Source organism: Pseudonocardia sp. EV170527-09, from assembly GCF_008369905.1.
Lineage (GTDB): Bacteria > Actinomycetota > Actinomycetes > Mycobacteriales > Pseudonocardiaceae > Pseudonocardia.
In genome coordinates, this window is sequence record NZ_VRMC01000036.1 from 1 (window position 1) to 56,240 (window position 56,240).

Below are 56,240 nucleotides of genomic sequence, written 5' to 3' on the forward strand. Positions count from 1 at the left end.
TCTCGTTCTCAGCAGAGCCCATAGGGTCTGATGTCATCACTCACAGTGCCCATCCCGCCGGACGCTGAGGTCCGGCGTGTCGGGCCGGAACCACCGTTCGTGCACAGGCCCGCGCGCCTGGGAGGGGTGCACCGACTCGATGCCGGCGCGGAACACCTCCGCCACGTAGGCGGAGTAGACCAGCACGAGCGTGAGGGTGCCGAGCACGGCGGCGTCGGTGGGGATCCCCTGCAGGCGCAGGGCCGGGAGCCCGAACCCGATGAGGTAGAGGGCCACGAGCAGCGGGACGCCGCGGAACAGGTCGACGTAGCCGGTCGCGAGCAGCCGCACCGGGAGGAAGACCGGACCGCGCAGGGTCCGCAGCACCGCGATCAGCAGGCCGAGGACGAGCACCCCGAGCTCGGCGACGACCAGGACCCGCAGGTTCAGCCACAGCCCGGACAGCACGGCGGGCAGCGACTCCCAGGCGACCTGCGGGTCCAGGAAGGTCTCCCGGACCCGTGGCCAGCCGGGCGATCCGGCCACCGCGGCGACGAGCAGTCCCGCGAAGACCAGGGTCGACGCCAGCGCGATCAGCGTGGACCGGCGGGACCGGGAACGGCGGTACGCGGCGCGTTCCCGGGCCAGCGGGCTCGGGGGCGGCGGCCCGGCGGCCGCGGCGGGTGCGCTCATCGCAGCTCGGGAGCCGCCCCGTCAGCCTGGATCCACTGCTGCTCCAGCGCCGCGAGGGTGCCCCGCTCGCGGAGCCGGTCGACGGCGGCGGAGACGCACCCGGTCAGCGGGCTGTCCTTGTCCAGCACCGCGCCGAACTGCTCGGGGGTCCCCCCGGCAGGGAGCTGCCCGACGATCGTCGCCTCGGGCAGGTCGCTGCCGACGATCTGGAACGCGGTGGGCAGGTCCACGACGAGCCCGTCGATCTGGCCGTTGGACAGCGCGAGCTTGCCGTCGTCGTTGGTGTTGTAGACCGCGGCCGGGGTGGTCGGGGCGACGGAGGCGTTCAGCTGCTCCAGGCTCGTCGTACCGATCTGGGCACCAAGCCGGGCGTCCTTCAGCTGGGCCACGGTCGTGGATCGGGCCAGCGGCGAGGTCTTCAGTGCGACGACGGCCTGCCGCACGTCGTAGTACGGGCTGGAGAAGTCGACCGCCCGCCTGCGCTCCTCGGTGATGGAGAACTCGGTGAGGTTCAGGTCGTAGGTCTTGGGGCCCGGCTGGATGGCGGCGTTGAACGGGACGCGCACCCAGGTGACCCGGTCGCGCGGGTACCCGAGATCGTCGGCGACGGCGTAGGCCACGGCGGACTCGAACCCGCGGCCGGACGTCGGGTCGTCGTCGAGGTACCACGGCGGGTAGACCGGCTGGTCGGTGCCGATCGTCAGGGTGCCCTGCGCCAGGGTCGGCAGGGCACCGGGCTCGCAGTCCGCCGCGGCGCCACCACCGGTCGCGGCCGGGTCGGGCTGCGGCGCACACCCGGCGATCGTGGCCGCGAGCAGTGCTCCGAGCAGGAGCGTCGTCGTCCGGGCGCGCGTCATCCCCACATCCTTCACAGGGTGGCGGCCCCGGTCTTCGTGAACCGGGTCACGACACGGTGACGTCAGTGGTCGTCGCGCCCGGTGAGCGCGTGCTCCAGCTCGTCGGCGAGGTGGACGACCTGGCGGAACGGGAACTCGAACCCGTCGAGCGCGGCCGGGCCGAGCGGGATGGAGTGCCGGAACACCACGACGCCCTCCTCCGCGGCCAGCCCACCGACCACCGACGGCCCGGCCAGCTCCAGGGCACGGCCGAGGTCGACCTCGCCGAGCCGGGCGACCGGGGACTCGATCTGCACCCACTCCTGGTCCGGGTCGGCGACGGCGGCCGCCGCGTCGGTGACCTCGACGCCGGGCCGGCCCGCACCCTCCCGCACCCGCTTCACGACGACGAGCTGGTCCCTGTCCTCGGTCGTCGGCAGCCGGAAGCGCAGCTCGTCCGCACCCTGGCGCACGATCTCGTACCGGACCACGACGTAGGCCTTCAGGTCCTCCCAGGTCGCCACGCCCGTCTCCCCCTCGATCGTCCGACGGGGCCCACCGGGCCCCGTCGCCGACCCTAGCGTGATCCGGCCCCCACACGGCCGGGTCGAGCGGCCGGTCCGAGACGAACCTCCCCGGTGGGCCCCACCTCCCGATGGGGCCTCGTCCCTCGACGGATCCGCCTCACCCGGGCCTGCTCGGCGACCACCACGAGACGAACGGGGCCGTCGGGCCGACGGACCATCCGTGCTCGGATCACCGGCGCCGAGATGCAGCTGACCGGGCGATGGAGATCCACAGTTCCCGCTGAGCCGCATCTCGGCGCGGCGGGACGGGGTCTGGCGGGTCGGCGCCCTACCCCGCCAGCCCCGTGGTGATCAGCTGGTCCACCGGGGCGCGGTCGTCGGTCAGGACCGGCGTCCCCGCGGTGAACGCGGCGGTGCGGGCCGGGTCGAGGACCGCGCCCGCTTCGCCGGAGCGGGCGACGGCGGCGTCGAGCGCGGCCGGGTCGAGCGGCCGGTCCGAGGCGACGACCACGACGTTCCCGCCCCCGCCGGGGGCGAACTCGTCGGGGCGGGCGAGGAGCATCGTCGTCGCGAACCGGGACTCGACGGTCGCGGTGGCGGCCCTGACCAGGTCGAGCGGGTACCGGTCGATCACGTTGAGCACGTAGACCCCTCCCGGGCGCAGCACCCGCGCCACCTCGTCGAGGAACTCGGTGGTGGACAGGTGCCAGGGCACCGAGCGGGCACCGAAGGCGTCGCCCACGACGAGGTCGGCGGAGTCGTCGGGCAGCGCGGCGAGGTTCACCCGGGCGTCGCCGGTCCGGACGGTCGTGCCGGGGATCGTGCCCGCGTCGAGCGACCGGACCCCGAGGTCGATCACGCCGGGGTCCAGCTCCAGCACGGTCGAGGTGCTGCCGGGGCGGGTCGCGGCGAGCCAGCGCGGCATGGTCAGCGCGCCCCCGCCGACGTGCACCGCGTCGACCGGGCGCGGCTGCGGGAACGCGGTGTCGATCGCGGCGGCGAACCGCTTCGTGTAGGCGAACTCCAGGTGCGCGGGGTCGCCGAGGCGGACGTAGGAGTGACGCAGGTCGTCGAGCACCAGGTAGCGACCGGCCGGGTCCGCGGGGTCGGTCCGGACGGCGGCGCAGTAGTAGGTGGTGTCGGCGTCGCAGCGCCCCGGGAGCGCGACGAGCGCGACGGCCAGCAGGAGTGCCGCGGCGCCGCCCTTCGCGATGTCCGAGCGCCGCCGGCGGGGCGCGAGGACGAGCCCGAGCACGAGGCAGGCGGCGGCGGTGACCAGCAGGATCGCGCTCACCGGCAACAGCGCGACCAGCACGAACCCGGTGAGGAAGGTGCCGGCGAGCGATCCGAGGGTGCCCGCGGCGGACAGCCCGCCGACGACCTCGCCGGAGCGCTCCAGCCCGGTCAGCCGGGCCTTGGTGACGGCCGGGGTGACCGCGGCCAGCGCCGTCACCGAGACCAGCGTGGACGCGGCGACGAGCACGACGGCGGCGTACGGCCCGGCGCCGAGGAGCGGCCCGAGGAGCCGGACCACCGGCCGCACGGCGAGGGTGCCCAGCCCGCCGACGACCAGCATCAGCGCGGCGACGGCGACCGGGTCACGCTCGTCGGCCCACCGCCCGCCGAGCGAGGCCCCCGCCGCGATCCCGGCGAGGGCCACCCCGATCACGGCGGTGGTCGACTCGAGGGTCAGTCCGACGTAGGGCGCGACGAGCCGGGTCGCGAGGGTCTCGACGACGAGGATCGCCGCCCCGAGACGACGACGGCGGTCCGGGCCATGGCGAGGCGCACCCCGCCATGGTGCCGGTCGGGGTCAGCTCCGCTTCAGCCGGAGCACGAGCTTGCCCGTGTTCTCGCCGCGGAACAGCTTGAGGAACACCTCCGGGAAGTCGTCGACGGTGCCGTCGACGACGTCCTCGCGGCTGTGCAGGCGGCCCTCGGCGAGCCAGCCGGCGAACTCCTTGCCGGCCTCGCCCCAGCGGGGGAGGTAGTCCCCGACCAGGAAGCCCTCCATCCGGGCCCGGTTGACCAGCAGGTTCATGTAGTTCTTCGGGCCGGTCATGCCGCCCTCGGCGTTGTACTGGCTGATCGCGCCGCAGAGGACGACGCGGGCGTGCATCGCGAGCCTGCCGAGCACGGCGTCGAGGATCTCCCCGCCGACGTTGTCGAAGTAGACGTCCACGCCGTCGGGGGCGAGCTCCTTCAGCCGCTGCGACACGTTCTCCGAGCGGTAGTCGATCGCGGCGTCGAACCCGAGCTCGTCGGTGATCCACGCGCACTTCTCCGGACCGCCCGCGATGCCGACGACCCGGGCGCCCTTGACCTTCGCGAGCTGCCCGACCACCGACCCGACGGCACCGGCCGCACCGGAGACGACGACCGTCTCCCCCTCCGTGAGGGCACCGACGTCGAACAGCCCGAAGTAGGCGGTCATGCCGGTCATGCCGAGCAGCGCGAGGTAGCGCTCCGGCGGCACGTCCGCGGTCGGGGAGACCTTCTGCAGGCCCCGACCGTCGCTCTCGGTGTACTCCTGGACGCCGAGCACGCCGGTGACGGTGTCGCCGACGGCGAAGTCCGGGTTCTTCGAGGCGACGACCTGACCGAGGCCGAGCGCGCGCATCACCTCGCCGATCCCGACCGGGGGCGCGTACGAACGACCTTCGTTCATCCAGCCGCGCATCGCCGGGTCCAGCGAGATGTGGCTGACCCGGACGACGATGCGGCCCTCGCCGGGCTCGGGCACCGGCTCGGTGGTGTGCTCCCACACCTCCGGGCCGGGGGTGCCCTGCGGGCGCGCGGCGAGCCGTACCTGGTGGTTGACCTCGTTGCTCATGACACCGGTCTACCCCGGACAGGGGCGCGGCACCGCATCACGGTCGTCACGCGCGTGACGGGAATGTCGTTCGGTGACCGAACGGATCGTCGTCACAGGCCCAGGTGCCGCGCGATCAGCATCTTCTGCACCTCGGAGGTGCCCTCTCCGACCTCGAGGATCTTCGCGTCGCGGTAGAACCGCCCGACCGGGTACTCGTTCATGAAGCCGTAGCCGCCGAAGATCTGGGTGGCGTCGCGCGCGTTGTCCATCGCCGCGTTCGACGAGACGAGCTTGGCGATCGCCGCCTCCTTCTTGAACGGCGCGCCCGCGACGAGCAGCCGCGCGGCGTGCTGCCAGGCCAGCCGGGCGGTGTGCGCGCGAGCCTCCATCTCGGCGATCTTGAACTGGATCGCCTGGTAGGAGCCGATGGTGTTCCCGAACGCCTCGCGCTCACCGGCGTAGCGCACGGACTCGTCGACGCAGCCCTGGGCCAGCCCGGTCGCCAGCGCCGCGATCGCGACCCGGCCCTCGTCGAGGATGGACAGGAACTGGGCGTAGCCGCGACCGCGCTCGCCGAGCAGGTTCGCCTCGGGGACGCGGACGTCGTCGAAGAAGAGCTCGCGGGTGTCGGAGCAGTTCCAGCCGACCTTGGAGTACTTCTCGCTCACCGTGAACCCGGGGGTGCCGGCCGGGACGAGGATCGCCGAGATCTCCTTGCGGCCGTCGGCCTTCTCACCGGTGACGGCGGTGACGGTGACCACCGAGGTGATGTCGGTGCCGGAGTTGGTGATGAAGCACTTGGACCCGTTGATCACCCATTCGCCGCCGTCGAGCCGGGCGGTGGTGCGGGTGGCGCCGGCGTCGGAGCCGCCGCCGGGCTCGGTGAGCCCGAAGGCGCCCAGCGCGCGGCCCGCGGCGAGGTCGGGCAGCCAGCGCGACTTCTGCTCGTCGGTGCCGAACCGCAGGATCGGCATGGCACCGAGCCCGACGCCGGCCTCGACGGTGATCGCGACCGAGGAGTCGACCCGCGCCAGCTCCTCCAGGGCCAGGCACAGGGCGTGGTAGTCGCCGCCCTGCCCGCCGTACTCCTCCGGGACGGGCAGGCCGAACAGGCCCATCTCGCCCATCTTCGCGGTGATCGCGTACGGGAACTCCTCGCGGATGTAGAGGTCCCCGATGACCGGGGCCACCTCGGTGCGCGCGAACTCCTCGACCGCAGCGCGCAGCGCCTCGTACTCCTCGGCGGTGGTGGTGTCCTGGGCGACGGTCATGCCTGCTCCTCCGATACGGGCTCGACCACGAGCAGCACCGCGTCCTTCGCGACGGTGGCTCCGGCCCGGGCCCTCAGCTCGCGCACCGTCCCGTCGACCGGGGCGGTGAGCACGTGTTCCATCTTCATGGCCTCGACGACGACCAGCTTCTGACCTGCGACGACGGCGTCCCCGTCGGCGACCTCGACGACGGTGACCGTCCCCGGCATCGGTGAGACGACCGGGCCGCCCGCACCGCCGGCGATCGCGGCGGCCTCCGTCGGCGCCTGCTCCCGCAGGCTCCAGGCGTGCCCGTCGCGGCCGATCCAGACGACCCCGTCGGCACCCTCGGCGACGGCGAACCGGCGGGTGCGCCCGTCCTGGGTGTGCTCCACGACCCCCGGTGCGACGGCGGCGGTGCGGCACCGGACGGCGGCCGCGGCGGGTGCCGCCGACGCCGGGACGGCGGCACTCCCCGGAACCCCGTCCGCCGGCCCACCCGCGGCGGGCAGCGCCAGGTCGAACCCGGCCGCCCGGCCACGGGCGCGCACCTCGACGGCGCCGTCGGCGCCCCCGGTGACCAGGCGGCTCACCGTCCAGGCGGGCTCCCCGACCCGCCAGCCACCGGGGACATCGAAGGGGTCCACCACGGGCCCGGCCGGCTCCCGGCGCAGCAGCCCGAGACCGGCGAGGACACCGAGGACGTCGGCGGGCACGGTGTCGTCGACGAGTGCGGCGCCGCGCCGGGCGATCAGCCCGGTGTCGAGGCGCCCGGCGCGGACATCGTCGTCGGCGAGCAGCGCCCGCAGGAACCCGATGTTGGAGTCGAGCCCGAGCAGCACCGTGTCGCGCAGCGCGGCGTCGAGCCGGCGCAGCGCCTCGTCGCGGGTGGCGCCGTGGGCGATCACCTTGGCCAGCATCGGGTCGTAGTCCGACCCGACCACGGTGCCGGTCTCGATCCCGGCGTCGACCCGCACCCCGGGCGGCGGCGTCCAGGCCAGCACCGGTCCGCCGGACGGGAGGAAGGTGAGCCCGTCACCAGAGACGGCGGCGGCCTCGGCGTACACCCGGGCCTCCACCGCGTGCCCGGTGAGGACCACGTCGTCCTGGGTGATCGGCAGCGGCTCCCCCGCGGCGACGCGCAGCTGCAGCTCGACCAGGTCCAGGCCGGTGACCTCCTCGGTGACCGGGTGCTCGACCTGCAGACGGGTGTTCATCTCCAGGAAGAAGAACTCCTCGGGCCGGTCGGAGCTCACGATGAACTCGACGGTGCCCGCGCCGGTGTAGCCGACCGACCGCGCCGCCTCGCAGGCGGCGCGGCCCATCTCCGCGCGCTGCGTGGGGGTGAGCAGAGCCGACGGCGCCTCCTCGATGATCTTCTGGTGGCGGCGCTGCAGCGAGCACTCGCGCTCGCCGAGGTGCACGACGGTGCCGTGCGCGTCGGCCATCACCTGGATCTCGATGTGCCGCGGCGTGGTGACCAGCCGCTCGACGAGCAGGGTGTCGTCGCCGAAGGAACCGCGGGCCTCGCGCCGCGCACCGGCGATCGCGTCGGCCAGCTGCTCGGGGGTGTGGACCTCGCGCATGCCCTTGCCACCGCCGCCGGCCGAGGGTTTGAGCAGCACCGGGTACCCGATGTCGGCGACGACGGCGGCCAGGTCGTCGTCGGTGAGGCCGGAGCCGTCGGACCCGGGCACGACCGGGACCCCGGCCTTCGCGACGGTCTGCTTCGCGCGGATCTTGTCGCCCATCGCCTCGATCGCCGACGACGGCGGCCCGACGAAGGCGATCCCCGCCCGTTCGCAGGCGGCGGCGAACGCGGTGTTCTCGGACAGGAAGCCGTAGCCGGGGTGGATCGCCTGCGCACCGGTGGCCCGGGCGGCGGCGATCACGTTCTCCACCGACAGGTAGGACTCGCCCGCGGCGGCCGGGCCGATCCGGACGGCCTCGTCGGCGGCGCGGACGTGCGGGGCCGCGGCGTCGGCGTCGGAGTACACGGCGACCGACCGGACGCCCAGCGCGCGCAGGGTGCGGATGACGCGGACCGCGATCTCGCCGCGGTTCGCGACCAGGACGGTGTCGAACAGTGCCGATCCCATGGGGGCCCTCACATCCGGAAGACGCCGAAGGCCGGGTCGGCCAGGGGCGCGTTGGCGGCGACGGACAGGGACAGCCCGAGGACGGTGCGGGTGTCGGCGGGGTCGATGACGCCGTCGTCCCACAGCCGGGCGGTGGAGTAGTAGGGGTGTCCCTGCTCCTCGTACTGGGCGCGGATCGCGTCCGGGTCGGCGTTGCCGACGGTGCCGAGCACGGTGGCCGCCTGTTCGCCGCCCATGACCGAGATGCGGGCATTGGGCCACATGAACAGGAACCGGGGCGAGTACGCCCGCCCGCACATGGCGTAGTTGCCGGCGCCGAAGGACCCGCCGATGACGACGGTCAGCTTCGCCACCCGGGTGGAGGCGACGGCGGTGACCATCTTCGCGCCGTTGCGGGCGATGCCGCCCGCCTCGTACTCGCGGCCGACCATGAACCCGGAGATGTTCTGCAGGAACACCAGCGGGATGCCGCGCTGGTCGCACAGCTCGACGAAGTGCGCGCCCTTGAGCGCGGACTCGGAGAACAGGATCCCGTTGTTGGCGACGATCCCGACCGGGTGGCCGTGGATCCGGGCGAACCCGGTCACCAGGGTGGTGCCGTACTCGGACTTGAACTCCGCGAACCGGGAGCCGTCGACGACGCGGGCGATCACCTCGCGCACGTCGTAGGGGGTGCGGGTGTCGGTGGGCACCGCGGCGTAGAGCCCGGCGGGGTCGACGGCGGGCTCCTCGGTGGGGCGCACCTCCCACGGCCGCGGGGCGCGCGGGCCGAGCGTCGCGACGATCGCGCGGACCCGGGCGAGCGCGTCCGCGTCGTCGACGGCGAGGTGGTCGGTGACGCCGGAGACCTTCGCGTGCAGGTCCCCGCCGCCCAGCTCCTCGGCGGTGACGACCGCACCGGTCGCGGCCTTCACCAGCGGCGGGCCGCCCAGGAAGATCGTGCCCTGGTTGCGGACGATCACGGCCTCGTCGCTCATCGCGGGGACGTAGGCGCCACCCGCGGTGCAGGACCCGAGGACGGCGGCGATCTGCGGGATGCCCTGGCCGGACATCTGCGCCTGGTTGTAGAAGATGCGGCCGAAGTGCTCGCGGTCGGGGAACACCTCGTCCTGCTCGGGCAGGTACGCGCCCCCGGAGTCGACCAGGTACACACACGGCAGCCGGTTGTGCAGCGCCACCTCCTGCGCGCGCAGGTGCTTCTTGACCGTCATCGGGTAGTAGGTGCCGCCCTTGACGGTCGCGTCGTTGGCGACGACCACGACCTCCCGGCCGGCGACCCGCCCGACCCCGGTGATCATCCCGGCGCCGGGGGCCTGGTCGTCGTACATGCCGTGGGCGGCCAGCGGGGACAGCTCCAGGAACGGCGACGACGGGTCGACCAGCGCGTCCACCCGGTCGCGCGGCAGCAGCTTCCCGCGTTCGACGTGCCGGGCCCGCGAGCGCTCCGGCCCGCCGAGCCGGGTCCGCTCCAGCCGGTCGCGCAGGTCGGCGACCAGGGCGCGGTGCGCGGCGTCGTTCTCCACGGCGCGCGGGTCGGCCGGGTCCACCGCCGTGCCGAGCCGCGGGGCCTCCGGGGTCGGCGCGGGTGGGGCCTGCGGTGCCGTCATCGGACCTCCCGGGGAACGCTGTCTGTTAATGACCGTTAACAGGTTAGCGGTTGTTAACACGCGTCGTCCAGAGCGGGCGTCGGGGACCTCTACTCTGGGAGACGTGCGCCTGCTGCTGGTCGAGGACGAGAAGCCGCTCGCCGAACTGGTCCGCCGGGGCCTGACCGGGGAGGGGCACGAGGTGGAGGTCGCACACGACGGCCCCACCGGGCTGCAGCTCGCGCTGACCGGCCGGCACGACGTGGTCATCCTCGACATCATGCTGCCGGGCCTGTCGGGTTACCGGATCCTGCAGCACCTGCGCGACCGGGGCGTGTGGACGCCGGTGCTCATGCTGACCGCCAAGGACGGCGAGTACGACGAGGCCGACGCCTTCGACCTCGGCGCGGACGACTACCTGACCAAGCCGTTCTCGTTCGTCGTGCTGCAGGCCCGGCTGCGCGCGCTGCTGCGCCGGGCCGGGGAGGCCGCACCGACCGTCCTGCGGGTCGGGGACCTCACGCTGGACCCGGGGACCCACCGGGTGCACCGCGGCGAGACCGAGATCCCGCTGACCCCGCGCGAGTTCGGCGTGCTCGAGCACCTGATGCAGAACACCGGGCAGGTCGTGACCAAGACCGACATCCTGCGCTCGGTCTGGGACGCCCACTACGACGGCGAGGTCAACGTCGTCGAGGTCTACGTCGGCTACCTGCGCCGCAAGATCGACGCTCCGTTCGGGACGCACAGCATCGAGACGCTGCGCGGCGTCGGCTACCGGATGTCCGAGCCCGCGGCCGCGCCGCCCCGCTGAGCTGCGGGGAACCGCTCAGCGACGACGGTCGGACGGCCGCCGCGGCGACGGCGTGACGACCGGCTCGCGCCCGGCCAGCGCGGGCTGGCGCCCGGCGTCCCGGGTGTCACGTGCCTCGCGGGTCGTCTCCCGGCCGGCGACGGCGGTGCCGGCCCGGCCCCGCTGCTCCCGCGGCGCGACGACCGGCAACGGCCGGGTGGCGTTCTCGTCGAACGGGCTGCCGACGGTGTTCGGCCGGATCGGCAGCGGGCCGGTCGGCGGGTCGAGACGACTGTGGGCGGGCGGTGCGGACACGTCGTCCTCCGGGTCGGGCGGGGTCGTCCCCGGAGCGCTGTCCGAGGGCCGACCGTCCGTGCCCGAGCCGTGGGTGACGGCCGGGTCACCGGGCGTGCGCATCATGCCACCCGGACCGGCGGTCCCGCGTGGCGACGCGCCCTGCGCCGCCCCGGCCTGCACCCCGACGTGCTCGGGCGCCCCCTGGTCGTCGTCCTGCCCGCCGGGCCCCACCCAGGCGTCCGGCCCGAAGTCGGCGGGCTCCTCCTCCCGCGCCGCCGCCCGTGCCCACGGAGACCTGGTGGTCACCCGCGGGATCGGACCGGAGGGCCGGTCGTCGCACAGCTCCGCGGACGGCCCGGCGCCGGCGCCGGCCTGCTCGGCACCGACCGGCTCGGGGGTCTCCTCCTCGGACAGCGGCGCCGGCGCGGCGGGCACGGTGACCCGGAACCGGGCCCCGCCCAGCTCCGGCGACGAGGTCGCCTCCACCGTCCCGCCGTGCGCCGCGACCAGCTCGGCGACGATCGCGAGGCCGAGCCCGGAGCCGCCGTCGCCGCGGGCGCGGGCCTCGTCGAGCCGGACGAAGCGCTCGAAGACCCGGGCGCGGTCGGCCTCGGGGACGCCGTTGCCGTCGTCGTCGACCTCGATCACCGCGACGCCGTCCTCGGCGCGGACCGACACCGCGACCGTCGACGACGCGTGCCGCTTGGCGTTGTCGACCAGGTTGCGCAGCACCCGGACCAGCTGCCCGCGGTCGCCGACCACCCGGACGGGCTCGCTGGTCACCCGGACCGCGACGGCGGTCTCGGCCGACGGACGCTCCCGCTCGGCGTCGGCGATCTCGTCGAGGTCGACCTCCTCGCGGCGCGGCACGATGCCGCGCTCGTCGGCGCGGGCGAGGAACAGCAGGTTCTCGACCAGGCCGGTCAGCCGGGAGGCCTCCCCGCGCAGCACGTCGACGGTGGCCCGGTCCGCGGACGACTCCGGCATGCCGGAGCCGAGCAGCTCCAGCCCGGTCGACACGGTCGCGAGCGGGCTGCGCAGCTCGTGGCTGGCGTCGGCGACGAAGCGGCGCTGGGTGGCCTGGGAGGACTCGAGCCGCCCGAGCATCTGGTTCATGGTGCGGGCGAGGCGGCCGACCTCGTCGCGCGCGACGGGTTCGTCCACCCGCTGGGACAGATCCTTGTCCCCCATGCCCGCGACCCGGGCGCGCATGTCCTCCACCGGGCGCAGCGCGCGACCGGCGAACAGGTAGGTGAAGCCGCCGGCGACCAGCACCAGCAGCGGCACACCGCCCGCGACGAGCCAGGTGACCAGATCGACGGCCCGGTGCATCTGGTCGGTCGGCTGGGCGGAGTAGATCGTGATCGGCCGGTCGAAGGCCCGCACACCGAGCCCGACGACCATCATGTCCTCGGTCTCCAGCGGGCCGGACCGAGGGTCGATCCCGGGGCCCCCGGCGTCGTGGAAGGTGACCGGCACGTCCATCTGGGACCGCGTCTCGTGCGGGGCGAGGACCCAGTCCACGAGCTGCGGCCGGTCGTCCAGCGGCTCGGAGGCGGCGAACACCTCGATGTTGCGCCCCTGGCCGTTCGACCCGACACGGTCGTCCGGGGCACCGGTCCGGTCGCTCCAGGCGGTCACGACCTGCACGAAGTCGGTCCGGCGGGCGGTGGTGACCACCGCGTTCTCCTTGGCCGGGTCGCCGGGGCGGTAGTCCGCGAAGTTCGCCTGGATCCGCTCGGCGACCTGCTGGGCGCTCGCCAGCAGCGCCTCCTCGGTGTTGCGCTTGAGCTGGTTCTCCAGGATCAGCACCAGCGACACACCGGCGACGACGAGCACCATCGCGACCGCCGCCGCCGCCGCCAGGGCGGACGCCGCGCGCACGCCGAGACGCTCACGCATCCGGCGCAGGGTCCTCATCACGCCCACGAGGGTATCGCCGTCGACCTGTGCGGACCCTGAGACGGACCGCACCAGGCGTTAACATCCGTTAACCGACGACGCTACGATCACCCGATGGCCGCAGCAGGAGCCTCCCCCCCGGACGGCGCGGGCACGCGCACGGAGGCCCCGTCGCGGCGCGAGCAGATCCTCACCGAGGCGGCCCGGCTGTTCGCCCGGCACGGCTTCCACGGGGTGAGCATCGCCGACCTGGGTGCCGCGGTCGGCGTCAGCGGCCCCGCGCTCTACCGGCACTTCCCCGGCAAGGAGGCGCTGCTCGCGGAGCTGCTCATCGACATCTCCGAGCGGCTGCTCGACGGCGGACGGGCCCGCGTGCACCACGACGACCCGCGGGCCGCACTGGCCGACCTCGTCGACTTCCACGTCGCGTTCGCGACCCGCGAGCCGGAGCTGATCGTCGTGCAGGACCGGGACCTCGCGAACCTGCCCGAGGAGCCGCGCCGCACCGTGCGGCGGCTGCAGCGCACCTACGTCGAGCTGTGGGTGGACACCCTGCGCCGGGTGCACCCCGACGTCGCGCCCGCCGAGGCCCGCACCGTCGCACACGGGGTGTTCGGCCTGCTCAACTCCACGCCGTACGCGCCGCGGGCCGAGCAGCCGTCCGCGCGCGGGGCGGACGCCCGGGCCGCGGTGCTGCGTCGGATGGCGCTGGCCGCGCTGGACGCCGCCCCCACGTGAGGGGCGGGCCTCAGACGCCGACGCGCTCCCGCTCGACCGGCACGACGGCGGACCGGGCCCGCCGGTCCTCCCGGCGCGCGACGACGAGCAGCCGCAGCCCGTTCAGGCAGACCAGCACCGTGGACAGCTCGTGCCCGGCGACGCCGACGACCAGGGGCAACGTCCCGACCAGGTCCCACCCGACCAGGACGACGATCACCGTGGCGGCGAAGGCCAGGTTCGCCCGCGCGATCCGCCGTGCCCGCCGGGCCAGCACCACCAGCGGCGCGAGCGAGCCGAGCGGGTCCCGGGTGAGCACGCCGTCGGCGGCCTCCAGAGACAGCGCCCCCGCCCCCTCGGAGACGACGAGCCCGACGTCGGCCGAGGCGAGCAGCGGCGCGTCGTTGATGCCGTCACCCGCGGCGAGCACCCGGCGACCCCTGGCCTGCTCGGCGCGGACGACCTCGACCTTGCCGTCGGGCAGCAGCCCGGCCCGCACCCGGGTCAGGCCGAGCCGGCCGGCGAGCACCCGGGCCGGGCGCTCGGCGTCGCCGGTGAGGACCTGCGGCTCGCCGCCGACCTCACGGCGCAGCGCGGCCAGCGCGTCTGCGGCACCCGGGCGCGGCTCGTCGGACAGCCCGAGCACTCCGGCGGGCTCACCGTCCACCAGCACCACGACGGCGGTCCGCCCCGCCTCCTGCAATGCGGCGACCCCCGGGACCTCGACGTCGCCGGCGAGCTCCGGGCGCCCGACGGCGACGCTCCGCCCGTCGACGACCGCCCGCACCCCCTCGCCCGGGACCGCGGTGAACCCCTCGGCCCGTGGCAGACGCAGGCCGCGCTCCAGGGCGTGCGTGCGGACCGCGCGGCCCAGCACGTGCTCGCTGCCGGCCTCGGCGGCCCCGGCCAGGGCGAGCAGCTCGTCGGCGGGCCGGGACGCCAGCGGGGTCACCGACACCACCTGCGGGCAGCCGGAGGTCAGCGTGCCGGTCTTGTCCAGCACCACGGTGTCGACCTCGGCGAGCGCCTCCAGCACGGTGACGTCCTTGACCAGCGTCCCGCGCCGGCCGGACACCGCGACCGCGGCGAGCAGCGGCGGCATCGTCGCGAGCACGATCGCGCACGGCGAGGCCACGATCATGAAGACGATCGCGCGGAGCAGTGTCTCGGTGAACGGGGCACCGAGCAGCAGCGGCACGGTGAGCAGCAGCACCGTCCCCGCGACGACCAGCACCGAGTAGCGCTGCTCGACGCGCTCGATGAACAGCTGACGGCCCGCCTTGGTCTCCGCGGCCCGCTCGACCTGCGCCGCGACCCCCGCGACGACGGTGTCCGCCGCGTCCCGCGAGACCCGGACCCGCAGGACGCCGGTGCCGTTCACGGTGCCCGCGAGCACCGTGTCGCCGGGCCCGGTGCGGGCCGGGACCGGTTCCCCGGTCAGCGCGGAGGTGTCGACCTCCGACACCCCGTCGAGCACGGTGCCGTCGCCGGGGACCCGCTCTCCGGGACGGACGACGACGGCCTGTCCCGCGACGAGCCCGGCCGCCGGGACGGTGCGCTCGGCACCGTGGTCGTCGACGACGACGGCCGTCTCCGGGGCGAGGTCGAGCAGCGCGTCGATGCTGGCCCGGGTGCGGGCGGTCATGACCGACTCCAGCGCCCCGGACGTCGCGAAGATGACGACGAGCAGGCCACCGTCGAACCACTGTCCGATCACCGCCGCCGCGACCGCGGCGACGATCATCAGCAGGTCGACGTCGAGCCGCTTCTCCCCGAGCGCACGCAGGCCCTCGAGCGCGGGCTCCCAGCCGCCGAGGACGTAGCAGGCCAGGTACAGGCCGACGACCACCGCGGACGGCGCGCCGAGCAGGTCGGCCCCGAGCGCGGCCAGGAAGGCCAGCAGGGCGGCCCCGGCCCAGCGGACCTCGGGAAGGGTGAGAGCGGATCGCATGCGTGGAACCGTACCTGCGCATGCACGAAGATATGCAGTCAGCCATCCAGATGCTGAGACGGTGGACCATCCGCGCAGTCACGCAGGTATCCTCGGCGGCGTGCACGAGTCCATTCCCGGCTTCGCGATGCCGCCCGAGGACGAGGTCCGCCGGGTGGCGGACGCGATGCGCATGCTCTCCGACCCGACCCGGGTCAAGATCCTCTGGGCACTGATGCAGGGCGAGTCCTCGGTGGCCTGCCTGGCCGACCTCGTCGGCGCCGCCCCCACCGCGGTGAGCCAGCACCTGTCGAAGCTGCGACTCTCGGGCCTGGTGGAGAACCGACGCGAGGGGACCTACGTCTACTACACGGTGGAGGACGCGACGGTCCGCGCCGTGCTGGAGCGCGTGCTCGGGCAGGTCGACACCGTCGAGTGATGACTCCCCGCCGGGGAGGCGTACGCTTTCGATTGCACGCAATCGATCTCCCAGGGAGGGCCTCATGCCCCAGCTCAGCATCGGCACCGAGAGCGGCAGCCCGCTCGAGCTGCACTACACCGACCAGGGGTCCGGTGCGCCCGTCGTGCTGATCCACGGCTGGCCGCTCTCCGGCCGCTCCTGGGAGAAGCAGGTCCCTGCCCTGGTCGAGGCCGGCCATCGGGTCGTCACCTACGACCGTCGCGGCTTCGGGCAGTCCTCGCAGCCCTGGGACGGCTACGACTACGACACCTTCGCCGACGACCTGCACGCCCTGCTCGTGCACCTCGACCTGCGCGAGGCGACCCTCGTCGGGTTCTCCATGGGCGGCGGCGAGGTCGTCCGCTACATCGCGAAGCACGGCACCGACCGGGTCGCCCGCGCCGTGCTGGCCGCGGCCGTCCCGCCGTACCTGTACAAGTCCGACGACAACCCCGACGGCGGCCTCGACGACGCCACCATCGAGCAGTTCCAGGGCGGTGTCACCGGCGACCGGATCGCCTTCCTGGACGGGTTCACGACGAACTTCTTCGCCGCGGGCGACCGCACCGACCTGATCAGCGAGCCGAGCCGGGTCTACCACCGCACGATCGCCGAGTTCGCGTCGCCGAAGGGCACCCTGGACTGCATCGCCGCGTTCGGACGAACCGACTTCCGCGGCGACGTGCAGAAGGTCTCCGACGCCGGCATCCCGACCCTGGTCATCCACGGCGACGCCGACGCGATCGTCCCGTTCGAGGTGTCCGGCAAGCGCTCCCACGAGTCGATCGAGGGCTCGCAGCTCGTGCTGATCGAGGGTGGCCCGCACGGCCTCAACGCCACCCACCCCGAGGAGTTCAACGCCGCCCTGCTCGACTTCCTGAAGGCCTGACCACCCGTCCCCGGGTTCCGCCGTGGGCGGAACCCGGGGACGACGGGGACCGTCCGGTCCTACCGTGCCCCCATGAGCGAACCCCTCTGGCGGCACGCACTCGGCCGCGAGCTGCGACGACGGCGGCACGTCCGCGGCGAGACCCTGCACGCGACCGCCGGGCGCGCCGGGGTGTCCCCGCAGTACCTCTCGGAGGTGGAGCGGGGCCGCAAGGAACCCTCCAGCGAGATGATCGCCGCCGTCGCCGGGGCGCTCGGGACCGACCTGGCCGGGCTGACCCGCGGCGTCGCCGACGGCCTGGCGGTCGCGCCGCGACCCCGCGGGCCGCAGTGCGCCTACGCCCTCGCCGCCTGACCCTCACCGGCGTTCCCGGGTCCGCGGCGGCTGCGGCTCGAGCACCGTGTCGAGCAGGCCGTAGTCGCGCGCCGCGGTCGCGGTGAACACACGGTCGTGGTCGGTGTCGGCACGCAGCCGTTCCACGGTCTGCCCGGTGTGGCGGGCCAGGATCTCCTCGATGTCGGCGCGGATCCGGACCAGCTCGTCGGCCTGCAGGATGAGGTCCGGGATGGACCCGCGGCCCTGCGCCGCGGGCTGGTGCAGCACGACCCGGGCGTGCGGCAACGCGCCCCGGCGGCCCTGCGCCCCGGCGGCGAGCAGCACCGCGCCCACCGACACGGCCTGGCCGACGCACGTCGTCGCGACCGGGCAGCGGACGTGCCGCAGCGTGTCGTAGATGCCGAGCATCGCGCTGGGGTCCCCGCCCCCGCAGTTGACGTAGAGCTGCACCTCGCGGTCGGGGTCGTCGGCCTCGAGGAACAGCAGCTGGGCGATCAGCGCGTTCGCGACGCCCGCGTCGATCTCGGTGCCCAGGTAGACGACACGCTCGGTGAGCAGGTGGGAGTAGACGTCGAGGACCCGCTCGCCGCCCGGGGTGCGGGCGATGACGTTCGGGATCGTGTAGGTGCTCATCGCCGTCACCGCCCCACGCCGAAGCCGGTCGGGACGGCACCGCGGCGCGGCACCACCTGGTCGAAGGAGTCCACGACGGCGTCGACGAAGCCGTAGTCGAGCGCCTCGGTCGCCGAGTACCAGCGGTCGTGCAGCGAGTCGGTGAAGATCCGGTCGACCGGCTGCCCGGTGTCCTGGGCGATCAGGCCGAGCACCGTGTCCCGGGTGTGGCGCAGGTCGTCGGCCTGCAGCTCGATGTCGACGGCGGTCCCGCCGATCCCCGACGAGCCCTGGTGCATCAGCACCCGCGAGTGCGGCAGCGCGCGCCGCTTGCCCGGCGTGCCCGCCGAGAGCAGGAACTGCCCCGCGCTGTAGGCGATGCCGAGCACGAGCGTCGACACGTCGCAGGGCACCAGCCGGAACAGGTCCCGCAACGCCAGCATCGCCGGCACCGACCCGCCGGGCGAGTGGATCCAGAAGGCGATGTCGGCGTCCGGGTCGCGGGCGGCCAGTGCCACGACCTGGGTGGCGAGCAGGGTGCCGTTGTCGTCGTCGAGGGGGCCGTCGAGCACGACGACCCGCTGGTCGTAGAGGTCGCGGCGGGCCCGGTCGTCGAAGCGGGGGCTGCGTGGTGAGTCGCTCATGACCCCACCGTGGCCGGGGGGGCGGCCCGGTCCGCGCCCGGTTCTGCCCTGAGCAGCTCCGCCCAGGGCGAACGGAGGCCTCAGCCGTCGAGGGCGGCGACGGCCCGGCGGGCCGCGATCGGGTCGGCCGCGGCGCAGGCCACCCTGGCCCGCTCCCGGCACTGCTCCACCGTCAGCCCGGCCAGGTTCGCCCCGACCGCGGCGAGCGCCCCCGAGCCCATCGACAGGCTCGCGACGCCGAGCCCCACCAGCACCGCGGCGAGCCCCGGGTCGGCCGCGGCCTCGCCGCACACCCCGACCGGGGTGCCGGTGCGCGCCGAGGCCTCGCCGAGCAGCCCGATCAGCCGCAGCAGCGCCGGCTGCCACGGGTCGTTGAGCGCGGCCACCGGACCGGACTGGCGGTCCGCGGCGAACAGGTACTGGGCCAGGTCGTTGGTGCCGACCGAGACGAAGTCGACCTCGGCCATGATCTCGTCGGCGGTGAGCACCGCGGCCGGGATCTCGATCATCACGCCGGCCTGGGTGATCCCGTGCGCCCGGCAGCGCTCCACGAACCAGCGCGCCTCCTCGGCGGTGGCGACCATCGGTGCCATCACCTTGAGCTCGACGCCGGTCTCCTTCGCCGCGGCGGCGAGCGCGGCGAGCTGGCGATCCAGCACGCCGTCGCCGTTGCCGGGGACGCGGGCGATCCGCAGCCCACGCACGCCGAGGGCGGGGTTGGGCTCGCCGTCGAGCGACAGGAACGGCAGCGGCTTGTCCGCGCCGGCGTCGAGGGTGCGGGCGGTGACCGGCCTGCCGGCGAAGGCGGACAGCACCGCGGTGTAGACCTCGCGCTGGGCGGCCTCGGTCGGCTCGTCGGCCGCGGAGAGGAACGCGAGCTCGGTGCGGAACAGACCGACGCCCTCGGCCCGCGCGTCCGCGGCCTTCACCGCGCCGGGGCCGTCGCCGACGTTGGCCAGGACCGGGACGACCAGGCCGTCGGCGGTGCGGCCGACGCCGTCCCACTCGGCGGTGACCGAGGCGGCGGCGGCGAACGCGGTCGCCTCGTCCAGGGTGGCGACCTCGACGACCTCACCGGTCCCGCCGTCGACGGTCAGTGCGGCGCCCTCGGCGATCCCGGTCGCGCCCGCGCAGCCGACGACCGCGGGGATCCCCAGCGAGCGCGCGAGGATCGCGGTGTGACTGGTCGGGCCGCCCTGTTCGGTCACCAGGGCGAGCGCGACGCCCGGCTTCAGCCCGGCGGTGTCGGCCGGCGCCAGGTCGGTCGCGACGAGCACGGCGGGCGCGTCCAGGTCGGCGACGCCCGGTGCGGGCAGCCCCAGCAGCTCGGCAACGATGCGGTCCCGCACGTCGTGGATGTCGCGGGCGCGCTCGGCCATGTAGCCGCCCATCGACGACAGCATCTCGGCGAAGGCGTTCGCCGCCTCCCACACCGCACGCGCGGCGGGCCGGCCCTGCCCGGTCACCAGGTTCTCCGCGTTCTCCAGCAGCGCGGGGTCCCCGACCATCGACACGGTCGCCTCGAGCACCTCCTTCGCGTCGCCGGTGACGGTCGCGGCACGCGCGGTCAGGCGCTGCGAGACCAGCTCGACGGCCGGCGCGATCCGCGCGGCCTCGGCGGCGGCGTCGGCCGGGGCGGGACCGGCGGCCGGCTCGCCCGGCGGCTCGGCGACGCGGACGACGCGGCCGCCGGCGCGGCCGGGGCTGGCAGGGATTCCGGTGAGGGCGGTCGTGCTCGGCATGGAGTGGCTCCCGGGGTTACGTCGGCGTGACCCGTTGACAAACACAGTAGAACCCACATACTCAGACACAAGCAAGCATCGAAGCGGGAGCGAACAAAGATGTACGCAGCGGAGCGTCAGCAGTGGCTGCTCGACCGGACCCGGGACCGGGGCCGGGTCGACGTGGCCGCCGTCGCCGAGGAGCTCGATGTCACCCCCGAGACGATCCGCCGGGACCTCGGGGCCCTGGAGCGCCAGGGGCTCGTCCGCCGGGTGCACGGCGGGGCGATCCCGTCGGACCTGCTGAACTTCGAGCCCGGGGTCGGCCAGCGCGACAGCCAGTTCGGCGCGGAGAAGGAGCGGATCGCCAAGGCCGCCCTCGCCGAGCTGGGCACCGCCGCGACCGTCCTGCTCGACGCCGGGACCACGACCTCCCGGCTCGCGAGCACGCTGCCCCGCGAACGCGACGTCACCGTCGTCACCAACTCGCTGCCGATCGCGTCCTCGCTGGCCGGACGCCCGAACGTGGACCTGCGGCTGCTCGGCGGCCGGGTCCGCGGGACGACGCTGGCCACCGTCGACGACTGGGGCACCGAGGTGCTGGCCGGTCTGACGATCGACGTCGCGTTCCTCGGGACCAACGGCTTCTCCGTGGCCCGCGGCCTCACCACACCCGACACGGGCGAGGGCGCGACCAAGCGGGCGATGCTGCGCGCCGCGCGCCGCACCGTCGTCCTCGCCGACGCCAGCAAGTTCGGCTCCGACCAGTTCGTCCGCTTCGGCACGCTGGCCGAGGTCGACACGCTGATCACCGACACCGGCCTCGCCGCGGCGGACGCCGCCGTGCTCGAGGCCGCCGGCCCCAAGGTGGTACGCGCATGACACCCCGTTCCGTCCCCGCTCCGCGGATGTTCGTGACGGTCACCCCGAACCCGAGCCTGGACCGGACCATCGCGCTGCCGCACCTGGTGCGCGGCGAGGTCCACCGGGCCGAGTCGGTCCGGATCGACCCCGGCGGCAAGGGCGTCAACGTCGCCCGCGCCCTGGCCTCGGCCGGGCACCGCACGGTGGCCCTGATGCCGTCGGGTGCCACGCCCGGCGAGCGGCTGGCCGCGCTGCTGGAGCCGACCGACGTCACGACCGTCGCGGTGCCGATCACCGAGGCCACCCGGGTGAACATCACCCTGGTCGAGCCGGACGGCGTCACCACGAAAATCAACGAGCGGGGTCCGCACCTGGCCGCCGACGAGGTCGAGGCCCTGATGGACCGGGCCTGCGCGCTCGGCGCGGGCGCGACCTGGCTGGTGGGCTGCGGCTCGCTGCCCTCCGGTGTGCGCGACGACTTCTACGCGGAGCTGGTCCGGCGCTGCCGCCGGCCCGGCCTGCGGATCGCCGTCGACACCTCGGACGCGCCGCTGCACCACGCCGTCACTGCGGCCCCCGACCTCGTGAAGCCCAACCACGCCGAGCTGGCCGAGCTCGTCGGGCGCCCCCTGGGCAGCCTCGGCGACGTGCTGCTGGCCGCCCGCGAGCTGCGTGCCCGCGGGATCGGCGCGGTCCTGGTCAGCCTGGGCGCCGGTGGCGCCCTGCTGGTCGACCGGTCCGGCGAGTACCACGCCCGGACCCCTCCGATCACCGTGCTCAGCACGGTGGGCGCCGGTGACTCCACCCTGGCCGGGTTCCTGGCCGCGGGCGGGGAGGGACCCGACGCCCTGCGCCACGCCGTGGCCTACGGCGCCGCCGCCTGCCGACTGCCCGGCTCCGCCACGCCGGGTCCGGCCGACATCCGAATCGACGACGTCGAACTGGCACCCACGCCGGACGTCACCCTCGCTCTCACCGGAGATGCCGCATGACCGCACTGATCACCGCTGATCTGGTCGACCTCGACGTGCCGTCGGCCGACAGGAAGACCGCCGTCACCGCCCTCGCCGAGCGCCTCGTGCGGGCGGGCCGGGTCACCGACCTGGACACCTTCCTCGCCGACATCGAGGCCCGCGAGGCCCAGATGCCGACCGGCCTGGAGGGCGGCATCGGCATCCCGCACTGCCGCTCCGCGGCCGTCACCGAGCCGACCCTGGCCTTCGGCCGGGCTCCGTCGGGTGTCGACTTCGGCGCCGAGGACGGTCCCGCCGACCTCATCTTCATGATCGCCGCCCCGGAGGGCGGGAACACCGACCACATGACGGTGCTCGCCGCGCTGGCCCGTCGCCTGGTCCGTGCCTCGTTCAAGAACGAGCTCCGCAACGCCACCGACCCGGCCGCCGTCGCGACCTTCATCCAGCAGGAGGTGGGAGCATGAAGCTCCTCGCCGTCACCGCATGCCCGACGGGCATCGCCCACACCTACATGGCCGCCGAAGCCCTCGAGGTCGCCGCCGAGGAGGCGGGGCACGAGATCGTCGTCGAGACCCAGGGTTCGGCGGGCTCGACGCCCTTCACCCAGGCCCAGCTCGACGAGGCCGAGGCGATCATCCTCGCCGCCGACGTCGAGGTGCGGGACAAGGAGCGCTTCGCGCACCTGCCGACCGTCACCTCCCCGGTCAAGAAGGCCATCGGCGGCGCGCCGGGCCTGATCGAGCAGGCCGTCGCGAAGGCCGCCGCGCAGCCGAAGGGCTCGGCCGCGGCCGCCGTCCCGGCCCAGCGCGACGGGTCCGACCTGGACACCAAGAACTTCGGCTCGGGCTTCGGTTCCAAGCTCCGCGGCTGGCTGATGACCGGTGTCTCCTACGTCACCCGTTCGTCGCGGCCGGCGGTCTGCTGATCGCGCTGGGCTTCGCGCTCGGCGGCTACCAGATCAACGAGGCCCCCGACGTCGTCTCCTTCGACGACAACGGCGTCGCCTCGGTCGTGTTCGACCCGGGTGCGGTGCAGTCCTGGGCCGCGCTGTTCTTCCAGGTCGGCGGCCTGGCGTTCGGCTTCCTCGTCCCGGTGCTGGCCGGCTTCATCGCCTACGCCATCGCCGACCGCCCGGCCCTGGTGCCCGGCTTCGTCGGCGGCATGATCGCCGTCCAGACCCATGCCGGGTTCCTCGGCGGCCTGGTCGCCGGCCTGCTCGCCGGCGCGATCATCTACGGCCTCAAGCTGTGGCAGCCGCCGCGTGCCCTGGCCGGGATCATGCCGGTGCTGGTGCTGCCGCTGATCGGCACCGCCGTCGTCGGCGCGATCATGTTCCTGGTCGTCGGCACGCCGCTCGCGGCCGCCACGACCGGCCTGACCAACTGGCTCAACGGCCTGTCGGGCACCAACGCGATCCTGCTCGGCGCCCTGCTCGGCCTGATGATGGCCTTCGACATGGGTGGTCCGGTCAACAAGGCCGCCTACGCCTTCGCCGTCGCCGGGCTGTCCACCGGGTCGGAGACCGCGCTGATGATCATGGCTGCGGTGATGGCGGCCGGCATGACCCCGCCGCTGGCGCTGGCCCTGGCCACGACCGTCCGCAAGAACCTGTTCACCAAGGTCGAGCAGGAGAACGGCCGCGCCGCCTGGCTGCTGGGCGCCTCGTTCATCACCGAGGGCGCGATCCCGTTCGCCGCGGGCGACCCGCTGCGGGTCATCCCGTCGCTGATGGCCGGGTCCGCGGTCGCCGGTTCGCTGTCGATGGCCTTCGGCGCGACGCTGCGCGCCCCGCACGGCGGCATCTTCGTGGTCCCGCTGATCGGCAACCCGTTCGCCTACCTGCTGGCGATCGTCGCGGGCACCCTGGTCTCCGCCGCACTGGTCGTCGGCCTGAAGTCGGCCCGCCGCACCCCGGCCCCGGCCGCCGTCGAGCAGCCCGCCGCCGCCCCGGCCGCCGCGCCGGTCGCCGGCTGACACCCACCACCCACACCGAGAGGAACACCGACATGGCCGAGCGCCGCGTGAAGGTGGGGTCGTCCGTCGGGCTGCACGCCCGCCCCGCCAACCTGTTCGTCACCGCCGCCAAGGAGCAGGGGGTGAAGGTGCAGATCGGGACCGCCGACGGTGAGCGTGGGCCGGTCGACGCCGCCTCGATCCTGTCCGTGATGGGCCTGGGCGTGCAGTCCGGCGAGGAGGTCGTGCTGACCTCCTCCGACGACGAGCAGGGCGAGGCCGCCGTCGCGGCCCTGGCCGAGCTGCTGGAGCAGGACCTCGACGCGAGCTGACCCCGCGTCACCCCGTACGGCCCGGACGCCCCGCCACGCCTGCCGCGCGGCGGGGCGTCCGGTCGTCCGCGGCCACGCTCCTGCTGTCGCGCCGTCGCCGAGAGGCACGTTTCCGCCCTCGCCGGGGCAGGAACGTGCGGTTCAGTCCCGGAGGACGGTCACCCCACGCGGAGGCAGGGTTGCGGCCCGGCCGGTGAGCGCCTCCACCGCGCCGAGCGGCCCCAGATCGACGGGGGAGTCGGTCCGGTTGACGACGAACCGGAACCCCTCGCGGCGGACCAGCTCCACCCGTCCCACCAGCTCGCCGGGCAGCTCGGACCCGATCCCGGCGGCGGCCAGCAGGCGTCGCAGCAGCGGGGCGCGGTCGGCGAGCCGGGTCGGGACGTAGGTCGCCGACCCGTCCCCGACCGGACGACGGGTCACCGCGGGCAGCCCGGCCAGGTCACCCGCGGCCGGGTCGGTGCCACCGCCGGTCCAGCGGGCGAGCACCTCGACGGCCGGGTCCACCACCTGCACGGCCTCGCTCCACAGGTCACCGGTGGAGCCGTCGTCGAGCTCGATGACGGCGCCCGGGTCGAGCGGGGCGAACTCCTCGACCCGGATGCCCAGCAGGTCGCGCAGCGCGCCCGGGTAGCCGCCGAGGACGGCGTGCGCGTCGTCGTCGACGGTGCCGGAGAAGTAGGTGGTGACCAGGTGCCCGCCGGCCTCGACGTAGGCGGTCAGCGCGGCCGCGCGGTCCGGGCCGACCACGTGCAGCACCGGGGCGACGACCAGCCCGTAGCCGGACAGGTCGGCGCCGGCGGGCACGACGTCGGCGCGGACCCCGGCGTCGAGGAACGCCCGGTACCAGCCGAGAGCCTCGGCCTTGTAGCGCAGCTCGGCGGTCGGGGTGAACGGTTGCTCGGCGGCCCACCACGACGGCCAGTCCCACAGCACCGCGGCCGGCGCGGGGACCCGCCGCGCCCCGGCGACCGGGGCCAGCTCACGCAGTGTCGCCCCCAGCGCGCGCACGTCCCGGAACAGCGCCGAATCCGGCCCGGCGTGCGGCACCATCGCCGAGTGGAACTTCTCCGCGCCCGCCGCGGACTGGCGCCACTGGAAGAAGCAGAGCGCGTCGGCGCCGTGCGCGAGGTGGGTCAGCGCGTCGCGGGCGAGCTCCCCGGGACGCTTCGCGCGGTTGACCGGCTGCCAGTTCACCGCCGACGTCGAGTGCTCCATCAGCCACCACGGGTCTCCGCCGGCGAGGTTGCCGGTGAGGTTGGCCGAGAACGACAGCTCGTCGCGGGCGTCCGGGCCGGGGAACACGTAGTGGTCGTTGGCGACGATGTCGACCTGCGGCGCCCACGTCGCGTAGTCCATGCCGCTCGTCTCGCCCATCACCATGAAGTTGGTCGTCACGGGTACGTCCGGGGTGAGCTCGCGCAGCAGGTCCCGCTCGGCACGCAGGTGGTCGAGCAGGGCGTCGGAGGAGAAGCGGGCGAAGTCGAGCTGCTGGGTCGGGTTCGGGTGGGTGCCCGGGCCGGTGCGGCGCGGGGTGCCGATCTCGTCCCACTCGCCGTAGTGCTGGGACCAGAACGCGGTGCCCCAGGCCCGGTTGAGCCGGTCGAGGTCGCCGTAGCGGCGCTGCAGCCAGGCCCGGAACGCGCGCTGCGCGTCCTCGGAGTGGTCGTGGACGTCGTGGCAGCCCAGCTCGTTGGACACGTGCCAGGCGGCGAGCGCGGGATGGTCGCCGTAGCGGCGGGCGAGGCGCTCGACCAGGGCGAGTGCGTGGCTGCGGAACACCGGGGAGGTCGGGCGGTGGTGCTGGCGCCCGCCCGGGGCGAGGATCCGGCCGTCGGCGTTGACGGCGAGGATCTCCGGGTGCCGGTGGTGCAGCCACGGCGGCGGTGAGGCCGTCGCCGTCGCGAGGTCGACGGCGATCCCGCCCGCGTGCAGCAGGTCCAGCACGTCGTCGAGCCAGCCGAGGTCCCAGCGGTCCGGTGCGGGCTGCAGCAGCGCCCAGGAGAAGACGCCGACGGTCACGATCGTCACCCCGGCCTCGCGCATGAGCGCGACGTCGGACTCCCACACCGCGCGCGGCCACTGCTCGGGGTTGTAGTCGGCCCCGAACTCGATGCGAGGACGGGAGGCACCGGGGGTGCGACGCAGCCAACGGGTCATGCACCCAGTGTGTCCATGACGATGTGCGATGTCGTGCGGATGTGTCCGACTTCGTGCAGATCAGGTTTCCCCGCGGTTACGGGCGGCGCCAGAGATGGCCCCGCCCCACGGCGGCGGGGGACGATGCCGGGGCCCGACCCCCGTTCCCGACGACGCGAGCGGCCCGTCCCGAACCGCGTCACCGCGCGGAGAACCGGAGAGCCTGCGTGAGCCCCTCGGAGACCACCGCACTCGCCCCCGACTCGCTGGCCGCGCACTCGGGCGTCGTCAGCGAGAGTGAGCAGAAGGCGCTGCGCGCCGACATCCGGCGGTTGTCCACGATGCTCGGTCAGACGCTGTCCGACGAGGCCGGCCCCGAGGTCCTGGAGCTGGTCGAGAAGGTGCGACGGGCGGCCCGGGACTCCGCACGCGGCGAGGCGGGCCCGGACGTCGTCGCGGCGCTGCTCGACGGGATCGACACCGGCACCGCGGTGCTGCTGGCGCGCGCGTTCTCCCAGTACTTCCAGCTGGCCAACGTCGCCGAGCAGCTGCACCGGTCACGGGAGCTGCGGCAGCTGCGGCCGGCCGACGCGCGACCGCTGCGGGCGGTGCTGCGCCGCCTGGCGACCGAGGCCGACCCGGACGAGGTCGCCGACGTGCTGGCCAGGGCCGAGCTGCGCCCGGTGTTCACCGCGCACCCGACCGAGTCGACCCGGCAGTCGGTGCTGGGCATCCTGCGCCGGGTCGTCGACGCCCTGGACGCGGGAGCACCCGACGAGGAGCTCGCCGCCCTGGTCGACCTGCTGTGGCAGACCGACGACATCCGCCCCGGCAAGCCGATGGTGATCGACGAGGCACGCAACGTCGCCTGGTTCGCGGCCCGGCTCGGCGAGCGGACCGTCCCGGACCTGCTGGGCGAGTTCGCCAGGGAGGCCGCCGACGCCGGACTGGAGATCCCCGCCGACGCGCGTCCGCTCGTGCTGGGGTCGTGGGTCGGCGGCGACCGCGACGGCAACCCCAACGTCACCCCGGCGGTGACCCGTGAGGTGTTGGAGCTCAACGCCGACCGGGCGATCCGGATCCACACCGCGCTGGTGGAGAAGCTGGTCTTCGAGCTGTCGGTGTCGACGCGGGTGATGGGGGTGTCGGAGGAGCTGCGCGGCTCGCTGGCCCGGGACCGGCGCGCGCTGCCCACGGTGCACGACCGCTTCATCCGGCTCAACGCGCACGAGCCGTACCGGCTCAAGCTGTCCTACGTCGCGGCCCGGCTGGAGAACACCCGCCGGCGGATCGCGACCGGCGCCGCGCACGAGGCGGGCGTCGACTACCTGGGGTCGGCCGGCTACCTGGAGGACCTGCTGGTCGTCGACCGGTCGCTGCGCGGGCACCACGGCGCCCGGATCGCCGGCGGCACCCTGGCCAGGGCGATCCGCTCGGCCCGCGCGCTGGGCCTGCACCTGGTCGAGCTGGACGTGCGCGAGCACTCGCAGAAGCACCACGACGCGCTCGGAGCGGTGTTCGACGGGCTCGGCGAGCTGGACCGGCCCTACGCCGAGCTGACCCGTGACGAGCGGCGGGAGCTCCTGTCGGCGGAGCTGCGCACCAAGCGGCCGCTGTTCCGTCGCCACTACGGCGTGCCCGAGGCCGCCGCACCGGTGCTGGACCTGTTCGACACGGTGCACGCGCTGCAGCACGAGTTCGGCGAGGAGGTCGTGCGGACCTACATCGTCTCGATGGCCCGCGACGTCGACGATCTGCTCGCCGTCGCCGTGCTGGCCCGCGAGGCGTACATGGTCGAGATCGGCGACGACCCGCGCTCCTCGATCGACCTCGTGCCGCTCTTCGAGACGGTCGAGGAGCTGTCCCGGGCCGGGGAGCTGCTGGAGGGACTGCTGTCGGACCCGGGGTACCGGCAGCAGGTCCGCAACCGCGGTGACCTGCAGGAGATCATGCTGGGGTACTCCGACTCCAACAAGGGCGCGGGGATCACCGCGTCGCAGTGGCAGATCCACCGGGCCCAGCGCCAGCTGCGTGACGTGGCCGCCGAGCACGGGGTGCGGCTGCGGCTGTTCCACGGCCGCGGCGGGTCGGTCGGACGCGGTGGCGGCCCGGCAGGCGAGGCGATCGCGTCGGCGCCGTTCGGGTCGGTCGACGCCACGATGAAGCTCACCGAGCAGGGCGAGGTCATCTCCGACAAGTACTCGCTGCCCAGCCTGGCGCACGACAACCTGGAGATCCTGCTGGCGTCGATGCTGGACGCGTCGCTGCTGCACCAGGCATCCCGCTGGCCCGCCGAGACCCTGAAGCGCTGGGACGAGGTCATGGACTGCGTGTCGGAGGCCGCCACCGCCACCTACCGGACCCTCGTCGACGACCCGGCCCTGCCGCTGTTCTTCACCGCGGCGACGCCGGTGGAGGAGCTGGGGCGGCTCAACGTCGGGTCGCGGCCGTCGAAGCGGCCGGGGCAGGGCGAGCCGACGCTCGACGACCTGCGCGCGATCCCGTGGGTGTTCGGCTGGACGCAGACCCGGATGGTGGTTCCCGGCTGGTACGGCCTGGGCTCGGGCCTGCGGGCGGCCCGCGAGGCGGGCTACGCCGAGGAGCTGGCCGAGATGCGGGAGTGGGCGTTCTTCCGGAACCTGATCGGCAACGTGGAGATGACGCTGGCCAAGACCGACCTGCGGATCGCGTCGAACTACGTCGCGACGCTGGTCGACCCGGAGCAGCAGGGACTGTTCGCGCAGATCCGCGCCGAGCACGAGCTGACCCGCCGCGAGCTGCTCGCGGTGACCGGCGAGGACCAGCTGCTCGCCCGGCACCCGGTGCTGCGCGGCACGCTGTCGGTGCGCGACGCCTACCTGGAGCCGCTGCACCACCTGCAGGTCGAGCTGCTCGCCCAGCGCCGGGCCGCGGGGAACGACCCGGACCCCGACCTGGAGCGCGCCCTGCTCCTGACCATCAACGGGATCGCGGCCGGGATGAAGAACACCGGCTGAGCCGCCTCCCGCGGCACCGGAGGTGGCCGGGTACGTTCCGGACATGGAGCACGATCGGAACACACCCGGCCCCGAGGGCCCCGCGACCCGCCGGGTGGTCGCCTGGGTGCTGATCATCGCGCTGGCCGGGCTCCCGCTCAGCTACCTGGCCGGGACCGCGGGACCGCAGGTCGTCGGCGCGCTGGTGGTCGTCGCGCTGCTGGTCGGTGGCGTGGCGTTCTGGCTGCACCGCCGTACCCGCTGACCGGCCACCCGCCGGAACCGCTGCGGCCGAGGGCTGCTGGACTGCCCGGGTGCAGTACCGCCATGCCCCGGCCGCGAACCACGCGGCGCTCGACGCGGTGCTGGCGTCGGCACCGGGCCGCCCGACCCTCCCGGTCCGCCTGACCGTCGAGCTCGCCGGTCGCGCCCGCGCCCATCTGCCCGTCGACCCCCCGCTCACCGTGTGGGACCCGTGCTGCGGCGCCGGGGTGACCCTCACCGTGCTGGGCCTGCTCGGGGCCGGCATCACGCGTCTGGTGGGCACCGACGCCGACCCCGAGCCGCTCGACCTGGCCCGCCGCAACCTCGCCCTGCTCGATCCCGGCGGTCTCGCCGCCCGCGCCGCGGACCTCGACGCCCTCGCCGCCCGGCACGACAAGCCGTCCTACGCCGACGCCGCGACCGCCGCCCGGACCCTGGTCCCGGCGAGCACCCCGACCTGGTCGGTCGCCGTCGCCGACGCCCGGGACACCGCCGCCGTCCGCGGTGCCCTCGCCGGGGCGTCCCCGGACGACGCCGGCCCGGACCTCGTCCTGGCCGATCTGCCACACGGGATCCGGACGACCTGGGCACCGCCGCCCGCCCGGGCGGCCGCCGCCGACGACGGCCGGGAGCCCGGGGGCGAGTTCCTCCGCGCGGTCGTGACCCTCCTCCGCCCGGAGGCCGTGGTCGTCGCCGTCGGACGTGGACGGACGGTGGCGTTGCCGCCGGGGGTCCGGCCCCTCGAACGGGTCCGTGTGGGGCACCGGGCCGCCGTCCTGGTGCGGGCGGGGGCGCTGCGGGAGGGCTGAGCGGGGTGTGCCCCGCGTGACCCGTCCGGGGCGCGCCCCGGACGGCGGCGGTCCGAACATGGTGACCCGATCCCGGTCACACTGGACCTCGACCCGACCCGACACCGAGGACGCATCCGTGAGCACGATCGACCTGAATGCCGACCTCGGCGAGTCCTGGGGCCGATGGACCCTCGGCGACGACGAGGCGATGCTCGGGCTCGTCACCTCGGCGAACGTCGCGTGCGGGTTCCACGCCGGGGATCCCTCGACGCTGCGGGGCACGACCGCGGGGGCCGCCGGAGCGGGGGTCGTGGTCGGGGCGCAGGTGTCCTATCCGGACCTGCGCGGGTTCGGGCGCCGGTTCCTCGACATCGAGCCCGACGCGCTGACCGACGACGTGCTCTACCAGATCGGCGGGCTCGAGGCGCTGTGCCGGGCCGCGGGCACCCGGGTCCGCTACGTCAAGCCGCACGGCGCCCTCTACAACGCCACGCGGACGCACACCGCGCAGGCTCGCGCGGTCGTCCGGGCGGTGCTGGCGTACGACCCGTCGCTGCCGGTGCTCGGGCTGCCCGGGTCCGCGCTGCTCGCGGAGGCCGAGCGCGCCGGGCTGCGCGCGGTGGGCGAGTTCTTCGTCGACCGCGGCTACACCCCCGAGGGCGGGCTCGTCCCGCGTGGCGAGCCGGGCGCACTGCTCGACGACCCCACGGATGCGGCCGAACGGCTCGTCCGCATGGTCGGGTCGGGGACGGTGCGCGCGGTCGACGGCAGCGAGGTCGCCGTCCGCGCCGAGTCCGCCTGCCTGCACGGCGACTCCCCCGGTGCCGTCGCGACCGCCCGGCGGGTCCGTGACGAGCTCGCCCGGACCGGGATCGCCGTCGCACCGTTCGTGTGAGCGATGATCGGGCCATGACGAACGACCCGCACGCCTGGCTCGAGGACGTCACCGGCACCGAGGCCCTGGAGTGGGTGGCCCGACGCAACGCCCGCACCGAGGCGCGGCTGACCGGCACCCCGCTGTTCACCGAGCTGGAGTCGGGGATCCGCGAGGTCCTCGACTCCCGCGACCGGATCCCGTTCGTCACCGCCCGCGGCGGGTACTACTACAACTTCTGGACCGACGAGCAGCACCCGCGCGGCCTGTGGCGGCGCACCACCCCGGAGTCCTACCGGAGCGCCGACACCGAGTGGGAGGTGCTGCTCGCCGTCGACGCGCTCAACGAGGCCGAGGGCGAGAACTGGGTCTGGCACGGCGCCCGGTTCCTGCGCCCGGACCTCGACCGCGCCCTGGTCGACCTGTCCCGCGGCGGCGCCGACGCCGACGTCACCCGCGAGTTCGACCTGCCGACCCGCACCTTCGTCGAGGACGGGTTCTCCCGACCCGAGGCGAAGGGCGGGATGAGCTGGATCGACCGCGACACCGTGTACCTGTCCACCGACCTCGGTCCGGGCACCATGACGACGTCGGGCTACCCGCGCACGGTGCGCCGGCTGCGCCGCGGCGAGGCACTGGAGTCCGCCGAGCTGGTCTACGCGGGCGAGGAGACCGACCTCAGCATCTCGGCGTTCCGCGACCACACCCCGGGCTTCGAGCGGGACTTCCTGCGCCGGGCCCTGGCCTTCTACGCCGACGAGCTCCATCTGATCGGCGCGGACGGGACCCTCACCAAGATCGACGTCCCGGACTCCGCGATGACCGACGTGCACCGCGAGTGGTGCACCGTCGAGCTGCGCGAGGACTGGGGGTCGTTCACCGCGGGCTCGCTGCTCGCCGCCCGCTTCGACGACGTCCTGGCCGGCACCCCGGACTGGGAGGTGCTGTTCGAACCCACCGACTCCTCCTCGCTGGCCGGGTACACCTGGACCCGCCACCACCTCGTGCTCGACGTGCTGGAACACGTCGTCGACCGCCTCGTCGTGCTCACCCCCGGCGAGCAGGGCTGGGAGCGGTCACCGTTCGTCGGGGCGCCGGAGTTCGGGAGCGTCACGGTCGCCGCGGTCGACGCCGACGAGAGCGACGACGTCTGGCTGATCGTGACCGACTACCTGACCCCCTCGACGCTGTCGATCGCCACGGTCGGCGAGGCACCCCGGCCGCTGCGCAGCGCGCCCGCGTTCTTCGACGCGTCCCGCCACGTCATCGAGCAGCACTTCGTGACCAGCGACGACGGCACCCGCGTCCCCTACTTCCTGGTCCGGCCCACCGACCTGCCCTTCGACGGCACCGCCCCGACCCTGCTCTACGGCTACGGCGGCTTCGAGATCCCGATGACGCCCGGCTACTCCGGCGCGACCGGCCGGTCCTGGCTGGAGCGCGGCGGCGTGTACGCGGTCGCGAACCTGCGCGGCGGCGGCGAGTACGGGCCGCGCTGGCACCGGGCGGCGCTGCGGGAGAAGCGCCCGCGCGCCTACGAGGACATGGCCGCCGTCGCACGGGACCTGATCGACCGCGGCATCACCTCACGCGCGCACCTCGCCGTGCAGGGCGGCAGCAACGGCGGGCTGATGGCGGGGAACACGCTGGTCCGCCACCCCGAGCTGTTCGGTGCGGTGGTGATCCAGGTGCCGCTGCTGGACATGAAGCGCTACAGCCACCTGCTCGCCGGCGCCTCCTGGATGGCCGAGTACGGCGATCCGGACACCGACGACTGGGAGTTCATCCGGACGTTCTCGCCCTACCACCTGATCGACCCGGACGCCGACTACCCACCGACGATCCTGCTGACCTCCACCCGCGACGACCGGGTGCACCCCGGCCACGCCCGCAAGTTCACCGCCGCGCTGGAGGCCGCCGGCCACGACGTCACCTACTACGAGAACATCGAGGGCGGGCACGGCGGCGCCGCGGACAACGCGCAGGCCGCGAGGATGGCCGCACTGGCCTACGGATTCCTGTGGGAGAAGCTGGCATGAGCGACGTCGTGATCCGGGTGCGGGGCGAGCACGAGCGGCAGGTCCCCGCCGAGCGGGGTACCGCGCAGGTCGTCGTGGAGGCGCAGGGGCCCGAGGCCGCGGCAGTGCGGTCCGAGGTCGAGCGGGGCACCGCGGCGCTCGTCGCCGACGTGCGCACCCTGCACGACCCCGGCGCGGGTCCGGTCCGGCGCTACGTCGTCGACCAGGCCCGCAGCTGGGTCGAGCAGCCGTCGTTCGAGGGCCGGCCGCAGCCGCCGGTGCACCACGCGTCGGTCTCGGTGTCGGTGGAGTTCGACGACGTCGCCCGGCTCGGCGCGTGGCTGTCCGGGGTGGGCCGGTTCGCCGGCGCGCAGGTGCAGGGGATCTCCTGGGACCTGGCCCGGGGGCACCGCCGCGAGATCGAGCGGTCGGCCCGCCAGGACGCGCTGCGCCAGGCCGTCGAGCGCGCCCAGGACTACGCCGACGCCCTCGACCTGGGCCCCGTCGCGCCGCGCTCGGTCGCCGACACCGGCATGCTCGGCGCGCACCAGCCGGTCGGGCTGAGCTTCAGCGCCCGCGCGATGTCCGCGCCGGGCGGGTTCGCCGAGGCCGACGGTGCTCTCGGCACGCTCCTCGCCCCGGACGACATCACCGTCCGGGCCGAGGTCGAGGCCGAGTTCGTCGTGCGCCGGGAGGGCTGAGCCCGCTCAGCCCTCCCGGGCCGCGATCTCGCCGTGCTCGGTGCGCAGCTCCCGCTTGAGGATCTTGCCGCTGGGGTTCTTCGGCAGCGCGTCGGCGAACACCACGTACTTGGGCCGCTTGTAGCCCGCGAGCTTCTCCCGGGCGTGCGCGTCGACCTGCTCGCGGGTCAGCGTCACGCCCTGCTTCGGCACCACGACCGCGGTGACGGCCTCGATCCAGTGCGGGTGGCTGACGCCGAACACGGCGACCTCGGCGACACCCTCGAGCAGGTAGAGCGCCTCCTCCACCTCACGGGAGGCGACGTTCTCCCCACCGGTCTTGATCATGTCCTTCTTGCGGTCGACGACGGACAGGTACCCGTCGGCGGTCATCACGCCCAGGTCGCCGGAGTGGAACCAGCCACCGGCGAACGCCTCGGCGGTCTTCTCCTCGTTCTCGTAGTACCCCAGCGTCACGTGCGGGCTGCGGTGCACGATCTCGCCGACCTCTCCCGGCGCGACCTCGTTGCCCTCGTCGTCGACGACGCGCGTCTCGACGTTCAGCGACGCCCGCCCGGCCGACCCGGCGTGGCTGAGCTGCTCGTCCGGGCCGAGCAGGGTGGCCAGCGGGGAGGTCTCGGTCTGGCCGTAGAAGTTCCACAGCCGTACCTCGGGGAGCCGCCGGGACAGCTCCTGCAGCACCTCCACCGGCATCGCCGCGGCACCGTAGTAGCCCTTGCGCAGGCTCGACAGGTCCCGGGTGTCGAAGTCCGGGTGGCGCAGCAGCGAGATCCACACCGTCGGCGGGCAGAAGAGCTTGGTGACCTTCTCCCGCTCGATCGTCTCCAGCAGCCGGGCCGGGTCCGGTGCCGGGAGGATGATGCTGGTGGCGCCCAGGTAGACGTCGACGGACAGGAAGCAGTCCAGCTGCGCGCAGTGGTAGAGCGGCAGCGAGTGCAGCTCGACGTCGTCGTGCTCCATCCCGCCGTCGACGACGCACGACACGTACTGGGCGATCAGCGATCGGCTGGGCAGCATGACGCCCTTGGGCCGCGACTCGGTGCCGGAGGTGTACATGAGGCGCAGCGGGTCGTCGTCGGCGACGTGCACGTCGGGCTCGCCGGGGTCGCCGTCGCCGTCGATCCAGGCGTCCAGGTCGGCCCAGTCCCCGGTCGGTGCCTGCCCGGACAGCCCGATCCAGGCCCGGACCGACGCCGGCTCCGAGGACTGCGCGAGCGCCTTCTCCCCGGTCGCGGCCAGCGCGTCCTCGACGACGAACGCCGTCGCCCCGGAGTGGTCGAGGATGAACGCGATCTCCTCGGCGTTCAGCATGAAGTTGATCGGCACGAGCACGACGCCGAGCCGCGCGGTGGCGTAGACGAGCACCGCGAACTGGCGGCAGTTGTGCGAGAGCAGCGCGAGCCGGTCGCCCTTGACCAGGCCCTGCCCGGCCAGTGCGGCGGCGCAGCGGTTCACCGCGGCGTCGAACTCGGCGAAGGTCCAGCGGGTGTCGCCGTCGACGACCGCGGTCTTGCCCGGGTACCGGACGGCCGTCCGGTGCAGGAGGTCCCCGAGCGTGTGCCGGCGCACCCGCCGGATCGACGCCGCGGTCTGCTCGCTGAACTCGGTAGCACCGTTGCCCATGGGCGCATCCTGCCCGAGGACACCCTCGTCGTCACCTACGACCGTTCTCCGCGGATCCGACGACGTCGGCGGGGTCCGTAGCTTCCGCGCTGTCTGTGCCGTCTGTGCCGTCCGCGGCGTCCCGATCGTGCCCGGCCGGGACCCAGATCCCGGTCGGCTCGTCCCGCCCGCGCAGCGTCACCGACTCCGATGCCCGCCACCGCGCGGCCTCGCTCCCGGCGGCGTCGACGGCCCGGGCGGCCGCGACGACCCGCCCCCGCACCGACTTCGCCAGCTCGGTGAGCCGCGCCGCCTCGTTCACCGGGTCGCCGATCACCGTGTACTCGAATCGACGCGGGTCGCCGATGTTGCCGGCGACCGCGTCGCCCGCGGAGACGCCGATGCCGGCCTCGACCTCGGGCATCTCCTCGGCGAGGCGGGCGCCCAGGCAGCGGGCGGCGCTCAGCGCGGCGCCGGGGGCGTCGTCGAGGTCGAGCGGGGCGCCGAACACGGCGAGCGCGGCGTCGCCCTCGAACTTGTTGATCCACCCGCCGGCCTGCTCGACGCACTCGACGACCACCCCGAAGAAGCGGTTCAGCACCGCCACGACCTCCTCCGGCGGGCGGCGGGCGGCCATCGTCGTCGAACCGACGAGATCGACGAACAGCACCGCGACCGGCCGCACCTCGCCGCCGAGCCGGATGCCGTCGCCGCGCGCCGACGCGGCCTCGGCGACGTCGCGGCCGACGTGGCGGCCGAACAGGTCCCGGATCCGCTCCCGCTCGCGCAGTCCCTCGACCATGCTGTTCGTCCCGGCCTGGAGCTGGCCGAGCTCGGTGTTGTCGTAGACGGGCAGGCGCACGTCGAGATCACCGTCCTGCACACGGGCCAGCGCACGGCGCACGGCCAGCACCGGGTCGGCGATGGCGCGGGCGGCGCCGAGCGTCGTGATCAGTCCGACCCCGATCGCCGTGCCCCCCAGCGCGAGCATGGTGACCGCGAGCTGGGTGGGCGAGGAGTCCCCGAACACCAGGGCGACGAGCCCGGCCAGCATGATCCCGGAGATCGGGACCGCGGTGCCGAGCGCCCAGAACCCGACCGAACGCAGCATGACCCCGGTGATCAGGCGACGCCGCTTCGGCGGCCGCCCGGACAGCACCCGGGCCGCGGCGCGGCGCAGGATCCGCTCGACTAGCAGGTAGGACAGGGCCGAGGTGGTCACGCCGCCGATCAGCACGGTGGCGGTGACCGAGAAGCCCAGCCGCCCGGAGTAGCGCAGGTTCAGGAAGCAGAACAGGACCGCCCCCACCACCCACAGCAGGGCGACCATCGACGAGATGCGGGCGGGTGCCCGCAGCACCAGCTGCCGCTCGTCCGCCCGGGGGTCCCGCGAGGAGCGACGCACGGTCAGCTTCCGGCGGCCGAACCAGATCCCGACCGGCACCGCGACGAGCAGGTAGATCGCGAGCACGACGAGATTGACCAGCCGGATCTCGACGGCGTCGAGCAGCTGTTCCCGGGGCAGCACGAAGGCCGCGATGACCAGCACCACGGCCGCGCCGATGACGTTCGCCGACGCCACGACGAGGGCCAGCAGCGCTCGTACCGGCAGGCCGACGACCTGGCGGCCCGGCCGCGTCGCGGGTCCCTGCGCATCCATGCGGCGAGTCTAGGCCGATCGAGTGAGCCCGGTCGCCGGAGACGGGAGGACACCCGCCACCACGGTGCTGCGCAACAGGATGGCCGCCCACCCTCCGCACTCCCCCCACTGGGCCGAACATGCGACATCCCCTCCCCGATCGCGTGCTCCCGCCGGGCCGACGTTGTGGCCCGCACCTCACGGGTACTGGCTCCGGGTAGGACGCACGTCACCGACGGTCCGGCTCGCGCCGGGTCGTCACACAGAGGGGAACACCGGATGACCAGCACGTACGGCAGGACCGCGGGCGGACCGGCGGAGCACGCGGGCGCGGTCGCCCCCGGGCACGCCGACCCCGCGCACACCGACACCCTGCACACCGAGCACCGGCACGAGCACTCGGCCGTGGACCCCCGTACGGGCGGTGTCCACCACGCGGGCGGTGTCCCGATCGCCGGCGGCCCGCGGCTGGACCGCATCCGCTGGGGCGCGGTGTGGATCGGCGCGCTGACCACGTTCGCGGTCAACATCGTCCTGCAGCTGCTGTTCTTCGCCTTCGGCTGGCTCACCATCGGTGGCGCCCCCGGCACGACGACGGCGGCCGTGGTCTCGGTGGTGATCGGCCTGCTCGCGTTCTTCCTCGGCGGGATGGCGACCGGCTCGTCGACGGTGTGGGACAACCCGGCCGACGGCGTGGTCAACGCCCTGGCCGTCTGGGTCCTGACCACGATGCTGCTGGTCGGGCTGGCCCTGGCCGGGGGCGGCGCGCTCGCCGGCTACGCCGGTTCGGCGTTCCCGGGCCTCGGCACGGGTGGCGCGGGTGTCGTCGGCCTCGCCCGTGAGGCCGCGGGCTGGTCGGTCCTGGCTATGGGGGTCTCGGCCGTCGCCGCGGCGATCGGCGGCGCCGTCGGTGCCCGCATGTGGCCGGGTGCCGCGCAGCGGACCGCCCGCGTCTGACCCGCCGGTCGCCCTCCGCGGCGACCCGGCCGGGTACGTCGACCGCCCCCGCCACCGTCGCACCGCGACGGGGACGGGGGCGTCGTCGTGTCCGGGCGGCGAGGTGGAGCCCGGATCTCCACCCGGGGTCGATCCCGGGGTGGATCCGGCGGGGGCCCTCGCGCGGGAGTGTCGGAGAGGTCCGACCCCCGCGACGGCAGGAGCCATCCGATGACCGCGACCACTCCCCGGACCACTCCCCCGACCACTCCCCCGACCACTCCCCCGACCGCGCCGGCGCCCGCCGCGGGCCGCGGCACCGTGCTGCGGCAGACGGCGATCTCGCTGCTGGTGGACGCGGGGCTGCCGTACCTGGTCTACGTGGTGCTGACCGGACAGGGCATGTCCGACGTCGCCGCGCTGGCCTGGTCCGCGCTGCCGCCCGCGCTGAACGTCCTGGTGCAGGCGGTGCGGCACCGCAGGCTCAACCCGATCGGGGTGATCGTGCTGGTCACCATCGCGGCCGGACTGGTGACATCGCTGCTCAGCGGCGACGCCCGGTTCGCCGTCGCCCGCGACGCGATCCAGAGCGTCGCGTTCGGACTCCTGCTCGCCGGGTCGCTGGTGGTCGGGCCTCGCCCGCTGATGTTCCACGTGTGCCGGTTCTTCGGCGGCGCCCAGCGCCCCGACCTGCCCGCGCTGATGGAGCGCCAGTGGGACGCCAACCCGGTGTTCCGCCGGACGCTGCGCCGCGCGACCGGGGCCGCCGCCCTGGTCATGGCACTGGAGGCGACCCTGCGGATCACGCTGGCCTACACACTGGCGCCGGTGGTGGCGCTGCCGATCCTGTCGGTGCAGTCGGTCGTGGTGTGGACGGCGATGTCGGCGCTGCTGGTCGTCAGCGTGAAGCGGGCGGTGCGGGCGGGTCGCTGACCGGCCGGGGCGGACAGCTCACCGCCGGAGACGACGGCGCTCACGGCCGGAGCCCCGCGAGCCGCTCGGCGGCCTGCTCCAGCACGTCGTCGCGCTTGCAGAAGGCGAACCGCACGTACGGCCGGTGCGCCGCAGCAGCCTGCGGCGACGGGCAGAACACCGACACCGGGACGGCCGCGACCCCGCACAGGCCGGGGAGCTTCCAGGCCAGGTCGACGCCGTCGTCGTAGCCGAGCGGGCGCGGGTCCGCGGTCACGAAGTAGGTGCCGCGCGGGGTGAGCACGTCGAACCCGGCCGCCCGCAGCCCGTCGGCCAGCAGGTCGCGCTTGCGGGCGAGATCGGCCGCGAGGCCGGTGTAGAAGTCGTCGCCGAGGCCGAGGGCGTGCGCCACGGCCGGCTGGAACGGCGCCCCGCCGTGGAAGGTGAGGAACTGCTTGACCGCGCGCGGGGCGGCGACCAGCTCGGACGGGCCGTGCACCCAGCCGACCTTCCAGCCGGTCACCGAGAAGGTCTTCCCGGCCGAGGAGATCGTGAGGGTGCGGTCGGCGAGGCCGGGCAGCGACGCCATCGGGACGTGCTGCGCGTCGTCGAAGACCATGTGCTCGTACACCTCGTCGGTGACGACCACCGCGTCGTGGGCGACCGCGAGCTCCCCGACCCGAGTCAGCTGGTCGCGGGTGAGCACCGCGCCGGTCGGGTTGTGCGGGGTGTTGACCAGCACCACCCGGGTGCGGTCGGAGAACGCGGCAGCCAGCGCGTCGTCGTCGAAGCCGAACCCGGGCGGGAGCAGCGGCACGGTGCGGAGCGTGGCGCCGGCCAGCGCGACGGCCGCGGCGTAGGAGTCGTAGGCGGGCTCGAACGCAACGACCTCGTCGCCGGGTCCGCAGAGTCCGAGCAGGGTCGCGGCGATCGCCTCGGTCGCCCCCGTGGTGACGACGACATCGGCCGGGTCGACATCGAGGCCGTACCAGCGGTGCTGGTGCGCCGCGACGGCCTCGCGCAGCGCGGGCACGCCCGGGCCGGGCGGGTACTGGTTGCGGCCGCGCTCGGTGATGTTGGCGGCCGCGTCGGCGAGCAGCGAAGCCGGACCGTCGGTGTCCGGGAAACCCTGGCCGAGGTTGATCGCACCGGTCTCGACCGCGAGGCGGGAGATCTCGGTGAAGATCGTCGAGGTGAACGGGCGCATGCGCTCGACCAGCATGGGCCCGACACTATCCGGGTGTGCGGGTGGCGCAGCTCCTGATCGAGGTTCTGCGCGAACCCGTGCCGGTCCACGGACACCGGTGGGTTCCACCGCGCCGGGACGAGCTCCTCCGGTGACTCAGTCGAGTCCGCGGACGATGTGGGACTCGTCGTCGTGCTGCTCGTCGTTCTCGATCGAGATGTCGTCGTTCATCGCATGGCCTCCTCACGGATGTCCGGTGACGAATGATGGACACACGGGAAGACGTTCGTCATCGGGGAAACGTTGCTGAACCGGCCTGTGGACCGATCCAGAGCCACCCGATCGGGTGAGCAGACCTGCCCACCCGATCGGGTCGTCCCACGTCGTCGTCCCGTGTCCATGCCTCCGGTCTACCCGCTGACGCGGCCGACCAGGTGCAGCTTTTCCGCGTCCTTGGCGCTGCGCAGCGCCAGACCCCACGCTCCCTTGGCGTCGGACCCGGTCACGAGCTCGACCTTCGCCGGGAGCAGCACCGGTTTGCGGAACACGACGTCGTAGGTGCAGGCGTCGGGGATCCGGCCCTCCAGCGCGGCGACGGCGTGCGCCGCGGTCCACATGCCGTGCGCGATCGCCCGCGGGAAGCCCATCGCCTTCGCGGTGAGCGAGTGCAGGTGGATCGGGTTCACGTCACCGGAGACGGCCGCGTAGCGGCGTCCGATGTCGCCCGGGACCCGCCACAGCGCGTTCGCCGGCCCGGTGGGCACCGGCGGCTCGGCGATGTCGGCCGTGCCGGCCGTGTCGTCCGTGTCGTCGCCGCCCGTCGGGCCGTCCGGGGCCTTCGCCCCGCGGGCCAGGTAGGTGCTGCGGCCGGACCAGACGGTCTCCCCGTCCGCGGAGACCTCACCGATCAGGTCGACCTGCGCCCCCTTGGGGTGCCGGGTGAACCGCTGCGCCCACACCCGGACGTCGAGCGTCTCGGTCGGGGTGATCGCCCGGTGCACGGTGATCCGGTTGGCGATGTGCACCAGACCGGGCAGCGGCAGCGGGAACGACCGGCCGGCCATCAGCACGACCTGCAGCGGGAACGTCAACATGTGCGGGTAGGTCACCGGCAGGGCGTTGCCGACCCGGAACCCACAGACCCGGGCGTAGTCGGCGAGGTGTCCCTGCTCGACCGTGACGCCGCGGCGGACCAGCTCGGTCGCGGGCAGCGACCGGCCGGAACCGCCGGGGAGTGCCGCCCGGGCGGCCGCGGAGGCGTAGTACTGACCCAGCGACGGCGGGCCGGGCAGCTCCGTGACCTTCCGATCCTCGGTCACGGTCATCAGGCCCCCAGCATCGACTGGCCGCAGACCCGCACGGTCTGCCCGTTGAGTCCGCCGGACTCGGCGCGGCCGAACCAGCCGATGGCCTCGGCGACGTCCACCGGCAGCCCGCCCTGCTTGAGGGAGTTGATCCGGCGGCCGCCCTCGCGGGTGGCGACGGGCATCTTCGCGGTCATGTCGGTCTCGATGAACCCGGGTGCGACGGCGTTGATCGTCGCACCGCGCTCGGCGAAGCGCGGGGCGAGCGCCCGGACCATGCCGATCACACCGGCCTTGGAGGCGGCGTAGTTGGTCTGGCCGCGGTTGCCCGCGATGCCCGACTGCGAGGACACGCAGACCACGCGGCCCGCCTCGTGCAGCGGGGAGCCCTCGGCCAGCAGCGCCTCGTTGATCGTCAGCTGGGCGCCCAGGTTGACCGCGAGCACCGAGTTCCAGCGGTCGGCGGTCATGTTCGCGAGCAGCTTGTCGCGGGTGATGCCCGCGTTGTGCACCACGATGTCGACGCCGTCGTGCCGGTCGGCGAGGTGCCCGAGCAGCCGGTCCGCCGCGTCGGGGGCGGTGATGTCCAGCTGCAGCGCGGTGCCGCCGGTGCGGTTCGCGGTGCGGGCCAGTCCCTCACCGGCCGCCGGGATGTCGACGGCGACGATCGTCGCGCCGTCGCGGGCCAGGGTGTCGGCGATGGCCGCGCCGATGCCCCGTGCCGCACCGGTGACCACCGCGATGCGCCCGGCGAGCGGCTGCTCCTCGGCGCGCGGGTCGTCGACCTCGGCCGGCTCCTGCGGGGTCCCGACCGGCGCCGCGACGTGCGCGACCTGGCCGTCGACGTAGGCGGAGCGGGCCGACAGGAAGAACCGGACCGACGAGTCGATCGCGGCCGGGGTGACGTCGGAGGCCACGACGAGCAGGTTCGCCGTCGCGCCGAAGCGCAGCTCCTTGCCGATCGAGCGGACCAGGCCGTCGAGCGACTGGGCGACGGCGGCCGCCTCCGCACCGGACGCCTCACCCGGCTCGGCACCGATCAGCAGCACCCGGCCCGACGGGCCGAGCTTCTTCACCGCGGGGGTGAGGATCTGCTGGGCGGCGGCGAGGTCCGCCAGCGTCGTGGCACCGGACAGGTCCAGGACGACGCCGTACAGCCGGTCCTCCCCGGCCGCCGCGAGCGCGGGGACACCGTGGCTCTCGACGAACGCGGTGAGCGCCTTGGCGAACCGGCCCTCGCCGACGGCCGCGACGAGCACCGGGCCGGCCAGCAGCGGGTCCCCGGGGCGGTGCCGGCGCAGCGTCGGCACCGTGGGCAGCCCGAGCTGCTTGGCGATCGGGGTGTTGGACAGGGTCGCGAGCAGGTCGCTCATGCCGTTGCCTCCAGGATCGCGACGACGCCCTGGCCGCCGGCGGCGCAGATCGAGATCAGGCCGCGCTGGTCCTTCTTCTCGGTGTCGGCCTTCTCCCGCAGGAGCTTGGCCAGGGTCGCGACGATCCGGCCGCCGGTCGCGGCGAACGGGTGCCCCGCGGCGAGCGAGGAGCCCGCGACGTTGAGCTTGTCGTCGTCGATCGCGCCCAGCGGCGCGTCGAGACCCAGGCGCTCCTTGCAGAAGCGGGGGTCCTCCCAGGCCTTGCGCTGCACGAGGACGACCGAGGCGAAGGCCTCGTGGATCTCGTACAGGTCGAAGTCCTGCAGGGACAGCCCGTTGCGCTCCAGCATCCGCGGCACGGCGAACACCGGCGCGGTGAGCAGCCCGTCCGGGCCGTGGACGTAGTCCACACCGGAGGTCTCGGCGTCCACCACGTGCGCCAGCACCGGCAGCCGGTGCTCGGCGGCCCACTCGTCGGAGCCGAGCAGCACCAGGGCCGCACCGTCGGTGAGCGGGGTCGAGTTGCCCGCGGTCATCGTGGCGTCGGGGCCCTTGCCGAAGACCGGCTTGAGCTTCGCGAGCTTCTCCACCGAGGAGTCGGCGCGCAGGTTGTTGTCCCGGGTCAGCTTCAGGTACGGCGTGACCAGGTCGTCGAAGAAGCCGCGGTCGTAGGCGGCGGCCAGGTTGTGGTGGCTGCGCACGGTGAGCTCGTCCTGCTCGGTGCGGCCGATGCCCCACTCCAGGGCGGTGCGCGCGGCGTGCTCGCCCATCGACAGGCCGGTGCGCGGCTCGGAGTTCTCCGGGATGTCCGGCACGATCTGCCCCGGGCGCAGCTGCCCCACCAGCTTGAGCCGGTCCATCGTGGTCTTCGCCGCGTTGAGCTTGACCAGCACGCGCCGCAGGTCGTCGTTCAGGGCGATCGGCGCGTCGGACGCGGTGTCCACGCCACCGGCGACACCGGACTCGATCTGGCCGAGCGCGATCTTGTTGGCGACGGCGATGGTCGCCTCCAGACCGGTGCCGCAGGCCTGCTGCACGTCGTAGGCCGCGGTGGCGGGGCTCAGCCGGGAGCCGAGGACCGCCTCGCGGGTCAGGTTGAAGTCGCGGGAGTGCTTGAGCACGGCGCCGGCCACGACCTCACCCAGGCGCTCGCCGGCCAGCCCGAAGCGGGCCACCAGACCGTCGAGCGTCGTGGTGAGCATGTCGAGGTTCGAGGCGCCGGCGTAGGCACCGTTGGCCCGCGCGAACGGGATGCGGTTGCCGCCGATGACGGCGGCGCGCCGGGTGCTGGCTGGCATGGGGGTCGTCCCTCCTGGGTTCGGGTCCCGCCCCACCCGATCGGGGTGACCGCGCTGCGCGCGGGCCCCGGTGGGCGGAGCATCGGGTCGTGGTTCGTCGTTACCACGGGGTAGCCGGTACTCAAGGTACACGGTACTATGGGTTTCGTGAAGGCCGGACGGGACAAGCGCGACAGCCGATGGGACGCCCACCGCGAGCAGCGGCGGGCCGCACTCGTGGGCTCCGCGATCGGCGCCATCCGCCGGCACGGCGCCGGCATCGGGATGGACGAGATCGCCGCCTCCGCCGCCACCAGCAAGACCGTGATCTACCGGCACTTCGGCGACCGGACCGGCCTCTACACCGCGATCTGCGAGTCGGTGGCCGGGGTCCTGCTCGCCGAGGTCCGCCGGGCCACCGCCGCGGCCCTGGCCGACTCCGGCCGTGGGCCGCGCGCCGCCGTCGCCGCCGGCATCGACGCCTACCTGAGACTCATCGAGATCGACCCGGAGCTGTACCGGTTCGTGGTACAGCGCCCGCTGCTCACCCAGGGAACCGCGCGCCGCAGCCCCGCCACCGACGGCGGGCACGACCCGGTCAACGACCTCGTGACCGTGATCGGGGACGAGGTGGCCGCGGTCATCGCCGGCAACCTCGCCGACCCGGCCCCCGGGGAGACCGACCGGCGGGCCGCGGCCCGCATCTGGGGCCACGCGATCGTCGGCCTGGTGCGCGGCGCCGCCGACGACTGGCTCGCCCGCCCCGACGGCACCCCGCGCGAGCAGCTCGCCACCCATCTCACCGACCTGGCCTGGTCCGGACTCTCCGGCCTGGCATCGCACGTGCAGGAGGTTCACCCGTGAACGCCCAGACCAGCACCCTTCCCACGCCCGACCTGATCCCCGCGGAGACCCTCCGCACGGTCGTCGACGGACGGTGGGCGCACGTCCGGCAGCAGACCCGCGAGCAGCTCGCGGCCAACGCCGACATGCGCGCGAACCCCGACCTGTCCTCGGCCGACTACCGCGGGCACATCACCGACTCGCTCAAGTTCCTGACTTCCTCCGGCCGCCCGCACACCGGCTTCGACCCGTCCGTCGGCGGCGAGGGCGACGTCGGCGGCGTGGTCACCGCGTTCGCCATGCTCGCCTACGGCGACCTGTCGCTGCTGGTCAAGGCCGGTGTCCAGTGGGGACTGTTCGGCGGCGCCGTCCAGGTGCTCGGCACCGAGCGCCACCACGAGCAGTACCTTCGCAAGATCATCGACGGCGAGCTGCTCGGCTGCTTCGCGATGACCGAGTCCGGCCACGGCTCGGACGTGCAGCACCTGCACACCACGGCCACCTACGACGCCGCGGCGGGCGAGTTCGTCGTCCACACCCCGTACCCGCAGGCACGCAAGGAGTACATCGGCAACGCCGCGCGCGACGGCCGGATGGCCGTGGTGTTCGCCCAGCTGGTCACCGGCGACGAGAAGCCCGGCGTGCACGCCTTCCTCGTGCCGCTGCGCGACTCCGACGGCAACCCCCTGCCCGGCGTGACCATCGGCGACGACGGGCGCAAGGCGGGCCTGAACGGCGTCGACAACGGGCGGCTGACCTTCGACCACGTGCGCATCCCACGCGAGAACCTGCTCAACCGCTTCGCCGACGTCGCCCCGGACGGGACGTACTCGTCGTCGATCGAGAACGAGACCGCTCGCTTCTTCACCATGCTCGGCACCCTGGTCCGCGGCCGGATCTCGGTCGCCGGCGGTGCCGGCGGGGCCGCGCAGAAGGCGCTCGCCCTGGCCGTGCGCTTCGGTGAGCGCCGCCGCCAGTTCGCCGACCCGGCGACCGGCGAGGAGATCGCCGTCCTCGACTACCTGGCCCACCAGCAGAAGCTGCTGCCCGCGCTGGCGACCACGTACGCGCTGCACTTCACCCAGGACGACCTGGTGAAGCGGATGCACGACATCCAGGCGCCCGGCGCGGGCCCGGTCGGTGCGCGCGAGCAGCGCACCCTGGAGCAGTCCGCGGCGGGCATCAAGGCGATCGCCACCTGGCACGCCACGCACACCATCCAGACCTGCCGCGAGGCCTGCGGCGGCGCGGGCTACCTGGAGGAGAACCTGCTGCCCGCGCTCAAGGCGGACACCGACGTGTTCACCACCTTCGAGGGTGACAACACGGTCCTGCTGCAGCTGCTGGCCAAGGAGCTGCTGTCGGACTACGGCCGCACGATCAAGAAGGGCAACCCGCTCGAGATCGCGCCGCTGCTCGGGCGTCAGCTCGCCGGGGTGCTCGCCGAGCGGACCGGCGCCGCGTCGCTGACCCGGCGGATCCCGTTCCGCGGGATCGACCTGACCGACCGCAGGCGCCGCCGGGAGCTGCTGGAGATCCGCCGCGCGGACACCCTGGCCGCCGCGATCCGCAACCTCGCCCCCGCGATGCGCAAGGGCAACGACGAGTTCACCGTCTTCAACTCCGCGCAGGACCTGCTGCTCGTCGCCGCGCGGGCGCACGTGGACACCCTCGTCGAGCGCTCCTTCGCCGACAAGCTCGCCACGATCGACGACCCGGCGGTGCGGGCGCTGCTGGAGCGGGTCTACGACCTGCACGTGCTGAGCGTGATCGACCGCGAGCGGGCCTGGTACCTGGAGACCGGGCGGCTCACCGCCGCCGAGTCCCGCTCGATCCGGCCGCTGGTCAACGGCCTGTGCCGGGAGCTGCGGCCGTACGCCCGCACGCTGGTCGACGGCTTCGGCATCCCGGACGAGTGGCTGGCCTGCCCGATGCTGGACGACGAGGCCTGGGCCCCGGCCCCCGGGCGACCGACCGAGCCGCTGACCGAGCAGGTCGAGGCGGGCTGACACGCTCCCGACACGACACGACACGACGACGGCCGGCCCCGGTGACCCGGGGCCGGCCGTCCGTCGTCGGGCCTGGGTCAGGCCGCGAGGCCCAGGGCGTCGAGGACCGCGCCGAGGGTCGACGACAGGTCGGCGACGGTGCTGTCGACGACCTCGGCGATCGGGGTGATCTCGGCCGCGCTGGCGGTGCCGGTGAGACCCAGCATCAGCAGCGGGGCGGCGACGGCAGCAGCGGCCAGACCGGCGATACGACGCTTGTCCATGGTGGTTCCTTCCTTCGGGGGGCTTTCGTACGGACCGACAGTGGAAGACCGGTGCGCCCGATTTCCAGGTTCGGGCGGTACCTGTAACTGTCCGCTTACATCGATGCGTTTGCCGTCATCTGTCGGACATACTCGACGAGACCATGATCACGTCGATTCCTGGACATCTCATATCCGGGATGCGTAGTGTCCAGATTATGCGGATGGGACAGGGCGTCGAATGGGCGCTGCACTGCTGCCTGAACCTGGCCTGGGTCGGTGACGCGGTGCCCGGCGCCCGGCTCGCCGGGTTCTACGACCTGCCGGCCGCGTACCTGAACAAGCAGCTGCAGACGCTGGTCCGGGCCGGGATCTGCGAGTCCGTCCCGGGCCCGCGCGGCGGCTTCCGGCTCGCCCGACCGACGGAGCAGGTGTCGCTGCTCGACGTCGTCGTCGCGGTCGAGGGACCGGAGGACGCGTTCCGCTGCACCTCGATCCTCGGAGCGGCACCGGGCGGCGACCCGTCGCTCGACTACTCCGGCCACTGCGCGATCGCGCTGTCCATGCGCTCGGCCGAGCTGGCCTGGCGCCGGGAGCTGGCCGGCCGCTCGCTCGCCGACGTCGCCGCGGACGTCGTCCGCACCGCCCCGGAGGCGCCGCAGCGCGTCCGGGCCGCACTCGCACCGTGACCGCACCGGCCACGGCCACCACCTACCCGGAGGAGACCCTCGTGGAACCGCGCATCACCCGGCCCTACCGCCACGTCCCGGACGGCTACCGCGCGCTGCTCGCGCTGGAGTCCTCCACCCGCGACGACACCGTCCTCCCCCGCGCCCTGCAGGAGCTCGTGCGGCTGCGCGCCTCGCAGGTCAACGGCTGCGGGTTCTGCGTGGACATGCACTCCCACGACGCGCTCGACGCCGGGGAGAGCGTGGAGCGCCTGCTCTCCGTCGCCGCCTGGCGGGAGGCCCCGTGGTTCAGCAGGGCCGAGCGCGCCGCGCTCGCCCTGACCGAGGAGCTCACCCGGCTCGCCGACCGCCCCGACGCGGTGCCGGACCCGGTGTGGGACGAGGCCGCCGCCGTCTTCGACGAGAAGGCCCTGACCCAGCTGGTCGTCTCCGTCGCGACCATCAACGCCTGGAACCGGATCAGCGTCGCCACCCGGCAGGTGGCGGGGAGCCACCGGCGCGCCGCGGCCGCGGGGCGGCCCTGACCTTTCCCGCGCATCCGCGGACCGGCTGGTCGTCACGTCCCACGGCGGGGCAGCATCGTTTCCCTGCCCCGCCTCCGTGGGTAATCTGGCCCGTTCCGCCGTCGTTGTGTTCCAGATGAGGTGCCCGTGTCCCCCACCCCGGTCAACAGCGCCCCGATCCACCCCCCGGTCGACACCGAGGAGTCCGATCTGCGCGTCTCGGAGCGGAAGACCTCCGCCGCCGGGGCGAAGGCCGTTGCCATCTCCATGAAGCGTTCCCTCGCCGAACAGGGCGTGGTGAAGTCCGCCACGAACCTGCTCACGATGAACCAGGTCGACGGCTTCGACTGCATGAGCTGCGCCTGGCCGGACCCGGCACCCGGCGAGCGGCACACCGCCGAGTTCTGCGAGAACGGCGCGAAGGCCGTGGCCTGGGAGGGCGACAACCGTCGCGTCACCCCCGAGTTCTTCGCCGAGCACTCCATCGCCGACCTGCGGGAGCGCAGCGCGCACTGGCTGGAGAGCCAGGGCAGGCTGACCCATCCGATGGTCCGCCGGGCCGGCGGCACGCACTACGAGCCCATCTCGTGGGACGACGCGTTCGACCTGGTGGGGACGCACCTGCGCGGCCTGTCGAGCCCGGACGAGGCGCTGTTCTACACCTCCGGCCGGGCCTCGAACGAGGCCGCGTTCGTCTACCAGCTGTTCGCCCGCGCCTACGGCACGAACAACCTGCCCGACTGCTCGAACATGTGCCACGAGTCGACCTCGGTCGGCCTGGCCGAGGCGATCGGCATCGGGAAGGGCTCGGTCTCGCTGCAGGACCTGCACGACGCCGACCTGATCGTCATCTCCGGGCAGAACCCGGGCACCAACCACCCGCGCATGCTCTCGGCGCTGGAGATCGCCAAGAAGAACGGCGCGCGGATCCTCGCCGTCAACCCGCTGCCCGAGGCCGGGCTGTTCAAGTTCGACAACCCGCAGACCGTGCGGGGCATGAGCGGCATCGGCACCCACCTCGCCGACGAGTTCCTGCAGATCCGCTCGGGCGGCGACCTCGCGCTGTGGCAGGCGTTCGGGCACCTGCTGCTGGCCGCCGAGGACCGCAACCCGGGCAGTGTGCTGGACCGCGACTTCATCGAGCGCCACACCCACGGATTCGAGGCCTACGCCGCGCACGTGAAGGACCTGGACCGCGACGCCGTCGTCGCCGCGACCGGGCTCACCTGGGGCGAGATCGAGAAGGCCGCGGAGATGCTCGCGACCTCGAAGCGGATCGTGAACTGCTGGGCCATGGGCATCACCCAGCACCGCAACGCCGTGGCCACCATCAAGGAGTTGGTGAACGTCGCCCTGCTCCAGGGCATGATCGGCAAGCCGGGCGCGGGCCTGTGCCCGGTCCGCGGCCACTCCAACGTGCAGGGCGACCGCACGATGGGCATCTGGGAGCGGGTCGCGGACAGCTTCCTCGACGCGATCCGCGACGAGTTCGGCTTCGAGCCGCCCCGCGAGCACGGCTACGACTCGGTCGCCGCGGTGCAGGCGATGGCGGACGGGCGGGCGAGCGTCTTCGTCGGACTGGGCGGCAACTTCTCCCAGGCGATGTCGGACACCGGGGTCACCGAGCCCGCGCTGGAGCGCTGCGCGCTGACCGTGCAGATCTCCACCAAGCTGAACCGGTCGCACGTCGTCGCCGGGACCGACGCGCTGATCCTGCCCACCCTCGGCCGCACGGAGAAGGACCTGACCGGCGGCCGGGCGCAGCGGGTCACCGTCGAGGACTCGATGTCGGCGGTGCACGCCTCGCACGGCCGCTCGGAGCCGGCCGGTGAGCTGCTGCGGTCCGAGGTCGACATCCTGTGCGGGATCGCGCGGGCCACCCTCGGCGCGGACCACCTCGTCCCGTGGGCCGACTTCGCCGCCGACTACGACCGCATCCGCGACCGGATCGGCCGGGTCGTCCCGGGCTGCGAGGCCTACACCGAGAAGGTCGCCCGCTCCGGCGGGTTCACCCTCCCCCATCCGCCCCGGGACAGCCGCACCTTCCCGACGGCGTCGGGCAAGGCGGAGTTCACCGTCAGCCCGCTGGAGGTGGTGACCCTGCCCGAGGGCCGCCTGGTCCTGCAGAGCCTGCGCAGCCACGACCAGTTCAACACCACGATCTACGGCCTGGACGACCGCTACCGCGGCATCCACTCCGGTCGTCGGGTCGTGTTCATCTCCGACGCCGACCTGCGCGAGCTGGGCTTCGCCGACGGCGACCGGGTGAACCTGGTCAGCGAGTGGACCGACGGCAGCGAGCGGCGCGCCGACGACTTCCGGCTGGTGTCCTACTCGACGCCGAAGGGCTGCATCGCCGCGTACTACCCGGAGACGAACCCGCTGATCCCGCTGGAGTCCTACGCTGAGTCGTCGCGGTGCCCGACGTCGAAGTGGGTCCAGGTCCGGCTGGAGCCCGCCACCCGCTGATCGACGTGTGGGCGTGCTCACCCGCCCGGTGACCCCCGGGCGGAATCGGCGTCACCCCTCGTGTGGTTGCACCGTGCGGCCACACGAGGGGGGACACACCGGTGACCACGACCGCAGTCACGGCGCCGAGCCGGTTACGGATCGCGCTGATCCTGGGTGCGTTGATCGCACTCGGCCCGCTCACGATCGACACCTACCTGCCCGCATTGCCCGACGTCGGGCGCGACCTCGTCGCGTCCGAGCCGGTCGTGCAGCTGACGCTGACCGGCACGCTCGCCGGGCTGGCGCTCGGCCAGCTGGTGATCGGCCCGCTGTCCGACGCCTACGGCCGCCGCAGGCTCCTGCTCGCCGGCACCGCCGTGCACGTGCTGGCCTCGGCGCTGGTCGCCCTCGCCCCGAGCATCGAGGTGCTGGCGGTGCTGCGGGTCCTGCAGGGCGTCGGCGCCTCGGCCGGCGCGGTGATCGGCCTCGCCGTGGTGCGCGACCTGTTCACCGGCCGGGCCGCGGCGACCATGCTCTCGCGGCTGATCCTGGTGATGGGCGCCTTCCCGGTGCTCGCCCCGACCCTCGGTGCGGCTCTGCTCAACTGGGTCTCCTGGCGCGGGGTGTTCCTGTTCCTGGCCGGCTACGGCCTGGTCATGCTGGCCGTGGTCACCGCGGGGCTGCCCGAGACCCTCCCCGTCTCCCGACGCCGGTCGGCCCGGTTCGGCGCCACCCTGCGGACCTACGGCGGGCTGCTGCGCGACCGGACCTTCGTCGGGCTGGTGCTCGTCGCGGGGCTCGCGATGGGCGCGCTGTTCAGCTACGTCTCCGGCGCCGCGTACGTCTACCAGCAGCAGTTCGGGATGGACCAGCAGACGTTCGGCATCGCCTTCGGTGCCGGTGCGATCTGGCTGGTCGTCGGCACCCAGCTCAACCCGGTGGTGCTGCGCCGGGTCGAGCCCCGCCGGGTGATGTCGGTCGCCGTCGCCGCCGGGGTGCTCGTCGGGCTCGTGCTGGCCGTGCTCACCGCGACCGGCACCGGCGGGCTGCCCGCTGTGCTCGCCGGCGTGTGGGCGCTGCTGCTGGCCTGCGGCTTCGTCCTGCCGAACGCGCCCGCGCTGGCGCTGGCCCGGCACGGCGAGTCCGCCGGGACGGCGTCGGCGCTGCTGGGGTCGCTGCAGTTCGGGATCGGCGCGGCGACGTCCCCGGTCGTCGGGCTGCTCGGCAACGACGCGGCCGCGATGGGCACCGCGATGTTCGGTGCGATCGCGCTCGCCGGGATCGCGCTGGTCGCCGTCGCGCGGCCGTGGACGCTGCCCGACCTGAACGAGGAGCCCGAGCTCGCGACCGCATGACGTCCGACTCTTGACCTGAAGTCAGCTTCAGTTCTTAGCGTCCCGCACCATGGACGCGAGCACCTGGACGGCCCTGCGCACCGCGAGCACCGAGCCCGGCAGGCGCACCCGCCCGGCCGGGGAGACGGCCCGCCGGATCCTGGACTTCGCCCGGCCGCACCGGCGGCGGATCGCGGCGTTCCTCGCCGTGAGCACCGCCGCCGCCGTGCTGACGGTGGCGGTGCCGCTGCTGGCCGGGCGGGCCACCGACGCGGTGACCCGCGGCGAGCCGCTGTCGGTGCTCGCACTGCTGGCCGGTCTGATGGCGGCCGTCGCCCTGGTCGAGGCGGCGCTGTCGATGCTGACCCGCTGGTACTCGGCGAACCTCGGCGAGAGCCTGATCCATCAGCTGCGGACCACCGTGTTCGACCACGTGCAGCGGATGCCGGTCGCGTTCTTCACCCGCACCCGTACCGGCGCCCTGGTGTCCCGGCTGAACTCCGACGTCCTCGGGGCGCAGCGGGCGTTCTCCGACACCCTCGCCGGGGTGGTGTCCAACGTCGTCGTGCTGGCGCTGACGCTCGCCGCGATGCTGGTGATCTCCTGGCCGGTGACCCTGCTGGTGACGCTGCTGCTGCCGGCGTTCCTGGTCCCGGCCCGGCTGATGGGACGGCGGCTGGCCGCGCTGGAACGGGCGGCCGCGGACCACAACGCGGCGATGAGCACCCGGATGACCGAGCGGTTCTCCGCGCCCGGCGCCACCCTGATCACGCTGTTCGGCCGCCCGGATCAGGAGTCCGCGGAGTTCGCCGAGCGGGCCGACCGGGTCCGCGCGATCGGGGTGCGCTCGGCGATGCTGCAGTGGACGTTCGTGACGGCGCTGACGCTCGCGTCGTCACTGGCCGTGGCCGTCGTCTACGGCGTCGGGGGCGGGTTCGCGCTGGCCGGGGCGCTGTCCGCGGGGAACGTCGTGGCGCTCGCGCTGCTGCTGACCCGGCTCTACCAGCCGCTGACCGCGCTGGCCGGGGCCCGGATGGAGATCATGACCGTGCTGGTCAGCTTCGAGCGGGTGCTCGAGGTCCTCGACCTGGAGCCGATGATCACCGACGCCCCGGACGCGCGCCCGGTGCCCGACGGGCCGGTCGGCGTCGAGTTCGACCGGGTCTCGTTCGCCTACCCGACCGCCGACCAGGTGTCGCTGGCGTCGCTGGAGGAGGTCGCGACGCTCGACACCCGCGGCGGCGAGCAGGTGCTGCACGACGTGTCGTTCCTCGCGGCGCCCGGGGCGGTGGTGGCGGTCGTCGGGTCGTCGGGGGCCGGGAAGTCCACCGTCGCCCAGCTGCTCGCCCGGCTCTACGACGTCACCTCCGGGGCGGTCCGGATCGGCGGCGTCGACGTGCGGGAGCTGACCGCGGCGTCGGTGCACCGCGCGGTCGGGTTCGTGACCCAGGACGGGCACCTGCTGCACGACACGGTGGCGGCGAACCTGCGGATCGGGGCACCGGAGGCGACGGACGCCGAGCTGTGGGCGGCGCTGCGCCGGGCCCGGCTCGACGGCCTGGTCGCGTCGCTGCCGGACGGGCTCGCGACGGTCGTCGGGGAGCGGGGGTACCGGCTCTCCGGCGGGGAGCGCCAGCGGATGACGATCGCCCGGGTGCTGCTGGCACGCCCGCGGATCGTGGTGCTGGACGAGGCCACGGCGAGCCTGGACACGACGTCGGAGGCCGCGGTGCAGGCGGCGCTGGCCGAGGCGCTGGACGGGCGGACCGCGCTCGTCATCGCGCACCGGCTGTCCACCGTCCGCCACGCCGACGAGATCCTCGTGCTCGAACAGGGCCGGATCGTCGAGCGCGGGGACCACACCGCGCTGCTGGCCCGGGGCGGGCGCTACGCCGAGCTGTGGGCCGGTGCGGCGCCGGCGGCGGCGGTCTAGCGGAAGTCCTCCGGGGACACCTCGTCGATGAACTCCCGGAACTCCTGCATCTGCTGCTCCGGTGGGGCGTCCGCCGGACCGGCGGTGGCGGCGCGGGCCTGCGCGGCGGCGCCGGTGGTGTCGTCGCCGTCGGGGGGCAGGACGTCGTCGACGGCCTGGCCGACCTCGTCGAGGACGTGCTCGGCCATCCCGATCGGCAGCCCCTCGCGCACGGCCAGCGCCAACGCGTCCGAGGGGCGCACCACCAGCCGGGTGTCGCCGTCGAAGACCAGCTCGGCGGTGTAGACGCCGTCGACGAGGTCGGAGATCTCCACCCGTTCCAGGGTGCGCCCGAGCGCCTCGACGACCGGGAGCAGCACGTCCTGGGTGAGGGGGGTACCCTCGTCGTCCCGCGGGCCGACGGCGATGACCTCGGCCTGCGGTGGCCGCAGGAACACCGGCACGCAGCGGTCGCCGTCGGCCTCGCCGAGCAGCAGCACCGGCTGGCGTGATCTGGCGTGCACGATCAGGCGCAGGACGTGCATCGTCCGGGTCATCTGCCCAGTGTCCCCCGCGACAGGGGGTGACGGAAGTCTCAGAACGAGACGATCCTCAGCCGCGGGCGAGCCAGGGCATCGTCGTCGCGGCGATGGTCAGGAACTGCACGTTCGCCTCCAGGGGGAGCCCGGCCATGGAGACCACGGCGTCGGCGACGTGCCGGACGTCGAAGGTGGGCTCCGGCCGGACCGAGCCGTCGGCCTGCTTCGCGCCGGTGGCGATGCCCGCGGTCATCTCGGTGGCCGCGTTGCCGATGTCGATCTGTCCGCAGGCGATGCCGAACGGGCGGCCGTCGAGGGAGAGCGACTTGGTCAGCCCGGTGATCGCGTGCTTGGTGGCGGTGTAGGGCGCGCTGCCCGGCCGGGGGACGTGCGCGGAGATCGAGCCGTTGTTGATGATCCGGCCACCCTGCGGGTCCTGGCCGCGCATCGCCCCGAACGCCGCCCGGGCGCAGAGGAACGAGCCGGTGAGGTTGACCGCGACGGCCGCGTTCCAGTCGTCGACGGAGATCTCGTCGACGGTGCCGCCCGCGCCGAACGTGCCGGCGTTGTTGACCAGCAGATCGACCCGACCCCAGCGCTCGTGCACCGCGGCGAACAGGGCCTCGACCGACCGGGGGTCGGTGACGTCGGTGGGGACGGCGAGCGTCCCGTCGCGGCCCGCCGCGACCTCGGTCAGGGGCTCGCGCCGGCGACCGGCCAGGGCGACCCGCCAGCCGGCGTCGAGCAGACCGCGGGTCACCGCCTTGCCGATGCCCGACCCGGCCCCGGTCACCACCGCCACACCGCTCATGGGCCCACCCTGCCACGGCCCCGGCCGGTGCCCCGGACGCAGATCGCGCGGGCGGCACGGTCGACGGCACCTCGGGCTCTCTCCGGCTGTCTCGCGCACGCACTAGAGAGCCGCAGACGACCCGAGCGCGCGGGCGCACGTAGCGCCCTCTAGTCCCGTCTCGGATCGACCCGAGAGAAATGCAGACGAGTTCATCGACCGTCGATCAGACCCTGTACCGGTCTCTCGTCTGAACACTAGATAGCGTCATACAACGGCATCGGCACGCGCACATGCCATCGCATACCGCCGTCTAGATGTGATGTCCAGGGAGGTTGTCCCGTCCGGGGGCGGTGAGTCTGGCTGACAGACGAAGGCCTCCGGTTGTGAAGTGGAGCTGTCTAGGAACCGCTTCACCCACCGGAGGCCTTCGTGTCCCACGCTAACGCCGCTCTGACCCCGCGCGCCCGGCTGCGGCTCGCTCAACTCGTCGTCGAGCACGGCTGGACCCACACCGCGGCCGCGACAATGTTCATGGTCTCCGCGCGGACCGCCAAGAAGTGGTCCGACCGCTACCGGGCCGAGGGGCCGGCGGGGATGGCCGACCGCAGCTCACGGCCGAGTGTCCGGGGACGGGCTGTGGTGTCGGTTGATGGACGACCTGACGTGTCGTTGGCCCGGGCGCGATCATGACACGGCTGCCGGGACCGGGGACAGTGCTCTGTCCT

The 56,240-nt window shown here is 74.0% G+C and carries 48 protein-coding genes and 1 pseudogene; 26 read left to right on the forward strand and 23 right to left on the reverse strand.

All coding sequences use genetic code 11. The annotated features are described in order from the left end of the window. Positions 1-36: 36 nt before the first annotated feature. The 8 genes from FVA95_RS13260 to FVA95_RS13295 all read right to left on the reverse strand — a co-directional run bounded on the left by FVA95_RS13260 (position 37) and on the right by FVA95_RS13295 (position 9,806). Positions 37-672: an ABC transporter permease subunit gene (locus FVA95_RS13260; protein ID WP_149664492.1), complete on the reverse strand. Its 636-nt coding sequence runs from the start codon at positions 670-672 to the stop codon at positions 37-39. Next, on the reverse strand, positions 669-1,529 hold the full coding sequence (locus FVA95_RS13265; RefSeq protein ID WP_149664493.1) for an ABC transporter substrate-binding protein: 861 nt from the start codon (positions 1,527-1,529) through the stop codon (positions 669-671). The genes FVA95_RS13260 and FVA95_RS13265 overlap by 4 nt, the downstream gene beginning before the upstream one ends. 62 nt (positions 1,530-1,591) lie before the next feature. Beyond that, positions 1,592-2,032 (reverse strand): hypothetical protein, encoded by a 441-nt coding sequence (locus FVA95_RS13270; RefSeq protein WP_020627019.1) that lies wholly within the window; start codon positions 2,030-2,032, stop codon positions 1,592-1,594. 331 nt (positions 2,033-2,363) lie between these two features. Continuing rightward, entirely contained in the window at positions 2,364-3,779 is a 1,416-nt protein-coding gene (locus FVA95_RS13275; protein ID WP_149664494.1) for a fused MFS/spermidine synthase, read from the reverse strand. A 69-nt stretch (positions 3,780-3,848) separates the two neighbouring features. Beyond that, positions 3,849-4,868, reverse strand: coding sequence for an NADP-dependent oxidoreductase (locus tag FVA95_RS13280; protein WP_149664495.1), 1,020 nt, complete (start codon positions 4,866-4,868; stop codon positions 3,849-3,851). Positions 4,869-4,960: 92 nt separating this feature from the next. Then, positions 4,961-6,121 carry an acyl-CoA dehydrogenase family protein gene (locus tag FVA95_RS13285; protein WP_149664496.1) on the reverse strand — a complete coding sequence of 387 codons (1,161 nt, stop codon included), beginning with the start codon at positions 6,119-6,121 and terminating at the stop codon, positions 4,961-4,963. Further along, positions 6,118-8,199 carry a biotin carboxylase N-terminal domain-containing protein gene (locus FVA95_RS13290; RefSeq protein ID WP_149664497.1) on the reverse strand — a complete coding sequence of 694 codons (2,082 nt, stop codon included), beginning with the start codon at positions 8,197-8,199 and terminating at the stop codon, positions 6,118-6,120. Before FVA95_RS13290 ends, FVA95_RS13285 begins: the two co-directional genes overlap by 4 nt. An 8-nt stretch (positions 8,200-8,207) precedes the next feature. Further along, positions 8,208-9,806 carry a carboxyl transferase domain-containing protein gene (locus FVA95_RS13295; RefSeq protein ID WP_149664498.1) on the reverse strand — a complete coding sequence of 533 codons (1,599 nt, stop codon included), beginning with the start codon at positions 9,804-9,806 and terminating at the stop codon, positions 8,208-8,210. A gap of 103 nt (positions 9,807-9,909) precedes the next feature. Between FVA95_RS13295 and FVA95_RS13300 the strand changes: the two genes are divergently transcribed. Further along, positions 9,910-10,599 (forward strand): response regulator transcription factor, encoded by a 690-nt coding sequence (locus tag FVA95_RS13300; RefSeq protein WP_149664499.1) that lies wholly within the window; start codon positions 9,910-9,912, stop codon positions 10,597-10,599. 15 nt (positions 10,600-10,614) lie between these two features. On the opposite strand, the gene FVA95_RS13305 is transcribed toward FVA95_RS13300, so the two are convergent. After that, positions 10,615-12,795: an ATP-binding protein gene (locus tag FVA95_RS13305; protein WP_240051462.1), complete on the reverse strand. Its 2,181-nt coding sequence runs from the start codon at positions 12,793-12,795 to the stop codon at positions 10,615-10,617. A 96-nt stretch (positions 12,796-12,891) separates the two neighbouring features. On the opposite strand from FVA95_RS13305, the gene FVA95_RS13310 reads away from it, so the two are divergent. After that, entirely contained in the window at positions 12,892-13,515 is a 624-nt protein-coding gene (locus FVA95_RS13310; protein WP_149664501.1) for a TetR/AcrR family transcriptional regulator, read from the forward strand. A gap of 10 nt (positions 13,516-13,525) precedes the next feature. Here the strand turns inward: FVA95_RS13310 and FVA95_RS13315 are convergent, their stop codons facing one another. Next, positions 13,526-15,445, reverse strand: a complete 1,920-nt coding sequence (locus FVA95_RS13315) for a heavy metal translocating P-type ATPase (RefSeq protein ID WP_149664502.1) — start codon at positions 15,443-15,445, stop codon at positions 13,526-13,528. Positions 15,446-15,545: 100 nt separating this feature from the next. Between FVA95_RS13315 and FVA95_RS13320 the strand changes: the two genes are divergently transcribed. The 3 genes from FVA95_RS13320 (at position 15,546) to FVA95_RS13330 (ending at position 17,127) form a co-directional block, all read left to right on the forward strand. After that, positions 15,546-15,863, forward strand: coding sequence for a metalloregulator ArsR/SmtB family transcription factor (locus tag FVA95_RS13320; RefSeq protein WP_020623405.1), 318 nt, complete (start codon positions 15,546-15,548; stop codon positions 15,861-15,863). 64 nt (positions 15,864-15,927) lie between these two features. Further along, entirely contained in the window at positions 15,928-16,773 is an 846-nt protein-coding gene (locus FVA95_RS13325; protein ID WP_149664503.1) for an alpha/beta fold hydrolase, read from the forward strand. Between the two features lie 72 nt (positions 16,774-16,845). Beyond that, positions 16,846-17,127, forward strand: coding sequence for a helix-turn-helix domain-containing protein (locus FVA95_RS13330; protein WP_149664504.1), 282 nt, complete (start codon positions 16,846-16,848; stop codon positions 17,125-17,127). A 3-nt stretch (positions 17,128-17,130) separates the two neighbouring features. Here FVA95_RS13330 and FVA95_RS13335 read toward each other — a convergent pair whose 3' ends face one another. From FVA95_RS13335 to FVA95_RS13345, 3 genes are all read right to left on the reverse strand, one after another. Beyond that, complete coding sequence (locus tag FVA95_RS13335; protein ID WP_149664505.1) at positions 17,131-17,742, reverse strand: ClpP family protease; 612 nt, start codon at positions 17,740-17,742, stop codon at positions 17,131-17,133. A gap of 5 nt (positions 17,743-17,747) precedes the next feature. Continuing rightward, positions 17,748-18,365, reverse strand: coding sequence for a ClpP family protease (locus tag FVA95_RS13340; protein WP_060714014.1), 618 nt, complete (start codon positions 18,363-18,365; stop codon positions 17,748-17,750). A gap of 80 nt (positions 18,366-18,445) precedes the next feature. Continuing rightward, positions 18,446-20,107: a phosphoenolpyruvate--protein phosphotransferase gene (locus FVA95_RS13345; protein ID WP_149664506.1), complete on the reverse strand. Its 1,662-nt coding sequence runs from the start codon at positions 20,105-20,107 to the stop codon at positions 18,446-18,448. A 99-nt stretch (positions 20,108-20,206) separates the two neighbouring features. Here FVA95_RS13345 and FVA95_RS13350 point away from each other — a divergent pair, with 99 nt between their 5' ends. The 5 genes and pseudogenes from FVA95_RS13350 (at position 20,207) to FVA95_RS13370 (ending at position 24,209) form a co-directional block, all read left to right on the forward strand. Further along, positions 20,207-20,968 carry a DeoR/GlpR family DNA-binding transcription regulator gene (locus tag FVA95_RS13350; RefSeq protein ID WP_020621686.1) on the forward strand — a complete coding sequence of 254 codons (762 nt, stop codon included), beginning with the start codon at positions 20,207-20,209 and terminating at the stop codon, positions 20,966-20,968. Between the two features lie 26 nt (positions 20,969-20,994). After that, on the forward strand, positions 20,995-21,942 hold the full coding sequence (gene pfkB / locus FVA95_RS13355) for a 1-phosphofructokinase (RefSeq protein WP_149664525.1): 948 nt from the start codon (positions 20,995-20,997) through the stop codon (positions 21,940-21,942). Continuing rightward, positions 21,939-22,388 (forward strand): PTS sugar transporter subunit IIA, encoded by a 450-nt coding sequence (locus FVA95_RS13360; RefSeq protein ID WP_060714010.1) that lies wholly within the window; start codon positions 21,939-21,941, stop codon positions 22,386-22,388. Before pfkB ends, FVA95_RS13360 begins: the two co-directional genes overlap by 4 nt. Beyond that, positions 22,385-23,898: pseudogene (locus FVA95_RS13365) on the forward strand (PTS fructose transporter subunit IIC). The gene FVA95_RS13360 and the pseudogene FVA95_RS13365 overlap by 4 nt, the downstream one beginning before the upstream one ends. Positions 23,899-23,930: 32 nt before the next feature. Further along, positions 23,931-24,209: an HPr family phosphocarrier protein gene (locus FVA95_RS13370; RefSeq protein ID WP_020621690.1), complete on the forward strand. Its 279-nt coding sequence runs from the start codon at positions 23,931-23,933 to the stop codon at positions 24,207-24,209. A gap of 141 nt (positions 24,210-24,350) precedes the next feature. On the opposite strand, the gene FVA95_RS13375 is transcribed toward FVA95_RS13370, so the two are convergent. Beyond that, complete coding sequence (locus tag FVA95_RS13375; protein WP_149664507.1) at positions 24,351-26,369, reverse strand: beta-galactosidase; 2,019 nt, start codon at positions 26,367-26,369, stop codon at positions 24,351-24,353. 206 nt (positions 26,370-26,575) lie between these two features. Between FVA95_RS13375 and ppc the strand changes: the two genes are divergently transcribed. The 6 genes from ppc to FVA95_RS13405 all read left to right on the forward strand — a co-directional run bounded on the left by ppc (position 26,576) and on the right by FVA95_RS13405 (position 33,971). Further along, on the forward strand, positions 26,576-29,344 hold the full coding sequence (gene ppc / locus FVA95_RS13380) for a phosphoenolpyruvate carboxylase (protein WP_240051457.1): 2,769 nt from the start codon (positions 26,576-26,578) through the stop codon (positions 29,342-29,344). A gap of 43 nt (positions 29,345-29,387) precedes the next feature. Beyond that, positions 29,388-29,588, forward strand: a complete 201-nt coding sequence (locus FVA95_RS13385; protein WP_075309619.1) for a hypothetical protein — start codon at positions 29,388-29,390, stop codon at positions 29,586-29,588. A gap of 49 nt (positions 29,589-29,637) precedes the next feature. Further along, the gene (locus FVA95_RS13390; RefSeq protein ID WP_161992299.1) at positions 29,638-30,396 is read left to right on the forward strand and encodes an rRNA methyltransferase; all 759 of its coding nucleotides are present in this window, start codon (positions 29,638-29,640) and stop codon (positions 30,394-30,396) included. Positions 30,397-30,514: 118 nt separating this feature from the next. Then, the gene (locus FVA95_RS13395; protein ID WP_164514860.1) at positions 30,515-31,273 is read left to right on the forward strand and encodes a LamB/YcsF family protein; all 759 of its coding nucleotides are present in this window, start codon (positions 30,515-30,517) and stop codon (positions 31,271-31,273) included. Positions 31,274-31,287: 14 nt separating this feature from the next. Continuing rightward, entirely contained in the window at positions 31,288-33,291 is a 2,004-nt protein-coding gene (locus FVA95_RS13400) for a prolyl oligopeptidase family protein (RefSeq protein WP_149664509.1), read from the forward strand. Further along, positions 33,288-33,971, forward strand: a complete 684-nt coding sequence (locus tag FVA95_RS13405) for an SIMPL domain-containing protein (protein WP_149664510.1) — start codon at positions 33,288-33,290, stop codon at positions 33,969-33,971. Before FVA95_RS13400 ends, FVA95_RS13405 begins: the two co-directional genes overlap by 4 nt. Before the next feature lie 6 nt (positions 33,972-33,977). Here FVA95_RS13405 and FVA95_RS13410 read toward each other — a convergent pair whose 3' ends face one another. Together FVA95_RS13410 and FVA95_RS13415 are read right to left on the reverse strand one after the other, a co-directional pair. After that, a complete protein-coding gene (locus FVA95_RS13410; protein WP_149664511.1) occupies positions 33,978-35,594 on the reverse strand; it encodes an acyl-CoA synthetase in 1,617 nt (538 codons plus the stop codon). Between the two features lie 31 nt (positions 35,595-35,625). Then, positions 35,626-37,233 carry a mononucleotidyl cyclase gene (locus tag FVA95_RS13415; protein WP_149664512.1) on the reverse strand — a complete coding sequence of 536 codons (1,608 nt, stop codon included), beginning with the start codon at positions 37,231-37,233 and terminating at the stop codon, positions 35,626-35,628. Between the two features lie 258 nt (positions 37,234-37,491). Here FVA95_RS13415 and FVA95_RS13420 point away from each other — a divergent pair, with 258 nt between their 5' ends. Next, a complete protein-coding gene (locus FVA95_RS13420) occupies positions 37,492-38,169 on the forward strand; it encodes a hypothetical protein (protein WP_149664513.1) in 678 nt (225 codons plus the stop codon). A 210-nt stretch (positions 38,170-38,379) separates the two neighbouring features. After that, positions 38,380-39,081, forward strand: coding sequence for a VC0807 family protein (locus tag FVA95_RS13425; protein WP_149664514.1), 702 nt, complete (start codon positions 38,380-38,382; stop codon positions 39,079-39,081). Positions 39,082-39,121: 40 nt separating this feature from the next. Here the strand turns inward: FVA95_RS13425 and FVA95_RS13430 are convergent, their stop codons facing one another. The 4 genes from FVA95_RS13430 to FVA95_RS13445 all read right to left on the reverse strand — a co-directional run bounded on the left by FVA95_RS13430 (position 39,122) and on the right by FVA95_RS13445 (position 44,221). After that, complete coding sequence (locus FVA95_RS13430; protein WP_149664515.1) at positions 39,122-40,282, reverse strand: pyridoxal phosphate-dependent aminotransferase; 1,161 nt, start codon at positions 40,280-40,282, stop codon at positions 39,122-39,124. 374 nt (positions 40,283-40,656) lie between these two features. Next, the gene (locus tag FVA95_RS13435) at positions 40,657-41,565 is read right to left on the reverse strand and encodes a MaoC/PaaZ C-terminal domain-containing protein (RefSeq protein WP_240051458.1); all 909 of its coding nucleotides are present in this window, start codon (positions 41,563-41,565) and stop codon (positions 40,657-40,659) included. A gap of 5 nt (positions 41,566-41,570) precedes the next feature. Then, a complete protein-coding gene (locus FVA95_RS13440; protein ID WP_149664517.1) occupies positions 41,571-42,923 on the reverse strand; it encodes a 3-oxoacyl-ACP reductase in 1,353 nt (450 codons plus the stop codon). Further along, positions 42,920-44,221 (reverse strand): acetyl-CoA C-acetyltransferase, encoded by a 1,302-nt coding sequence (locus tag FVA95_RS13445; protein WP_149664518.1) that lies wholly within the window; start codon positions 44,219-44,221, stop codon positions 42,920-42,922. The genes FVA95_RS13440 and FVA95_RS13445 overlap by 4 nt, the downstream gene beginning before the upstream one ends. A 138-nt stretch (positions 44,222-44,359) precedes the next feature. Here FVA95_RS13445 and FVA95_RS13450 point away from each other — a divergent pair, with 138 nt between their 5' ends. Next, positions 44,360-45,064 (forward strand): TetR family transcriptional regulator, encoded by a 705-nt coding sequence (locus FVA95_RS13450; RefSeq protein WP_020622300.1) that lies wholly within the window; start codon positions 44,360-44,362, stop codon positions 45,062-45,064. Next, positions 45,061-47,052 carry an acyl-CoA dehydrogenase gene (locus FVA95_RS13455; protein WP_149664519.1) on the forward strand — a complete coding sequence of 664 codons (1,992 nt, stop codon included), beginning with the start codon at positions 45,061-45,063 and terminating at the stop codon, positions 47,050-47,052. The genes FVA95_RS13450 and FVA95_RS13455 overlap by 4 nt, the downstream gene beginning before the upstream one ends. 77 nt (positions 47,053-47,129) lie before the next feature. Here the strand turns inward: FVA95_RS13455 and FVA95_RS13460 are convergent, their stop codons facing one another. Then, the gene (locus FVA95_RS13460) at positions 47,130-47,315 is read right to left on the reverse strand and encodes a hypothetical protein (RefSeq protein WP_020622302.1); all 186 of its coding nucleotides are present in this window, start codon (positions 47,313-47,315) and stop codon (positions 47,130-47,132) included. Between the two features lie 197 nt (positions 47,316-47,512). On the opposite strand from FVA95_RS13460, the gene FVA95_RS13465 reads away from it, so the two are divergent. The 5 genes from FVA95_RS13465 to FVA95_RS13485 all read left to right on the forward strand — a co-directional run bounded on the left by FVA95_RS13465 (position 47,513) and on the right by FVA95_RS13485 (position 54,204). Then, on the forward strand, positions 47,513-47,983 hold the full coding sequence (locus FVA95_RS13465) for an Rrf2 family transcriptional regulator (RefSeq protein ID WP_149664520.1): 471 nt from the start codon (positions 47,513-47,515) through the stop codon (positions 47,981-47,983). Between the two features lie 41 nt (positions 47,984-48,024). After that, on the forward strand, positions 48,025-48,507 hold the full coding sequence (locus FVA95_RS13470) for a carboxymuconolactone decarboxylase family protein (RefSeq protein ID WP_060714985.1): 483 nt from the start codon (positions 48,025-48,027) through the stop codon (positions 48,505-48,507). Between the two features lie 126 nt (positions 48,508-48,633). Beyond that, positions 48,634-50,955 (forward strand): FdhF/YdeP family oxidoreductase, encoded by a 2,322-nt coding sequence (locus FVA95_RS13475; RefSeq protein WP_240051459.1) that lies wholly within the window; start codon positions 48,634-48,636, stop codon positions 50,953-50,955. 101 nt (positions 50,956-51,056) lie between these two features. Further along, positions 51,057-52,292, forward strand: coding sequence for a multidrug effflux MFS transporter (locus FVA95_RS13480; RefSeq protein WP_149664522.1), 1,236 nt, complete (start codon positions 51,057-51,059; stop codon positions 52,290-52,292). Between the two features lie 49 nt (positions 52,293-52,341). Beyond that, positions 52,342-54,204 carry an ABC transporter ATP-binding protein gene (locus tag FVA95_RS13485; protein ID WP_149664523.1) on the forward strand — a complete coding sequence of 621 codons (1,863 nt, stop codon included), beginning with the start codon at positions 52,342-52,344 and terminating at the stop codon, positions 54,202-54,204. Here FVA95_RS13485 and FVA95_RS13490 read toward each other — a convergent pair. Both FVA95_RS13490 and FVA95_RS13495 read right to left on the reverse strand, forming a co-directional pair. Continuing rightward, complete coding sequence (locus FVA95_RS13490) at positions 54,201-54,740, reverse strand: bifunctional nuclease family protein (protein WP_060713990.1); 540 nt, start codon at positions 54,738-54,740, stop codon at positions 54,201-54,203. The genes FVA95_RS13485 and FVA95_RS13490 overlap by 4 nt on opposite strands. A gap of 55 nt (positions 54,741-54,795) precedes the next feature. Next, positions 54,796-55,533, reverse strand: a complete 738-nt coding sequence (locus FVA95_RS13495; protein WP_149664524.1) for an SDR family oxidoreductase — start codon at positions 55,531-55,533, stop codon at positions 54,796-54,798. 411 nt (positions 55,534-55,944) lie between these two features. Between FVA95_RS13495 and FVA95_RS13500 the strand changes: the two genes are divergently transcribed. Further along, positions 55,945-56,205, forward strand: a complete 261-nt coding sequence (locus FVA95_RS13500; RefSeq protein WP_370460864.1) for a leucine zipper domain-containing protein — start codon at positions 55,945-55,947, stop codon at positions 56,203-56,205. The last annotated feature ends 35 nt before the right edge of the window (positions 56,206-56,240 follow it).

Excerpts from the sequence above, each read along its gene's own strand:
- FVA95_RS13370 (WP_020621690.1), top strand. The coding sequence starts at position 23,931 with ATGGCCGAGCGCCGCGTGAAGGTGGGGTCGTCCGTCGGGCTGCACGCC.
- FVA95_RS13440 (WP_149664517.1), bottom strand. The coding sequence starts at position 42,923 with ATGAGCGACCTGCTCGCGACCCTGTCCAACACCCCGATCGCCAAGCAG.
- FVA95_RS13445 (WP_149664518.1), bottom strand. The coding sequence starts at position 44,221 with ATGCCAGCCAGCACCCGGCGCGCCGCCGTCATCGGCGGCAACCGCATC.
- FVA95_RS13375 (WP_149664507.1), bottom strand. The coding sequence starts at position 26,369 with ATGACCCGTTGGCTGCGTCGCACCCCCGGTGCCTCCCGTCCTCGCATC.
- FVA95_RS13290 (WP_149664497.1), bottom strand. The coding sequence starts at position 8,199 with ATGGGATCGGCACTGTTCGACACCGTCCTGGTCGCGAACCGCGGCGAG.
- FVA95_RS13260 (WP_149664492.1), bottom strand. The coding sequence starts at position 672 with ATGAGCGCACCCGCCGCGGCCGCCGGGCCGCCGCCCCCGAGCCCGCTG.
- pfkB (WP_149664525.1), top strand. The coding sequence starts at position 20,995 with ATGTTCGTGACGGTCACCCCGAACCCGAGCCTGGACCGGACCATCGCG.
- FVA95_RS13425 (WP_149664514.1), top strand. The coding sequence starts at position 38,380 with ATGACCGCGACCACTCCCCGGACCACTCCCCCGACCACTCCCCCGACC.
- FVA95_RS13330 (WP_149664504.1), top strand. The coding sequence starts at position 16,846 with ATGAGCGAACCCCTCTGGCGGCACGCACTCGGCCGCGAGCTGCGACGA.
- FVA95_RS13465 (WP_149664520.1), top strand. The coding sequence starts at position 47,513 with ATGCGGATGGGACAGGGCGTCGAATGGGCGCTGCACTGCTGCCTGAAC.
- FVA95_RS13400 (WP_149664509.1), top strand. The coding sequence starts at position 31,288 with ATGACGAACGACCCGCACGCCTGGCTCGAGGACGTCACCGGCACCGAG.
- FVA95_RS13310 (WP_149664501.1), top strand. The coding sequence starts at position 12,892 with ATGGCCGCAGCAGGAGCCTCCCCCCCGGACGGCGCGGGCACGCGCACG.
- FVA95_RS13415 (WP_149664512.1), bottom strand. The coding sequence starts at position 37,233 with ATGGATGCGCAGGGACCCGCGACGCGGCCGGGCCGCCAGGTCGTCGGC.
- FVA95_RS13485 (WP_149664523.1), top strand. The coding sequence starts at position 52,342 with ATGGACGCGAGCACCTGGACGGCCCTGCGCACCGCGAGCACCGAGCCC.
- FVA95_RS13340 (WP_060714014.1), bottom strand. The coding sequence starts at position 18,365 with ATGAGCGACTCACCACGCAGCCCCCGCTTCGACGACCGGGCCCGCCGC.
- FVA95_RS13265 (WP_149664493.1), bottom strand. The coding sequence starts at position 1,529 with ATGACGCGCGCCCGGACGACGACGCTCCTGCTCGGAGCACTGCTCGCG.
- FVA95_RS13280 (WP_149664495.1), bottom strand. The coding sequence starts at position 4,868 with ATGAGCAACGAGGTCAACCACCAGGTACGGCTCGCCGCGCGCCCGCAG.
- FVA95_RS13460 (WP_020622302.1), bottom strand. The coding sequence starts at position 47,315 with ATGGACAAGCGTCGTATCGCCGGTCTGGCCGCTGCTGCCGTCGCCGCC.
- FVA95_RS13410 (WP_149664511.1), bottom strand. The coding sequence starts at position 35,594 with ATGGGCAACGGTGCTACCGAGTTCAGCGAGCAGACCGCGGCGTCGATC.
- FVA95_RS13405 (WP_149664510.1), top strand. The coding sequence starts at position 33,288 with ATGAGCGACGTCGTGATCCGGGTGCGGGGCGAGCACGAGCGGCAGGTC.
- FVA95_RS13450 (WP_020622300.1), top strand. The coding sequence starts at position 44,360 with ATGGGTTTCGTGAAGGCCGGACGGGACAAGCGCGACAGCCGATGGGAC.
- FVA95_RS13335 (WP_149664505.1), bottom strand. The coding sequence starts at position 17,742 with ATGAGCACCTACACGATCCCGAACGTCATCGCCCGCACCCCGGGCGGC.
- FVA95_RS13490 (WP_060713990.1), bottom strand. The coding sequence starts at position 54,740 with ATGACCCGGACGATGCACGTCCTGCGCCTGATCGTGCACGCCAGATCA.
- FVA95_RS13345 (WP_149664506.1), bottom strand. The coding sequence starts at position 20,107 with ATGCCGAGCACGACCGCCCTCACCGGAATCCCTGCCAGCCCCGGCCGC.
- FVA95_RS13495 (WP_149664524.1), bottom strand. The coding sequence starts at position 55,533 with ATGAGCGGTGTGGCGGTGGTGACCGGGGCCGGGTCGGGCATCGGCAAG.
- FVA95_RS13420 (WP_149664513.1), top strand. The coding sequence starts at position 37,492 with ATGACCAGCACGTACGGCAGGACCGCGGGCGGACCGGCGGAGCACGCG.
- FVA95_RS13285 (WP_149664496.1), bottom strand. The coding sequence starts at position 6,121 with ATGACCGTCGCCCAGGACACCACCACCGCCGAGGAGTACGAGGCGCTG.
- FVA95_RS13350 (WP_020621686.1), top strand. The coding sequence starts at position 20,207 with ATGTACGCAGCGGAGCGTCAGCAGTGGCTGCTCGACCGGACCCGGGAC.
- FVA95_RS13360 (WP_060714010.1), top strand. The coding sequence starts at position 21,939 with ATGACCGCACTGATCACCGCTGATCTGGTCGACCTCGACGTGCCGTCG.
- FVA95_RS13305 (WP_240051462.1), bottom strand. The coding sequence starts at position 12,795 with ATGAGGACCCTGCGCCGGATGCGTGAGCGTCTCGGCGTGCGCGCGGCG.
- FVA95_RS13325 (WP_149664503.1), top strand. The coding sequence starts at position 15,928 with ATGCCCCAGCTCAGCATCGGCACCGAGAGCGGCAGCCCGCTCGAGCTG.
- FVA95_RS13430 (WP_149664515.1), bottom strand. The coding sequence starts at position 40,282 with ATGCTGGTCGAGCGCATGCGCCCGTTCACCTCGACGATCTTCACCGAG.
- FVA95_RS13295 (WP_149664498.1), bottom strand. The coding sequence starts at position 9,806 with ATGACGGCACCGCAGGCCCCACCCGCGCCGACCCCGGAGGCCCCGCGG.
- FVA95_RS13315 (WP_149664502.1), bottom strand. The coding sequence starts at position 15,445 with ATGCGATCCGCTCTCACCCTTCCCGAGGTCCGCTGGGCCGGGGCCGCC.
- FVA95_RS13385 (WP_075309619.1), top strand. The coding sequence starts at position 29,388 with ATGGAGCACGATCGGAACACACCCGGCCCCGAGGGCCCCGCGACCCGC.